Annotated in this window: 55 protein-coding genes, 1 tRNA gene and 3 pseudogenes (1 of these 59 only partly in view); 47 read left to right on the top strand and 12 right to left on the bottom strand. The window is 43.6% G+C overall.

What is annotated here, in order from left to right:
- The 3 genes and pseudogenes from R8389_RS02420 to R8389_RS02430 form a co-directional block, all read left to right on the top strand.
- On the top strand, positions 1 to 36 hold the end of the coding sequence (locus tag R8389_RS02420; protein WP_317637894.1) for a Dam family site-specific DNA-(adenine-N6)-methyltransferase. It extends 861 nt beyond the left edge of the window; the window shows 36 of its 897 coding nt (coding positions 862-897); its start codon lies beyond the left edge, outside the window; its stop codon occupies positions 34 to 36.
- Positions 20 to 2182: an AlwI family type II restriction endonuclease gene (locus R8389_RS02425; protein WP_317637895.1), complete on the top strand. Its 2163-nt coding sequence runs from the start codon at positions 20 to 22 to the stop codon at positions 2180 to 2182. Before R8389_RS02420 ends, R8389_RS02425 begins: the two co-directional genes overlap by 17 nt.
- Positions 2183 to 2422: 240 nt before the next feature.
- Positions 2423 to 2916: pseudogene (locus R8389_RS02430) on the top strand (family 1 glycosylhydrolase).
- 138 nt (positions 2917 to 3054) lie between these two features.
- Here R8389_RS02430 and R8389_RS02435 read toward each other — a convergent pair.
- On the bottom strand, positions 3055 to 3876 hold the full coding sequence (locus R8389_RS02435) for a MurR/RpiR family transcriptional regulator (RefSeq protein WP_317637897.1): 822 nt from the start codon (positions 3874 to 3876) through the stop codon (positions 3055 to 3057).
- A 135-nt stretch (positions 3877 to 4011) separates the two neighbouring features.
- Here R8389_RS02435 and R8389_RS02440 point away from each other — a divergent pair, with 135 nt between their 5' ends.
- From R8389_RS02440 to wecB, 10 genes are all read left to right on the top strand, one after another.
- Positions 4012 to 4707, top strand: a complete 696-nt coding sequence (locus tag R8389_RS02440) for an N-acetylmannosamine-6-phosphate 2-epimerase (RefSeq protein ID WP_317637898.1) — start codon at positions 4012 to 4014, stop codon at positions 4705 to 4707.
- A gap of 9 nt (positions 4708 to 4716) precedes the next feature.
- A complete protein-coding gene (locus R8389_RS02445) occupies positions 4717 to 6777 on the top strand; it encodes a PTS sugar transporter subunit IIABC (RefSeq protein ID WP_425604649.1) in 2061 nt (686 codons plus the stop codon).
- 354 nt (positions 6778 to 7131) lie between these two features.
- Positions 7132 to 8316: a metal-dependent hydrolase family protein gene (locus R8389_RS02450; RefSeq protein ID WP_317637899.1), complete on the top strand. Its 1185-nt coding sequence runs from the start codon at positions 7132 to 7134 to the stop codon at positions 8314 to 8316.
- Positions 8317 to 8451: 135 nt separating this feature from the next.
- Complete coding sequence (locus R8389_RS02455) at positions 8452 to 8799, top strand: pyridoxamine 5'-phosphate oxidase family protein (RefSeq protein WP_317637900.1); 348 nt, start codon at positions 8452 to 8454, stop codon at positions 8797 to 8799.
- A 127-nt stretch (positions 8800 to 8926) separates the two neighbouring features.
- Complete coding sequence (locus R8389_RS02460) at positions 8927 to 9928, top strand: NAD(P)-dependent oxidoreductase (RefSeq protein WP_317637901.1); 1002 nt, start codon at positions 8927 to 8929, stop codon at positions 9926 to 9928.
- A gap of 129 nt (positions 9929 to 10057) precedes the next feature.
- Positions 10058 to 10765, top strand: coding sequence for a GH25 family lysozyme (locus tag R8389_RS02465; RefSeq protein ID WP_317637902.1), 708 nt, complete (start codon positions 10058 to 10060; stop codon positions 10763 to 10765).
- Positions 10762 to 11991: a DEAD/DEAH box helicase gene (locus R8389_RS02470; protein WP_317638230.1), complete on the top strand. Its 1230-nt coding sequence runs from the start codon at positions 10762 to 10764 to the stop codon at positions 11989 to 11991. Before R8389_RS02465 ends, R8389_RS02470 begins: the two co-directional genes overlap by 4 nt.
- Positions 11988 to 13316 carry a PTS sugar transporter subunit IIC gene (locus R8389_RS02475; protein WP_317637903.1) on the top strand — a complete coding sequence of 443 codons (1329 nt, stop codon included), beginning with the start codon at positions 11988 to 11990 and terminating at the stop codon, positions 13314 to 13316. The genes R8389_RS02470 and R8389_RS02475 overlap by 4 nt, the downstream gene beginning before the upstream one ends.
- 53 nt (positions 13317 to 13369) lie before the next feature.
- Positions 13370 to 13442, top strand: a tRNA-Arg gene (locus tag R8389_RS02480).
- A 406-nt stretch (positions 13443 to 13848) separates the two neighbouring features.
- Positions 13849 to 14991: a non-hydrolyzing UDP-N-acetylglucosamine 2-epimerase gene (wecB, locus tag R8389_RS02485; protein ID WP_317637904.1), complete on the top strand. Its 1143-nt coding sequence runs from the start codon at positions 13849 to 13851 to the stop codon at positions 14989 to 14991.
- 21 nt (positions 14992 to 15012) lie between these two features.
- Here wecB and R8389_RS02490 read toward each other — a convergent pair whose 3' ends face one another.
- Together R8389_RS02490 and R8389_RS02495 are read right to left on the bottom strand one after the other, a co-directional pair.
- Positions 15013 to 15552, bottom strand: coding sequence for a GtrA family protein (locus tag R8389_RS02490; protein ID WP_317637905.1), 540 nt, complete (start codon positions 15550 to 15552; stop codon positions 15013 to 15015).
- Positions 15545 to 15991 (bottom strand): flavodoxin, encoded by a 447-nt coding sequence (locus R8389_RS02495; RefSeq protein ID WP_317637906.1) that lies wholly within the window; start codon positions 15989 to 15991, stop codon positions 15545 to 15547. The genes R8389_RS02490 and R8389_RS02495 overlap by 8 nt, the downstream gene beginning before the upstream one ends.
- A gap of 136 nt (positions 15992 to 16127) precedes the next feature.
- On the opposite strand from R8389_RS02495, the gene map reads away from it, so the two are divergent.
- From map to R8389_RS02525, 6 genes are all read left to right on the top strand, one after another.
- Positions 16128 to 16955, top strand: a complete 828-nt coding sequence (gene map / locus R8389_RS02500; protein ID WP_317637907.1) for a type I methionyl aminopeptidase — start codon at positions 16128 to 16130, stop codon at positions 16953 to 16955.
- Between the two features lie 5 nt (positions 16956 to 16960).
- Positions 16961 to 17878 (top strand): YihY/virulence factor BrkB family protein, encoded by a 918-nt coding sequence (locus R8389_RS02505; protein ID WP_425604650.1) that lies wholly within the window; start codon positions 16961 to 16963, stop codon positions 17876 to 17878.
- A gap of 68 nt (positions 17879 to 17946) precedes the next feature.
- Positions 17947 to 18849, top strand: a complete 903-nt coding sequence (galU, locus tag R8389_RS02510; RefSeq protein ID WP_317637908.1) for a UTP--glucose-1-phosphate uridylyltransferase GalU — start codon at positions 17947 to 17949, stop codon at positions 18847 to 18849.
- Between the two features lie 142 nt (positions 18850 to 18991).
- On the top strand, positions 18992 to 20143 hold the full coding sequence (locus R8389_RS02515) for a thiolase family protein (RefSeq protein ID WP_317637909.1): 1152 nt from the start codon (positions 18992 to 18994) through the stop codon (positions 20141 to 20143).
- A complete protein-coding gene (locus R8389_RS02520; protein ID WP_317637910.1) occupies positions 20144 to 21355 on the top strand; it encodes a hydroxymethylglutaryl-CoA reductase in 1212 nt (403 codons plus the stop codon).
- Positions 21355 to 22518 carry a hydroxymethylglutaryl-CoA synthase gene (locus tag R8389_RS02525; RefSeq protein WP_317637911.1) on the top strand — a complete coding sequence of 388 codons (1164 nt, stop codon included), beginning with the start codon at positions 21355 to 21357 and terminating at the stop codon, positions 22516 to 22518. Before R8389_RS02520 ends, R8389_RS02525 begins: the two co-directional genes overlap by 1 nt.
- Positions 22519 to 22622: 104 nt before the next feature.
- Here R8389_RS02525 and R8389_RS02530 read toward each other — a convergent pair whose 3' ends face one another.
- The gene (locus tag R8389_RS02530) at positions 22623 to 23387 is read right to left on the bottom strand and encodes a MerR family transcriptional regulator (RefSeq protein ID WP_317637912.1); all 765 of its coding nucleotides are present in this window, start codon (positions 23385 to 23387) and stop codon (positions 22623 to 22625) included.
- A gap of 90 nt (positions 23388 to 23477) precedes the next feature.
- Positions 23478 to 23762 carry a hypothetical protein gene (locus R8389_RS02535; protein ID WP_317637913.1) on the bottom strand — a complete coding sequence of 95 codons (285 nt, stop codon included), beginning with the start codon at positions 23760 to 23762 and terminating at the stop codon, positions 23478 to 23480.
- A 69-nt stretch (positions 23763 to 23831) separates the two neighbouring features.
- Between R8389_RS02535 and R8389_RS02540 the strand changes: the two genes are divergently transcribed.
- A complete protein-coding gene (locus R8389_RS02540) occupies positions 23832 to 24779 on the top strand; it encodes an alpha/beta hydrolase (RefSeq protein ID WP_317637914.1) in 948 nt (315 codons plus the stop codon).
- 42 nt (positions 24780 to 24821) lie between these two features.
- On the opposite strand, the gene rlmD is transcribed toward R8389_RS02540, so the two are convergent.
- Positions 24822 to 26198, bottom strand: a complete 1377-nt coding sequence (gene rlmD, locus R8389_RS02545; RefSeq protein ID WP_317637915.1) for a 23S rRNA (uracil(1939)-C(5))-methyltransferase RlmD — start codon at positions 26196 to 26198, stop codon at positions 24822 to 24824.
- 125 nt (positions 26199 to 26323) lie between these two features.
- On the opposite strand from rlmD, the gene recX reads away from it, so the two are divergent.
- The gene (gene recX, locus R8389_RS02550) at positions 26324 to 27139 is read left to right on the top strand and encodes a recombination regulator RecX (protein ID WP_317637916.1); all 816 of its coding nucleotides are present in this window, start codon (positions 26324 to 26326) and stop codon (positions 27137 to 27139) included.
- Positions 27140 to 27148: 9 nt separating this feature from the next.
- Positions 27149 to 27634 carry a hypothetical protein gene (locus tag R8389_RS02555; protein ID WP_317637917.1) on the top strand — a complete coding sequence of 162 codons (486 nt, stop codon included), beginning with the start codon at positions 27149 to 27151 and terminating at the stop codon, positions 27632 to 27634.
- Here the strand turns inward: R8389_RS02555 and R8389_RS02560 are convergent.
- A complete protein-coding gene (locus R8389_RS02560; RefSeq protein ID WP_317637918.1) occupies positions 27631 to 28092 on the bottom strand; it encodes a hypothetical protein in 462 nt (153 codons plus the stop codon). The two genes, R8389_RS02555 and R8389_RS02560, sit on opposite strands and share 4 nt — an antisense overlap.
- A 101-nt stretch (positions 28093 to 28193) precedes the next feature.
- On the opposite strand from R8389_RS02560, the gene R8389_RS02565 reads away from it, so the two are divergent.
- Positions 28194 to 29063, top strand: a complete 870-nt coding sequence (locus R8389_RS02565) for a hemolysin family protein (protein WP_317637919.1) — start codon at positions 28194 to 28196, stop codon at positions 29061 to 29063.
- The gene (locus tag R8389_RS02570; protein WP_317637920.1) at positions 29063 to 30634 is read left to right on the top strand and encodes a peptide chain release factor 3; all 1572 of its coding nucleotides are present in this window, start codon (positions 29063 to 29065) and stop codon (positions 30632 to 30634) included. The genes R8389_RS02565 and R8389_RS02570 overlap by 1 nt, the downstream gene beginning before the upstream one ends.
- A gap of 37 nt (positions 30635 to 30671) precedes the next feature.
- Here R8389_RS02570 and R8389_RS02575 read toward each other — a convergent pair whose 3' ends face one another.
- Together R8389_RS02575 and R8389_RS02580 are read right to left on the bottom strand one after the other, a co-directional pair.
- On the bottom strand, positions 30672 to 30953 hold the full coding sequence (locus R8389_RS02575) for a DUF1827 family protein (protein WP_317637921.1): 282 nt from the start codon (positions 30951 to 30953) through the stop codon (positions 30672 to 30674).
- Positions 30954 to 31054: 101 nt separating this feature from the next.
- Positions 31055 to 33256, bottom strand: coding sequence for an ATP-dependent Clp protease ATP-binding subunit (locus tag R8389_RS02580; RefSeq protein WP_317637922.1), 2202 nt, complete (start codon positions 33254 to 33256; stop codon positions 31055 to 31057).
- A 194-nt stretch (positions 33257 to 33450) separates the two neighbouring features.
- On the opposite strand from R8389_RS02580, the gene R8389_RS02585 reads away from it, so the two are divergent.
- From R8389_RS02585 to R8389_RS02610, 6 genes are all read left to right on the top strand, one after another.
- Positions 33451 to 33642: a hypothetical protein gene (locus R8389_RS02585; RefSeq protein WP_425604666.1), complete on the top strand. Its 192-nt coding sequence runs from the start codon at positions 33451 to 33453 to the stop codon at positions 33640 to 33642.
- Between the two features lie 110 nt (positions 33643 to 33752).
- Positions 33753 to 34019 carry a phosphocarrier protein HPr gene (locus R8389_RS02590; RefSeq protein WP_317637924.1) on the top strand — a complete coding sequence of 89 codons (267 nt, stop codon included), beginning with the start codon at positions 33753 to 33755 and terminating at the stop codon, positions 34017 to 34019.
- Positions 34019 to 35752, top strand: coding sequence for a phosphoenolpyruvate--protein phosphotransferase (gene ptsP, locus R8389_RS02595; RefSeq protein WP_317637925.1), 1734 nt, complete (start codon positions 34019 to 34021; stop codon positions 35750 to 35752). Before R8389_RS02590 ends, ptsP begins: the two co-directional genes overlap by 1 nt.
- Positions 35753 to 35895: 143 nt before the next feature.
- Positions 35896 to 36294: a transcriptional regulator SpxA gene (gene spxA / locus R8389_RS02600; RefSeq protein WP_317637926.1), complete on the top strand. Its 399-nt coding sequence runs from the start codon at positions 35896 to 35898 to the stop codon at positions 36292 to 36294.
- Positions 36295 to 36396: 102 nt separating this feature from the next.
- Complete coding sequence (locus tag R8389_RS02605) at positions 36397 to 37128, top strand: adaptor protein MecA (RefSeq protein ID WP_317637927.1); 732 nt, start codon at positions 36397 to 36399, stop codon at positions 37126 to 37128.
- The gene (locus R8389_RS02610; protein WP_317637928.1) at positions 37109 to 38041 is read left to right on the top strand and encodes a competence protein CoiA; all 933 of its coding nucleotides are present in this window, start codon (positions 37109 to 37111) and stop codon (positions 38039 to 38041) included. The genes R8389_RS02605 and R8389_RS02610 overlap by 20 nt, the downstream gene beginning before the upstream one ends.
- On the opposite strand, the gene R8389_RS02615 is transcribed toward R8389_RS02610, so the two are convergent.
- Both R8389_RS02615 and R8389_RS02620 read right to left on the bottom strand, forming a co-directional pair.
- Complete coding sequence (locus tag R8389_RS02615; protein ID WP_317637929.1) at positions 38019 to 38651, bottom strand: DsbA family protein; 633 nt, start codon at positions 38649 to 38651, stop codon at positions 38019 to 38021. The genes R8389_RS02610 and R8389_RS02615 overlap by 23 nt on opposite strands.
- Positions 38652 to 38732: 81 nt before the next feature.
- Positions 38733 to 39353 carry a CYTH domain-containing protein gene (locus R8389_RS02620; protein WP_317637930.1) on the bottom strand — a complete coding sequence of 207 codons (621 nt, stop codon included), beginning with the start codon at positions 39351 to 39353 and terminating at the stop codon, positions 38733 to 38735.
- A gap of 390 nt (positions 39354 to 39743) precedes the next feature.
- Here R8389_RS02620 and yjbM point away from each other — a divergent pair, with 390 nt between their 5' ends.
- The 3 genes from yjbM to R8389_RS02635 are packed head-to-tail and all read left to right on the top strand — an operon-like array spanning position 39744 to position 42068.
- Entirely contained in the window at positions 39744 to 40373 is a 630-nt protein-coding gene (yjbM, locus tag R8389_RS02625) for a GTP diphosphokinase (RefSeq protein WP_317637931.1), read from the top strand.
- Positions 40373 to 41179 (top strand): NAD kinase, encoded by an 807-nt coding sequence (locus R8389_RS02630; RefSeq protein ID WP_317637932.1) that lies wholly within the window; start codon positions 40373 to 40375, stop codon positions 41177 to 41179. The genes yjbM and R8389_RS02630 overlap by 1 nt, the downstream gene beginning before the upstream one ends.
- Positions 41166 to 42068, top strand: coding sequence for an RluA family pseudouridine synthase (locus R8389_RS02635; RefSeq protein ID WP_317637933.1), 903 nt, complete (start codon positions 41166 to 41168; stop codon positions 42066 to 42068). The genes R8389_RS02630 and R8389_RS02635 overlap by 14 nt, the downstream gene beginning before the upstream one ends.
- A gap of 19 nt (positions 42069 to 42087) precedes the next feature.
- Here the strand turns inward: R8389_RS02635 and R8389_RS02640 are convergent, their stop codons facing one another.
- Positions 42088 to 43122, bottom strand: a complete 1035-nt coding sequence (locus R8389_RS02640) for a lactonase family protein (protein ID WP_317637934.1) — start codon at positions 43120 to 43122, stop codon at positions 42088 to 42090.
- 141 nt (positions 43123 to 43263) lie between these two features.
- Here R8389_RS02640 and R8389_RS02645 point away from each other — a divergent pair, with 141 nt between their 5' ends.
- From R8389_RS02645 to rny, 14 genes and pseudogenes are all read left to right on the top strand, one after another.
- The gene (locus R8389_RS02645; protein ID WP_317637935.1) at positions 43264 to 43644 is read left to right on the top strand and encodes a PTS glucitol/sorbitol transporter subunit IIA; all 381 of its coding nucleotides are present in this window, start codon (positions 43264 to 43266) and stop codon (positions 43642 to 43644) included.
- Between the two features lie 14 nt (positions 43645 to 43658).
- Positions 43659 to 44861: an AI-2E family transporter gene (locus R8389_RS02650; RefSeq protein WP_317637936.1), complete on the top strand. Its 1203-nt coding sequence runs from the start codon at positions 43659 to 43661 to the stop codon at positions 44859 to 44861.
- A gap of 48 nt (positions 44862 to 44909) precedes the next feature.
- A complete protein-coding gene (locus R8389_RS02655; RefSeq protein WP_317637937.1) occupies positions 44910 to 45467 on the top strand; it encodes a tRNA (cytidine(34)-2'-O)-methyltransferase in 558 nt (185 codons plus the stop codon).
- 1 nt (position 45468) lies between these two features.
- Complete coding sequence (locus tag R8389_RS02660; RefSeq protein ID WP_317637938.1) at positions 45469 to 45861, top strand: DUF1149 family protein; 393 nt, start codon at positions 45469 to 45471, stop codon at positions 45859 to 45861.
- A 19-nt stretch (positions 45862 to 45880) separates the two neighbouring features.
- Positions 45881 to 48310: an FtsK/SpoIIIE family DNA translocase gene (locus R8389_RS02665; protein WP_317637939.1), complete on the top strand. Its 2430-nt coding sequence runs from the start codon at positions 45881 to 45883 to the stop codon at positions 48308 to 48310.
- Between the two features lie 180 nt (positions 48311 to 48490).
- On the top strand, positions 48491 to 49219 hold the full coding sequence (locus tag R8389_RS02670) for an SDR family NAD(P)-dependent oxidoreductase (RefSeq protein ID WP_317637940.1): 729 nt from the start codon (positions 48491 to 48493) through the stop codon (positions 49217 to 49219).
- 65 nt (positions 49220 to 49284) lie between these two features.
- Positions 49285 to 50388, top strand: a complete 1104-nt coding sequence (locus R8389_RS02675; protein ID WP_317637941.1) for a helix-turn-helix domain-containing protein — start codon at positions 49285 to 49287, stop codon at positions 50386 to 50388.
- Positions 50389 to 50407: 19 nt separating this feature from the next.
- Positions 50408 to 50968 (top strand): CDP-diacylglycerol--glycerol-3-phosphate 3-phosphatidyltransferase, encoded by a 561-nt coding sequence (pgsA, locus tag R8389_RS02680; protein WP_317637942.1) that lies wholly within the window; start codon positions 50408 to 50410, stop codon positions 50966 to 50968.
- 235 nt (positions 50969 to 51203) lie between these two features.
- Positions 51204 to 52302 (top strand): annotated as a pseudogene (locus tag R8389_RS02685) (ABC transporter ATP-binding protein).
- Between the two features lies 1 nt (position 52303).
- Entirely contained in the window at positions 52304 to 52927 is a 624-nt protein-coding gene (locus R8389_RS02690) for an ABC transporter permease (RefSeq protein ID WP_317637943.1), read from the top strand.
- Between the two features lie 12 nt (positions 52928 to 52939).
- Positions 52940 to 53874: pseudogene (locus R8389_RS02695) on the top strand (glycine betaine ABC transporter substrate-binding protein).
- Complete coding sequence (locus tag R8389_RS02700; RefSeq protein ID WP_317637944.1) at positions 53874 to 54533, top strand: ABC transporter permease; 660 nt, start codon at positions 53874 to 53876, stop codon at positions 54531 to 54533. Before R8389_RS02695 ends, R8389_RS02700 begins: the two are co-directional and overlap by 1 nt.
- 146 nt (positions 54534 to 54679) lie before the next feature.
- Entirely contained in the window at positions 54680 to 55792 is a 1113-nt protein-coding gene (gene recA / locus R8389_RS02705) for a recombinase RecA (RefSeq protein ID WP_317637945.1), read from the top strand.
- Positions 55793 to 55937: 145 nt separating this feature from the next.
- Positions 55938 to 57569, top strand: a complete 1632-nt coding sequence (gene rny, locus R8389_RS02710) for a ribonuclease Y (protein ID WP_317637946.1) — start codon at positions 55938 to 55940, stop codon at positions 57567 to 57569.
- Positions 57570 to 57671 lie beyond the last annotated feature (102 nt).

Genomic DNA, 57671 nt, shown 5'->3' on the forward strand with positions numbered 1-57671 from the left:
GAAGTATTAATCACAAATTATGAAACTTCAATCTGACGAAAAAATATTTAATTTGTATGACACAAATGGGAGAAGAAAGGATATTTTAAATGCCTATAAGATTTATCTAACAATATTAAATGATATAAACATAAACCAGGTTAATCCGTGGGCGCCATATCCGAAATCTCTAAACCAATATAAATTTTATAAACGAGCAGTTAATGATTCTATTGGTACGTTTAATGAACATCCTCAATATGACGCCTTTGAGGATTACTTAAAAAGCAATCCACTCTTTAATAAAAAGTTTTATAAGCTAGATTCGTCACTAGACTTTAATAAAGTGATTTACACAAATAAAAAAGGAAAAGATTATACAATTAAAGCAATTTTGGATACAGCCATTGAATCTCGTGCTCGCCACTATACCTCGTCTTTGAACAATATTGGTTTTGTGTCAAACAATAGAGAATTAACCCCATCAGGGAAAGCGTTAATTAGCCCTTCAGTAATTAATACTGATATTTTGGAAAAAAATTTAAATTTATCTTCGGATAATTTATTAACGTTACGCCAAATTCTTAAAGTAAGAATTTTTGATTCAAAAGGGGAACGATATTATTCTCCAGGAAAGTTTGCATTATATTTGGTTTTAAAACAGTTTAGTGACAGGAATATTTATAGTGTTTCAAATTTTATGAAAATTGTGCAATTAGTATCGCCTACGGGTAAATACACTATGAATGATATTGATAATCAATTACAAAAAAACGGATTTGAAGGACTTTTGTCATTGCTCATTAACAATGGTAATAATAAAGAAACGGAATTTATTCAGAATTTAGGTGACAAACAAATTCCGAAGAATGAATTTTATAAATTATTTACTAACAGGAAATCGTCAATTACTAGTGATATTTATTTTGATTTCTATAATTCCTTATGTAAATTTATACTAGATCGTAACGAAAGCAATTTTATTGAAATTAAAGAATTAATGAAAAAGAGTCGAAATAAAGAGATTTTAAAGAAAGCATTTGGCTATGGGAAGAAAATTTTTAAGATTTCCCCCAAGACATCATTTAGAAAATTTATGTTTGATAATGGTAATCATGAATTCCTTAAATGTTCCTCGATAAGAGAGTTTAATCATACTTTTTATAGCTTTTTTACCGGTTCTAAGTCTGCAGATCGTCTAAAAGAAAACAAAAGTGAAACTAAATATATTCTTGAGGCTACAGGATTATTTAAAACAGAATCTGGAATTATGACTATTAGAAACGAGGATCTATTTAAAAATCAGAAGATTATTATGAGTCTTCGAAATGATATTTTAAATTCTGGCTCTTTTGATGATTATGAATCTACACCTACAAGTTCGTTTGGCCAAATGAAGCCTTTGATAGAAATACTGGGCACTACCGAAAAAGACGTTGAGCTACAGATTGACTTAGTAACAAAGAAATATGGATTAGATAAGTCTACATCTCTTGAACAGTATCTGGATAATAATCGGTCGCAGGAATTTGAAGACTTTGTCAAGAATGAATTTCCAAAAGAAAAAGTGTTTGATATTCTTTGCTTGTTTAAGAATAGGGATAATGATGCAAAAATTCAAAAAGAAGTAACAAATAAAGCGGATGTTCCAACAATTTTCGAATATGTTTCAGGGCTTGCTTGGTATTATTTATCGGATGAGCATTATTGCTTATTGAAAACTTTTAGACTAACGTTTGATGCAAACTTTTTGCCATTAACTCATGCAAGTGGTGGAGATGGTGACCTTATTGTTAACTATAATGATAGGGTGCTGATGATTGAGGTTACCTTAATGAATAAAAATGCACAAAAAAGAGGAGAATGGGAACCTGTTCTACGTCATTCAGTAAACTTATCTATTAACTCTGATAAACCCTCAACAACATTATTTCTTGCTGATAAACTTGACAATAATACTATTAATATTTGGAGAGCAGTTGCCTCAGTACCTTTAGAATCATCTAATAAAGTAGGTAGCTTTACAGATACAGCAGTTAAAATTATGCCATTGCAAATTGATGATTTTATTGCATTTAGCAAAGATTCGGGCTTTAGTTCAAAACATTTAATGAATGCAATTGATAAATCGTATGAGCCGTTAGCAAAAAAATCATTTGATAATAAATGGAGAAATGAAATTATCGAATCTGCGATAAAATAGATAATAAGTTTAGTGAAAAATTTCCTAAGGTAAATACTTTAGATTTGCTGCGGAGTGATCGTTACAAAGATCCTGATTATTATTCTGTGTAAAAAATGATTATGTAGGATTATTTTGATAAGTTTTACCCTAAATCACCTAGAACACTAGCTTTAATATTAATTTCTAAAATTCAACAAAATTTGGTAGTTTAGGGGCGAGTATCCTAACTATATTTGGAAGTACTTCGAAGAAAACAATATTGACGTCAAGATGGAAGAAGGTGATGAAGACTTAATTAAGCGCTGTGTGGTTGATTTTATTACATTCAGCTATTATCGATCACGAGTTATCTCGGCGGATTACGAAGAGCCAGCAGAAAAAACAACGGATTCATTAGAAGGCCTGGTTAATCCGTATCTTCCCAAAACTGACTGGGGCTGGTCGATTGACCCGACTGGTTTGAGATTAGCTTTAAATGATCTATGGGATCGGTACCAAAAGCCATTGTTTGTAGTAGAAAATGGTTTAGGAGCGAAAGACCAAGTTACTCCTGACGGAAAGATCCATGATACATACAGAATTGACTACATGAGGGAACATATTCGGGCAATGAAAAAGCAATTGAGGCTGGCGTTGACTTGCGCGGCTATACAATGTGGGGACCGATTGATATTGTAAGTAATGGTACCGGTCAAATGTCTAAGCGTTACGGCATTATTTATGTAGATCGTGATGATAAAGGGAACCCTTAAAAGAATAAAAAAGACAGTTTTGCTTGGTATCGCAAAGTTATTCGTTCAAATGGTGAGCATTTAATGTAAAGTCATTTTTATATCAAGTGATTAAAAAGTCACGAACATGTCTCGTTCGTGACTTTTCACTTATCCCAGCTATATTTCCTTTTTCAGAATGTCCGCCAGCACTCGTTCCTTTAATTCGCGGCTGTCAACGTTGGTGTGGATCTCATAGCCGCGCGCCAGGACTTCGCACAAGTAGAGTTGGGATACCTGGCCCGCTACGGAACCGATGTTGGAGAACTCGCTAACGGCGGTTTGTAGTTGAACGTCACCCAGTTTAGAAATGGGGGCGCCCAGATCGTTAGAAATGGTGATAATTTTGGCCCCATTTTTCTTGGCCAGTTTCAATGAATCATAGGTGTCCTTGGTGTGCCCAGAAAGCGACAATCCGACTACGACATCCTCCTTATTTAGCATGGAACTGATCTGTACTTGGATATGAGGGTCAATTTCGGCGTGGGCAATCAGTCCAATGCGCAGCCAGGTCTTGGCGAAGTCCAAGGCAGACTCGCCTGAGTGACCAATCCCAAACAGGTAAACTTCACTAGCTTGGGCCAACAATTTGACTGCGGCGAGCAGGTTTTCGGAAACAAGGAGGTTTTCGGTTTTCTTAATTGAATTAATTAATAAATTGGCACTGTCGACATAGAATTTCTTGTGGTCGATGCGTTGATTAGCCTGACCTTGCGTAATTGATTCTTGTGCCAAGAAGATTTTTAAGTTAGAAAAACCCGAAAATCCGAGCTTTTTGCAGAGGCGGATGATGGTGGCGTCACTGGTATTGGTAGCTGCACTTAGGGATTTAGTTGTATCATAAATTACCCGTTCGGGATGGGTAGCAATAAAGTTGGCTAATTTTATTTCAGATTTGGTTAAATCATCTTTATATTTGTTAAATAATTGAATAAAATTCATAATTGTTAAAGTTCCTTGTTTTTTATTAAAGTATACCAGTTTTTTCAAAAAATGATTGCTTTTCTTTAGCTATAATAATATTATATTTTGAGTAATAAAACTTCAAAACTACTTTTTTTGGGAGAAAAAATACAGATGAAGCAAGAAGACTTTGCCAGGCAGGTTCATGGGGGCTTAATTGTTTCATGTCAAGCACTGACCGGCGAGCCGCTCTATTCTGAAACGGGCGGCGTCATGCCACTCATGGCCAAGGCTGCAGCAGAAGCTGGAGCAGTTGGTATCAGGGCCAACACGGTGCGCGATATCCAAGAAATTAAGGCCGTCGTTGACTTGCCGCTCATCGGCATTATTAAGCGGGACTACCCGCCGGAGCAACCCTATATTACGCCGACCATGAAGGAAGTTGATGAGCTGATTAAGACCGGTGTTGAAGTTATCGCCTTTGATTGTACTTTAAGACCAAGGCATGATGGTAAGACGACCACTGAATTTATTAAAGAAGTCAAGCAAAAGTATCCTGACCAGCTCTTCATGGCTGATATTGCCAATTTTAATGAGGCCCAGCAGGCTTATGAAGCGGGCATGGACTTTGTCGGGACCACGCTTGCGGGCTATACTGCTGAGAGTGCACATAAACCTGGTCCCAATTATGCTTTAATCAAAAAAATAGTTGCTGCTGGCATACCCTTGATTGCCGAAGGTAAGATTCATACGCCAGCTGAGCTCAAACGGGTAATTGACCTGAATCCTGTGGGCGTCGTTGTTGGTGGTGCGATTACCCGGCCCCTGCAGATTGCCCGCACTTTTACCCGGGTATTTGCCAGCAAGTAGGAGAGTAAAATGACTAAAAATAACCGATTCGCGGCAATTGGCCAGTGGTTCACTCAACTAGGCCAAGCTTTTATGCTGCCAATTGCCATTTTACCGGTAGCCGGGCTGTTGTTAGGGCTAGGCGGTGCATTGACCAATGCCGCTGCTATCTCAGCCTTTCCGTTACTGAATCAACCCTGGTTACAGAACAGCTTAAAAATTATGAATATGGCCGGCAATGCGGTGTTCAGTAACTTAGCCCTAATCTTTTCAATCGGTCTGGCCGTGGGATTGGCGAAGGGGGACAAGGGGACTGCTGGTCTAGCCGGAGGTGTGGCCTATGTGGTATATGCGTCCACCATTTCGGGTCTACTCCAACTGTTTAATCCAAAAAATACCATTGATACCGGAGTTTTGGGGGCAATTGTGATTGGCTCGGTGGTCGCGGCCTTGCACAACCGCTACCGCAAAATTGAGTTGCCGCAATTTTTGGGCTTTTTTGGGGGATCGCGCTTTGTCCCGATCATTTCCGCAATTGCGGCTATCGGTTTTGGGGCAATCTTCTATCTCATTTGGCCACCTCTTCAAGGCTGGCTGGTTGCTGCCGGCCAAGCCATTGCAGCCATGGGTAGTTTGGGGAGCTTTCTTTATGGCTTTTTATTGCGGTTGACAGGAGCCGTCGGCTTGCACCATACGATCTACCCCATGTTCTGGTACACTGCGCTAGGAGGAACGGCAGAAGTTGCCGGTCGGACAGTTGTTGGTGCGCAAAATATCTTCTTTGCCCAACTGGCTGATCCCAACTTCCATGGTCTCTTTACCTACGGTACCCGCTTTTTTGCGGGGCGGTTTGCCACCATGATGTTTGGTTTGCCAGGTGCCGCTTTGGCTATGTACTACTGCTTACCCCAGGCTAACCGCCAAAAAGCTGGTGGTCTGTACTTGTCCAGTGGCTTAACGTCCTTTCTGACCGGGATAACGGAACCGCTGGAGTATTCATTCTTGTTCGTTGCGCCCTGGCTTTACGTGCTTCATGCCTTCCTTGATGGTTGTTCCTTTTACCTGGCCGATATCATGAATATTCGCATTGGTAACTCTTTTTCTGGTGGTTTGATTGATTATCTCTTGTTTGGGGTTTTGCAGGGTAAGGACAAGACTAACTGGCCCAAGGTCTTGCTGCTAGGCTTTGTTTGGTTCTTTCTTTACTTTTTTCTCTTCACTTTTTGTATCAAAAAGTTCCATGTTAATATTCCCGGCATGCAGCTTGCTGACAACGGTGGTGGGCAGCCTAGTGCTAAACATGGTCCGCAAACGGGCCAGCAGTTGTATGACGAGTCTAAACAAATAATTGCGGCTCTAGGGGGAGCAGCAAATATTAAAACCATTTCTGCTTGTGCGACTAGATTGCGCATTGCCTTAAAGGATAACCGTGAGATTGACGAAGCCAGCATTAAGCAGTTGGGCTCACCTGGAATCTTAAAAGTTGGCGGTGGTATTCAGGCTATTTTTGGCGGAAAGGCTGATCTTTATAGCCAGGAAATCAATGAGATTCTGGCTCACCCCGAAAAAGTCCCGGTCGGCTTAAGCGATCAGCAACCTGTTAAGGCTGCTGGTGCAGCGGGCGGACAAGTTGAGTTTGCAGCCACTGGTAGCGGCTTGTTCAGGGATTTGACCGAGGTCAATGACGAGGTTTTTGCCCAAAAAATGATGGGTGAAGGTTTTGCGGTTGAACCCAGCAGTGACCATGTCTATAGTCCAGTAGCCGGTGAAGTGATGACGGTCTTTGATACGAAGCACGCCATCGGCATAAAGACGATAGAAGGGCTTGAAGTTCTGGTTCACATGGGAATTGATACCGTGGAGCTAAATGGTAAACCGTTCACGGTAAATGTTAAAGGAGGCGATCAAGTAACTGCAAGTACCATACTTGCCACAATGGACCGGGCTGCCATCACCGCAGCCGGTAAACAGACAGCTGTCATCACAGTTATCACTAATGCGGTCAGTCATGTGGCCCAATCCATGGCCGAGGTGCAAACCGACTCCCAGGTTAAGGCGCATGATGGTGTCTTCAAGGTTTTGACTAAGTAAACTGTTGTGCTATACCCCCAATTTAGCATACCTTTAATGACCAGTTGACAAGCATTAGATGACATGATAAATTGGCACCAAACGAGACGTTCATTAAGCTAGCGTAACTAACTTGACGCCCCCAACTGCACTGCTCAATTAGCTGAGAGTTGGTGTTAGGGGGAGTAGTGTACGTTGCTTGGCTGATGAATGCTGTTATAAGTTGACCAGCAGCGGCGTGGTTGCAGTTTTCGTGCAAACTAGTAGTTGGCAGTTACCAGGACTTATTGCGAGAGTAATAGACCAGGTGATATTTAAAGCACTCGTTCTTGTATTAGGGACGAGTGCTTTTTTGCTAATTTGGGAGGTAGTAAGATGACCAAGACAGTATATAGTAAGGCAAATATCTATCATGGAAAAGTAGAAAAAATCCAAAATGAAGGCTACTTATTAGTTGATGATCAGTCTGGTAAGATACTTGCGACAGGTAGCGGCCAGGCTCCGCAGGCGGATAAAGTAGTTAAGTTAGCCGGAAAGTATGTGATGCCGGGTTTGATTAACTGCCATACCCACATTATCATGGACCCAGCAACTGCTGACGGCGATACTGCCGCCAATAGTACAGTAGCGGCGGTGCGGGCGCTAGGACACCTGCACGACTTGTTGAAGTCCGGGGTGACTTATATTCGTGAATGCGGTAGTACCTTTGACATCGACATTGCCCTAACTAAGATGATTAAGCAGGGTAAACTGACCGGGGTACCAGAAATTATGCCGGCAGGTCACCCGTATTCAATGACGGGCGGTCATGGTGACTTGCCAAACTTTGCCTACTTGGTTGATTCACCAGATGAGGTGCGCAAAGCGGTGCGGCAAGGCCTGAAGAAGGGGGCCAAGGCCATCAAGGTAATGGCGACCGGTGGGGTCATGACCGAAAATGATTTTATGGATGACCCCCAGCTCAGCGAAGCAGAGATGCGGGTGGCCGTTGAAGAGGCACACCACAAGGGATTAATTGTGGCGGCCCATGCCGAAGGCAACCCGGGCATTTTGAATGCAATTAAAGCCGGAGTTGACAGTATTGAGCACGGCTTTTACGTTAATGCGGAAGAAATCGACCTGATGCTGGCCCAAAGCACCTATCTCACGCCAACAATCGTAGGCGCCTGGGCTTTCATCACCTATGCCCCGGGCAAGATTCCGGACTGGGAAATGGCCAAGATTGCTTCTGCCTGGAAAGACTTGCGGGGAAATATTAACCGTGCTAAAGTGGCCGGTGTACCAATCACGCTAGGTACTGATGCAGGTACGCCCTTTAATGACTTCACCATGACCCCGGAAGAATTGCCGCTGCTGGTAGACCAGGGCTTCACCAACTTTGAAGCCTTGCAAACCAGCCTTAATTCGGCTAAATTGATGAAAATAGCTGATGAATATGGAACTTTGGAGCCGGGAAAGTATGCTGACTTTTTGGTTTTGGACGAAAATCCGTTAGAAAAAATCAGCGCAGTTGTCCAAAAAAATAAGGGTGTTTATAAGAAAGGCCAAAAGATCTATTAGATAAACACGAATATTATCATAAGCAAAATCTTTTATAAAACCGAACTAGTGTTTTACAATAACAGAAGTTACTGATTTCAGTAGCTTCTTTTTTGAAGAGTAGGATTTTGCAATGGAGCAAAAATTTTAGATGTAATGAAAGATGAAGGTCCGGTAACGATCGTTACCATTAATGCCAATCCGGCTAGTGTAGTTAATACCTGGATGTCATACGTGGAGATTGCTGAACAGAGTAATTGTCTCTTGATTCCGGCCGCCGGAATGCACAGCATTGAGCGCGACTTTGGTCAAGATGCTACCGTACTGCTGACGGTGGGTTCAAAAAAAGTTGAGGGCACGGCTGGTCCTGGTGCTGGCTTCCACGTAACCGGTTCAGGTGAATTTGTTAGGCAGGGTCCCGAATATGAGGAAATGAAAGCAAAATTCCCTTGGCTCCGGGCTGTTTTAAAAATCACCATAACTAAGATTAGCCAAAAGATATAGGACTGGCTGCTGGCCACCTTTTTTAATTGCTAGTAGTTTAATTATTTATTAAATAAAGCTGTGATTATTTACCGCTATTGGTTAAAATAGGGGTAATTGACTTTTAGTAAAAAGGAGGATTTATTTAATGAAAGTTTTACTATACAATATGACGCCGGAGCAACAGGTATACGTTGACAAGTGGACTAAGGCTCATCCTGAAGACACATTGGTCACGACAACCGCTGACTTAGATGCGACCACGGTGGAACAAGCAGCAGGCTATGATGTAGTCAGTGTTTTACAGGTTGCTGATATCGACGACGAAGCGGTTTACCAAAAGCTGACCGCTTATGGAATCAACCAAATTGCCCTACGGTCGGTGGGTTATAACATTATTAATTGGGAGTTTGCCCACAAGTACAATCTACTGGTTACTAATACGCCGGCTTATTCACCCCGGGCGGTTGCAGAGAATACCCTGACCTCAGCCATGTATCTGCTGCGTAAGTGGGGACAGATCTTCAAAAATGAAAAAGAAGACCTGAACTTTGTTCGTGAAGAGAGCCTGATGAGTGATGAAATCTACCACCAAACTGTTGGCATCATTGGCGTGGGTCGCATTGGGACCGCTACTGCCGAGATCTTCCATGCACTTGGGGCCCGAGTAATTGGCTATGATGTGGTAGAAAACCCGGCTAACGAAGCCTTTCTCGAATATACTGATTTTGAGACGGTAATTAAAGAAGCCGATATCTTGTCTTTGCATACGCCATTTGACCCTTCGATGCAGGATATGATTGCTGCAGAGCAATTCAAGCAAATGAAAAACACCGCGGTTATTATTAACGCCGCCCGCGGGCCCTTAATTAATACTTCAGCCCTAATTGAAGCACTGCAGAACCATGAGATTGCGGGCGCGGCCTTGGACGTGATGACGGGTGAAGAAGCCATCGTGATGAAGAAGTTCAGTCGCTTAAGTGAATTGCCGCAAGATTATCAGGAGCTGGCCAAGATGCCGAACGTGGTCTTCACGCCGCACTCGGCCTATTATACTAAGACTGCGGTCAAGAATATGATTGAACAAAGTATGACAGACGTAAAGCGGGTATTAAATGGTCAGAAGCCGATTTATCCGGTTGAGCAATAGTAAGTAAGAGGGATGACTAGTTTTGCCAATTGGTCATCTTTTTTGGTGCGAAATTAACAAATTTGCGCTGGATCAATTATAATTATAATATTGGTATAATAACTTGGTACTAAAAAGGCGGAAGAACAGATGAAAAGGTTTCATCATAAATATACCCTGCCGGCAATTGTTTTGCTATTGGTCGCGGCAGTGGTGTTATTGCTGATCGGATTAGCTAATTTGCGAAGTCAGACAACACTACCGCCAGATGCTAATTCAAGCGCAATTGGGGTTGAACTTAATCAAAATTATGGCTACGTCGACCTCCATGAATTACAGGAGAATGGTGTTTCCTTTGTGTACTTGAAGAGTACACAGGGCCGGTCATACTTTGACGACGACTACTTGTCATACCGTGACCAAGTTTTGGGGACCAAGCTGGCCTTTGGTACCAGTATCGTCTACAGTAACGAATCAACGCCGCAACAGCATTATCATTATTTTCTGAAAAAGGTGGGCACTAATACGGGCACTTTACCTATTTTGCTAGAGCCAGCTGTTGCTGAACGAAGTGTGCACTACCTTAAGCAAATGGCCCACTTTGCTCAAATGCTGGAAAGTCAGGGCAAACGGGTAATGATTGAGCTGGAAATTCAGTATAAAAAATATTTTCCCGCCGATGTGCTCTTTGCAACTAGTGGCAAAAAAGCGCCCAATAAGCTGCAGTATTCCTTCTGGCGTTATACAAATACTGGCCGTGTAAAAGGAGTTTCGGGATTAGAAGATGGGGTAGCCATGCTGGCGTATAATGGTACCGTGATGCAATATAAACAGAAATATGGGCAGTTAACACAATAATGAAAACAGAAATTCAAGCAGTTTTAACTAAGTTAGGCTTGGTGCAACCAACCCTGATTCAACAAGAAACACAAAAAATAATTAGTCAGGGTGCCAGTTGCATTGCCTTAGCCAAAACGGGCACCGGCAAGACGCTAGCCTATGGCTTACCGGCACTTGAACGGATAACGGTCGGGCAAGCTAATCAAATGGTTATCATTGCCCCCACCACGGAATTGGCAGTCCAGATTCGGCATGCCTTGAATCCTTTTATCCATGCCATGCAGCTGACGGGAATTACGCTAGTCGGAGCAGGTAACCGCAAAAGGCAAGAGGACAATTTGAAAAAGCAGCACCCAGAGGTTGTCATCGCAACACCAGGACGATTTTTCGACTTTTTTTCAAGTAAGCGCATTAGCGTTGACCAGGTCAAGACGCTAATCATTGACGAAGCCGATGATGTCTTGGAATTCAGTAAGCTGGACCTACTGGGATCGTTTGGCCAAAACATGGCGCCCGACGCCCAGATTCTCTTATTTGGGGCTACTGAATCGGAAATTACCCGTCAGGCCAATGAGCTTTTTGGTCGTAATTTTGACCTGGTTGACGTGCGAGCACAACAGCAAACGACCATCAAAGACTACTTTTTGCAAGTAGACAATGCCCACAAGGTTGACTATGTTCAGCGGCTGCTGCGCCTTGACCACTTCAAGGGAATCTTGTTCTTTGATTCAAATCAGACGATGTTGCGCTTTGCCGGTATTTTGGGCCACACTAAGTCCAAGTTTGGTTTGCTAGCCAATGAATTTAGTAAGCAAAAAAGAGCAGACGCCTTGCGTGACTTTAAGGCGGGGAGGACGAGCTTGCTGCTGGCTACCGACCTGGCCGCCCGCGGCCTAGATCTGGCTGGAGTTACCTATGTGATTAATTTTGATCTACCAAGTGAAGTTAACACGTACTTGCACCGGGCAGGCCGAACTGGCCGAATGGGGGCTAAGGGTTATGTAGTAACACTGGGCGATGACCATGACTTGCGCGACTTAAAAAAGCTGCTGGACGGTGAGCTAGAACCGGTCCGGGTCTACTTTAAGGCGGGTTACCTGTCGACTGAGATGCCTAAGCGGAATCCAGCTCCCAGCGCCCCCCAAAAGCCGGAACCTGCTAGCAAGAAAAAGAAGAAGCACAAGCAGCGGAATAAAAACAAGGGCTATCATCCGCATTATCTAAAAAAGAAGGAGCAAAAATGAGTCGATTAGTGGCATGGCTTGAGGATTATGTCTTACCGCTGGCCAACAAAATTGGACAAGCGCGGTGGTTAGTGGCCTTGCGTGATGCTTTTGTTTCCATTATGCCGATTACGATTGCGGGCTCGGTTGCAGTGTTAATTAAGAGTTTGATTGCTGCTGCCAAGCATGATCTGGGCTGGCAGGCGTTCGCTTGGGCGATGCAGCCGCTCGTCTTAGTCAGTAATGTGGTTTGGCGGGGCACGTTTGCCCTGTTTGCCCTCTTTTTGGCGATGTCCCTGGGCTATCACTTAGCTAAAAGCATGGAAATTGATCCAATTGCTGGAGCGCTCGTTGCGGTGTCGTCTCTGGCCATGAGCATTGCTAACCTGACTAAGCTAAAAGTGGCTGGGAAAATGGTTCCAATTCAACATGCTTTTGATATTTCACAGTTTTCAACGACTGGTATTTTTACAGCTATTTTGTTTGGTACCATCGGTGTGTCAATTTTTGCGCTTTGTATCAAGGCAAGGTTTATGTTGCATCTTCCGGCCAATTTGCCCTATGCTGAACAGATGGCCTTTGAATCATTGATTCCAGGAATTACCGCAATTTTTGGCGTCGGCATGATTAACTTTGTCTTTCAGACAGTGACGGGTACCTACTTTGGTAACTGGCTACTCCACTCAATTCAGACGCCACTGGTGAAGTTGGGGCAAGGTTTTGGAATGGTATTACTGGTAACGCTACTAGTTCAAGTTTTTGGCTTCTTTGGGATTAACGGTTTGAGTGTTTGGGCGCCAGTTCTTGATTCGATCTGGTTAACCGCGCAGAATGTCAACATCACAGCAGTGCGTAATGGTCGTCCGGTATCATTTTTGTGGGTACGGGGCTCCTTTGATGCCTTCGTGTGGTTCGGCGGTACGGGCGGTACGTTGATGCTGATTGTGGCTATTCTACTGTTCTCGAAGCGCAGTGACTACCGAACCATTGCCAAGGTGGCACTTGCTCCGGGCATTTTCAATATTAATGAACCGATTGTTTTGGGGCTGCCGGTCGTCCTCAACCCAATTTATGTTATTCCCTTTATTTTAGCGCCGCTAGTTAACGTAGCCTTTTCATACTGGGTGACGATGATGGGCCTAGTTAACCCGGTGCAGGCCGGTGTTCCGACGGTGATGCCGCCAATCATTGGTCCGTTTTTGGCCTGCAACTATGACTGGCGGGCCATTATTTTGTGCATTATTAACATGGTGATTGCACTGACAATTTGGACGCCCTTTGTTTTTGCTGCAGACAAAATTGCTGATGCTAATAACCCGCAACCGTATTTTAACCGGCAGTATTAATTACTAAAAATATTGGCTTTTAAGGCTTAAATTTGGTAAAGTTAATCTTATGCGACCCCGTAGTTCATCTGGATAGAACAATGGTCTCCTAAACCGTAGAGGTGAGTTCGAATCTCACCGGGGTCATTAAAATAAGCTTGTAAAGCTTGATATGTCAACACTTTTCCCTTGATATGTTAGCCAAATGTTAGCCCCATAAACTAAAACGCCTTACCGCTAGTAGGTAAGGCGTTTTTTTGCTCTAAATAATCTTCTTTAGCCTAGGGGGTTGGTCATCAAGATTGTCACCAAGCAAGCGATTATCATAAAAGTGCAGACTGATACTGCTAGTAGTGTCTGACGTACTTTAGGAGAGCGGCTGCGATCAAAGGAAAAGACCAAGCTAAAGCTGGCAATAACAATCAAAAAGCCCGTGGCTAGTAATAATAAAAAATCGTAATGCATTTTTTTACCTACTTTGTTTTACTTGTAATTAAAGCATATTGACTTGTCTTTTTGCCAGGGAATCTTTAATATTAAAGCGGAGGCTTTTATGACGAAAATTAAAGTAATGACCGTTTTTGGAACACGGCCAGAAGCAATCAAGATGGCACCTTTGGTCCTAAAGTTAAAGGCGGATGACCGTTTTGATGAAGTCACGGTGGTCACGGCCCAACACCGGGAGATGTTGGATCAGGTACTTGAGATTTTTAAAATCAAACCCGACTATGATTTCAACATCATGAAGAAAAATCAGTCGCTTGAGGCAATCACATCTAAAGTTATGCTTGATTTGTCCGAAGTGATTAAAAAGGAAGAGCCAGATATGGTATTGGTCCACGGTGATACAACTACCAGTTTTGCGGCTAGCCTGGCCAGTTTTTATGAGCAGCGCCCGATTGGGCACGTTGAGGCCGGATTACGTACCTGGAATAAGTACTCGCCGTTTCCAGAAGAAATGAACCGGCAGATGACCGACGACCTATGTGACTTATACTTTGCGCCAACTAAACTTGGTAAGGAAAATTTGCTGAAAGAAAATCATCCAGCCGCCAATATTTTTGTTACTGGGAATACGGCCATTGACGCGCTACAGCAAACCGTGCAAGCAGACTATCACCATGACGTACTTGACCTGATTAAGCCCGGCCATAAGATGATCTTGGTAACGATGCACCGCCGCGAAAATCAGGGTGAGCCCATGCGGCGGGTATTTAAGGTCATGAAGCAGGTGGTGGACAGCCACCCAGACGTTGAAATGGTCTTTCCGGTCCACCTGTCACCCAAGGTGCAGGAAGTTGCTAGCGAAATTTTAGGCGATGATGAGCGCATCCACCTGATTGCTCCGCTTGATGTAGTTGATTTTCATAATTTAGCTAAGTTGAGCTACTTTATTATGACTGATTCAGGCGGTGTTCAAGAGGAGGCACCGGCACTGAACAAGCCGGTCTTGGTTTTACGCGATACGACTGAACGACCAGACGGTGTCACGGCGGGTACCCTGAGATTAGTGGGAACCCAGACTGAAAATGTGCGGTCCGCCATGGTGGAATTGCTTGAAAATCAAGCAGTCTATAATCAGATGGCTAATGCCAAGAATCCTTATGGAGACGGACACGCCTCCGAGCGCATTATAGCAGATTTAGTCTACTATTTGGCCTCGTCCCGCGGCGAAAGACCACGTGATTTTGCCTAAAAACAAAAAACCAAGAAGTAATTAATGACTTCTTGGTTTTTTGTTAGTAATTTTTTGGGAACTATTTTTAAGTCGTTTTTTGGCTCGTTCAATCATAGTTGCCTCTTGGGCCTGGAAGACTGAACGAGTGGTCAAGTAGTTAAAGATACCGACTAACACTTGGTCAATAATCTTTACTAGCAATGCATTGAGCCCAAGCCAGGAGAGTCCAACCAACATAATCAAACTGTCAGGCACGAGACTGATAATCCGATAGGTAAAAAAGAAGATTAGCTTTTGCCAGGTTGAGTGATCGCGGTCAACATTGTTAACAAAGACAGCTTTCTGGTTAAAAATAAACGAAGCTAGGTTGGAAATCACAAAGGCGATAGTATTGGAAATTAAGATGGCACTGTGCCACCACTTGTGCAAGACCATGAAAACAACTGTATTAAGCAGTGCGGCAATAAAACCAAAAATCATGTAAACAACTAAATTGCGGTGGCGTTTGACAACTCTTTGCGCGAGCGAGCGAATAGCCGGATCGCTAGTCGAATTGAATTTTTTATTATCTTTAATCATTTAACTGGTCAGCCATTTCCTTAGCCGCTTGGTCAATTGCAGCGATTGCCTCATCGTCTGGTGCATTTTCAATGGTTAGGGGCGGGGTAAGTTCTTTGGCCCCGACTTGTTTGAATATTTTTTCAAAGTCGAAAACATTCTCACAGAAGTGGTCGGCGTAAACCCGGTCACCGCTGCCCATTACCGCAAAATACTTGCCGCTTAAATCCAATTCTTTTAGTTGTGCGTAAAAGTCGGCAACTTCATCGGTCATCGTTCCCTCACCATAGGTGTAGGTGACAAAGATGCAGAGGTCACTGCTTAAGTAATCACTGGCATCAGTGAATTCGGCCTCACTGCTCTCCACTTCAAAGTCAAGCTCTTGTAGGCCTTCTTCCAAGATTTCTGCCATATCGGCATCGTTACCAGTCATACTAGCGTAGACAATTCTCGCCTTCATAGTCTTCAAACCTTTCGTAATATCACTTTATCACAACATTATACATAATTTTCGTGTGCTATTGAAATGCTTTAGTAAACTTTTAAAAAACGCTATAATGTAAATAAGATATTTATTTCAGAGGAGAAGTTGAAATTTGATTACTATTAAATCCGTTCGGGAACTTAAGGGCATGCAGTCTTCTGGTCGCCTCTTGGCGTCAATGTTTGAAGGACTGCGCGCTGTGATTAAGCCAGGAATTACCACCTGGGCAATTGAAGAATTTTGTCAGGACTTTGTTAGCAGCCGGGGGGGCCGCTTGTCAGAACAGGGCTTCGAAGGCTATCAGTATGGCACCTGTATCTCGGTCAATGACCAGATTGCACATGCCACGCCGCGCCGCGATACTGTTTTAAAAGAAGGTGACTTGGTCAAGGTTGATGTTACCTGCAACCTTAACGGCTTTGAAACAGATTCATGCACGACCTATCCAGTCGGTCAGATTTCTGCAGCCGACCGTGATTTAATGGAAGTAACGCAAGCGGCAATGTATCTCGGGATTGACCAGGCGGTTGTGGGTAACCGCATTGGTGACATTGGGGCTGCGATTCAGCACTTTGTCGAAGATGAGCATCACTACGGCGACGTGAAGGAATTAGTCGGTCATGGAATTCAACCGACTATCCATGAAGATCCAGAAGTACCGCACTGGGGGAAGGCTGGCCATGGTCTGCGCTTGCGTGAAGGGATGACCATTACTTGTGAACCAATGGTGGAAGCTGGCGGAGACTGGCGCATCGAGCAAAAGTCAGTTGACGATCCCAATGATGACTGGGTATTTTATGCTACCCCGGACGGCTCCAAGTCAGCTCAATTTGAGCATACCTTTGCGATTACCAAGGCCGGCCCCAAGATTTTAACCCTGCAAAAACCGTATGACGGCTATGAAAAGTATTTACCGCATTTTGACGAAATGGATGATTAAGGTGAATGAGTAAAAAAATGGCGGCGGCCAGACGATATGTTGCTTTGTTTAACATGAAGCTCTCACTCAAGTTTACCCAGGGCGAAGTCTTAACCAGTGCGATTGCAATTGCTTATTATGTATTGTTTTCCATTTTTCCGCTGATTATTATTACCGGTAACGTTTTGCCTTTATTTCATATTGACACGGCCCCAATTGCCAGTTATCTCAAGTTGATTTTTCCTGATCGGATTGCCCAGTTCATCATGCCGATTATCAACTCACTACTGAAGCGTAAGTCGACTGGTTATATTTCCTTTGGTATTGTTTTAGCAATTTGGTCTGTTTCTTCTTTGGTTAATGCAATTCGGATTGGGATGAACCGCATCTATGGTGTGCGTCCCATTGAACTACGCCAAAAGTGGCAAGTGACCGTTTGGACCCGGTCGATTACTATCATGTTGACCAACCTGATGATTATTTTCTTTACCTTGCTCAGTTTGACCTTTATTTTTGGGCAGCAGGTGTTAGAATTTTTGCGGCCGATCTTTGCTTTTTCAGTTGGTGAAATCGAAAATATCTTTAGCTATCGTTATCCGATTGTGATGATTACACTGATTTGTGCGCTGTATTACCTGAATTACTTTTTGCCCAACATTAAACTTAGAAAGCGGGTTATTTGGCCAGGAGTTTTAACTACATTGTGTGGTTGGCTACTTTTGTCCTGGCTGTTTAGTTTTTATCTGCATCACTTCCACATTAGCTGGGAGAACTATGGCATTATCGGAACCTTCATTATCTTCATGTTGTGGCTTAATATTGCCTCTGTGCTTTTTTTAATGGGGACTTGCGTCAATGCTGCAATTGTGTCGCTGAAATATGGCGAAGTACAGTATTCTGCTGGTCATCTGGCTGAATACATTCAAAGTAAGCGGCATCAATAAAAATTGGCACAGTGATAATTAATTTGGTATATTAGGAATTAAATTGTGATAAGAAAGAGTGTAGAGGTATGAAAGTCAGAAAAGCCATTATTCCAGCAGCTGGTCTTGGTACGCGGTTTATGCCCGTTACCAAGGCAATGCCCAAGGAAATGTTGCCGATAGTGGATAAGCCGACAATTCAATTTATTGTTGAAGAGGCTAAAAAGTCAGGAATTGAAGATATTTTAATTGTTACTGGCAAAAATAAGCGACCGATTGAGGATCATTTTGATTCCAATCCGGAACTTGAACAAAACTTACAGGAAAAGGGTAAGACTAACCTGTTGAAAATGTCACAAGATATTACCCATTTAGGGATTAATATTTACTACACGAGACAGCCCTATCCAGCTGGCTTGGGTGATGCAATTGCCCGCGGGCGCAGTTTTGTGGGTGATGAACCCTTTGTCGTAATGCTGGGTGACGACTTGATGATGGACAAGGTGCCGTTAACTAAGCAGTTGATTAATCGGTATGATGAAACTCATGCATCGACGATTGCCGTGATGCCGGTACCCCACAAAGAGGTTTCCAAGTATGGGGTAATCGAACCTGAAAGTGAAATTATGCCGGGCCTCATTAATGTTAAGTCCTTTGTTGAAAAGCCGGCAGTGGACAAGGCACCGAGTGACTACGCAATCATTGGTCGTTACCTGTTGACCCCAGAAATCTTTGCGATTCTGGATGATCAACGGCCAGATCAGGGGGGCGAGATTCAATTGACGGATGCAATTGATACGATGAACAAGACTCAGCGCGTCTTTGCCCATGTTTTTGAGGGTACACGTCACGATGTTGGGAACAAGGAGAGCTACCTTGAAACTTCGATTGAGTATGGGTTGAAGCACCCGGAGACCAAGGATGCCCTCCGGCAATATATTATGGCCCTGAGCAAACGACTGGCGGATAAACCAGAGAAAAATAACAAATAGTTAGCATTTTAGAAGCTGCAGTGATGTAGCTTCTTTTTTAGGGTAAAATTTTTCTTAATGTCGGCATAATTACTACCTTGACGTAATAAAATTAGGTAGTATGTATCTGGTAATGTGACTCTTTGTGCGAGGAGAAAATTTAATGAAAGATATTTTTATTGTTGCGGCTAAACGCACTCCGTTTGCCCGTTTTCGTGGCCTGTGGGCCAAGCAAGATGCCACTAGTTTAGGTGAGTTGGCCTTGACAGAAACATTAAAAAGCATTGGACTAGATGCTAGTGAACTTGACGCCCTTTTTATGGGTAATGTGCTGAGTGCGAAGCTGGGGCAAAATATGGCCAGACAAGTTGCCTTAGGTGCAGGAATGAAGGCAACCACCAGCAGCGTTACCGTTAATGAGGTCTGCGGTTCTAGCCTGAAGGCCCTCCGTCTGGCTCAGGGCCAGATGGAGCTGGGTGACTTTGACCTGGTTGCGGTTGGCGGGGCTGAGAGCATGACTAATGCAGCTTATTATGCAGCCGCTAAAAACGCGCCGGCCACCCACAGTGAGATGATTGATAACGGCTTAAGAGATGCCTTTTCAGGACAACACATGGGTTTGACTGCGGAGCATGTCGCCGCTAAATACCAGATAACGCGGGCTGAAATGGATGAATATAGCCTGCTGTCACATCAAAAGGCAGTAGCAGCTGTTCAACAACAGGCTTTTGCCCAAGAACTTATTCCGGTTAAGCACGAGGGAAAAATAGTGCAGCAGGATGAAAATATTCGTGCGGATACCAGTTTAGCAGCACTGGGCAAGTTGAAGCCGGTGTTTAAGGAAGACGGACTAGTGACAGCTGGTAATGCATCACCCTTAAGTGATGGTGCCAGCATGGTAATTCTGGCGAGTGCAGCAAAGGTTAAGGAGTTAGGCCTAAAGCCCTTGGCACGCCTTGGCGCTTTTGCCGAGTCCGGGATAGACCCAGCCTACATGGGTTTTGGACCATATTTTGCGGTTAAAAAATTGCTCAAGCAAACCGGTAAACAGATTACCGATTATGATGTAATTGAAGTTAACGAGGCCTTTGCTGCCCCGAGCGTGGCTTTGGTCAAGGAATTAGCAATACCAAGGGAACGCCTGAACATATTTGGCGGAGCGATTGCACTGGGGCATCCGCTGGCAGCCACGGGTACGCGCTTGGTCGGGACAGCAGTTAACGCAATGGCCCAACGAGATGGACACCAGGCGTTAGTCACCTTGTGTATCGGCGGCGGCCAAGCAATTGCCTGCGAGTTGTTGGACGCTAGGTAGATGAAATTCTATGAATTAAGCCCCGCGCAAAGACGGGCTTGGCTAGCGGAACGAGGCATCAAGCTCGACGAAATAGACCCGGCCATTTTGCACGAGCTCGACCACTTGAGTGAAAATGTGGTAGGGCAGTTACGGTTACCGGTTGGAATAGTGCCCCAAATAGTGGTTAACGGTCGTAATTACATAGTCCCGATGGCAACTGAAGAAACTTCCGTTGTGGCTGCGGCCAACCACGGTGCCAGTCTCTTTGCTCGTGGGGGCGGCGTTGAGGCAGTGGCTTATCGAGATGGAATTTACGGACAAGTAATTTTACAGGTGGATGAGAATTTTAAAGTCGCTGACTTAGAGCAGGCCTTTCCAGACCTAATTGCTCAGACCAATGACTACTTTGCGAGTTTAGTTAGGCATGGGGGCGGCGTGCGAACCATCACTGTCCACCAACAGGGCGACTTGGTCTACCTTAAAGTGCTGATCGATCCAGCTGAAGCGATGGGTGCTAATCGCGCTAACGCAATCTTGGAGTATCTTGCTCTGAAATTGGCAGATTACGCCGGAGTCGTGAGCAAGTTATTTGCTATCTTGTCCAATTACCCCAGCCAGTTTACCAAGGCAGAAGTCAGCCTGAATGTGAAAACGGTGGGCGGAATTGCCACAGCCAAGCGCATTGCCCTCCTGAGTCAACTAGGTCAGGATGATCCTTACCGGGCAGTTACCAATAATAAGGGCATTATGAACGGGATTGATGCGGTGTTACTATCAACTGGCAATGATACCCGGGCCGTCGAGGCTGCTTGCGGAGTCTGGGCCAGTCACCACGGTAAGTACGGTAGCTTAAGTAAATGGTGGCTAGAAGGTGATCTGTTAGTCGGTCAATTAGTAGTCCCACTGGCAATTGGAACGGTTGGCGGCTCAATCAATGCCAGAAAAGATGTCCAGGAAAATTACCAGATCTTAGGCCAGGGTATCACTAGCAGTGAATTGGCAGGTGTCGTGGCGGCTATTGGCTTAGCCAACAACTTGGCTGCCTTGCACGCAATTGCAACTGCTGGTATTCAAGCAGGACATATGAAATTGCAGGCTCGAAATATTGCAGCCAGTCTGACAGACAATCAGGCGGAAAGAGCGCAATTGGTGAAAGAACTGGTTGATATGCGCATTTATACGCAGTCTGCTGCTGAAGCAGTGTTGAAACAGATAAGAGAGGAAAAATAATGCAGGTCGGAATTGATCGAATCGGTTTTTATACACCAAATAAGTATGTTGATATGACAGAACTCGCACAAGCTCGAGGGGACGATCCCAACAAGTACCTGATTGGGATTGGGCAAAGTCAGATGAGTCTTGCCGATCAAACTCAGGACGCTGTGTCAATGGGGATTAATGCAACGCTCAGATATGCAAATCAGGTTGATATGAAGACGGTTGATTTGCTTATTATGGGAACTGAAAGCGGGGTTGATCAGTCTAAATCCGCCTCGTTATTTGTCAAGAGTGCCCTAAAATTGTCGCCTGAAGTGCGTACCTTTGAAATTAAGGAGGCCTGCTTTGGCATGACGGCTGGCATGATGATTGCCTGTGATTATGTGCGTTTGCACCCGCAGCGGAGCGCAATTGTGATTGGGAGCGACTTGGCGCGCTATGGCCTTGGTACAAGTGGTGAAGTTACCCAGGGAGCGGGCAGTGTTAGTGTTTTGATCAAGGCCAATCCTGGTATCTTAACTATTGGTGCCGATCATAGTGCATACAGCAGCGACATCAATGATTTTTGGCGTCCTAACGACTCACCGGTAGCCTTGGTTGACGGCAAGTATTCGACTGAAGTTTACTTAGACTTCTTCAAGCGAACCTTTGCCGATTATCAAGGACAGACCCAGAAGCAGACAAGTGACTTTGCGGCGCTGATTTATCATCTACCCTTTACCAAGATGGGCTATAAGGCCAATCGGTTGGCAGTTGACCAGCAAGATACGGCAATAGTGCAGCGCCTGGAGCAAAGTTTTACCGCTTCTGCAGTCTATAGTCGTGAAGTTGGTAATATTTACACCGCCTCGCTATATTTGAGTTTGCTTAGTCTGTTGGAAAATGGCCAGTTAAAAGCGGACAATCTGGTTGGCCTATTTTCCTATGGATCGGGCGCAATGGGAGAATTTTATGCCGGTCAGGTGGTTGCTGGCTATACTGACCACTTGAATCCTGAAAAAGACCTGGCGCTGCTGCAGCGGCGTCAAAAGGTGAGCGTGGCTGAATATGAGCACTTGTTTAATGAGGCCCTACGCCAACCAGAAGATAACGTGGAACTGGTTAGTGATGAGGAAGAGGGCTACTGGTACTTTGCTGGCTGCAAGGATCATGTTCGCCAATATAAGCAGAAATAATAAAATCCATTGACCACTAGCACCATAAAATAAAAGCCACAATGATTATTGTGGCTTTTATTTTACGTTAAGCTCGTCGGGCTTGCTGGCTTAGTAAGTGGCAACTAGGCATAGTAGTCGATGATTTCTTTTAATGTCTGAGCAGCGTGCTGTTTACCGGTACCTGCTTCATAATATTGTTTAAACCGGGCGTCACAAGTATACATGGCGGCTAGATTTTTGTTGGCTGCAGGTGAATAATTACCTGCTGGCCATGACATTTGTAAAAATTTTTGGTGCAAGTCAAAAAGATGTTTTGCGGCTGGTTGAGCCAGGTCACTAGTACCAACCAGCGGCTCAAGTTCGGTTAATATTTGCTGTGTAATTGCCTCTAAGTGGGTCATTTTGTTCTCCGTTAATGATTTAAATTTGCGGTAAGTGTCTGCAATTGTTTGCTCGCTGTATTTGGCGCGTAATTCCTGGCCGTATTGTAGTTCGTTCTGTTCAACTGCCTTAGTTTTGAAGGCAGCAAATTTTTCTGTATCAGTCATTTTTGAGACTCCTTTCATTCTTGCAAGTGTTTTATCCAAATTAACTAGCAAATTCGCTAACCGCTGTTGCTCAGTAATGATCTTTTGGCGTTGACGCTTCAGCATCTGGTACTGGACATCTTCAGAATCTTGCAAAACCTGTTTTATTTGGGTTAGTGATAAGTCAAATAACCGTAAAAATAAAATTTTTTGCAGTTGATTTACCTCGGCTTCTTGGTAGTAACGATAATTATTTTGGGGATCGCGGCGCGCTGGTAAGAGCCCCTTTTTATCGTAGAATCGTAAGGTTCTGGTTGATACTCCAGCTAGTTTGGCTAATTCTGCGATTGAATATTGCATGGTTAATCTCCTCACTTGCAGGGCAAAGTATAAGCTTTGTCGTAAGGTCAAGGTCAAGTAAAAAATAAAAAAGCGTCTGGCAACGCTTTTTTATGTTAATCTAATAGAGTTGCTTTCTGGCCTAATTTGAATACCGTATACCGGTACTTGTTCACCTTCGCCTTGAATAGCTAGGGGGAGGTTGCGGTCGTGCAAATTTATGACTAGTCGCGTCAATTTGGTTAGCGTCATTGGGCTGGTCCCTGGATACAAAACACAGGCCCTACTGGAAATTTTTAAGCTGGTTAGTGGTCGGACCCGGTCAGCAAGTGTCAGATAGAGGGTAGTCTGCTTGTTTAAGTCATTGGTTAACTGTAAAAAATCTGTCAGTCGCATAATTATATCCTATATGAAATTAAAATGTGATACTATTAATACTAAATTATAAAAAGGTGGTTTTACCAATTGAAACATAAAAAGCTGTGGCTTGCACTAATTACAGTTGTGCTGGTTCTTGGCGTAGCACTAGTTGGAGCAGGCTATTATTTTTTTCAGGTTGCTTGTGTGCCAGGTGAAAAGAGCTTCTTGAGTTCTGAAAGCAAGACCATCAAGAAGTCTGATCCGCTCTACCGCGAGAAAAGTTGGTTTAAACGGACAGCCAAGCAAAAGTATCGGATTAAGTCAGCTAACCATAAGTACGAGCTCGTGGCCAACTATATTCCAAGTGCTGGGTCACGCAAGACCGCCGTAATTTTACCCGGTTACATGGACCGAAAAGAAGACATGGGTACATACGATGCACTCTTTCACGAGTTAGGGTACAATACTCTAACACCCGATCCCCAGGCCCAAGGTGAAAGTGGAGGAAAGTATATTGGCTACGGCTGGGTTGAAAAGGATGATATTAAAAAGTGGATCGACTTTTTACTGCAGAAGACGGGCCGCCAGCAGCAAATTGTGGTTTTCGGCTTGAGTATGGGCGGGGCCACGACCATGATGGTGGGTGGGCTTAACCTACCCCAGCAGGTCAAAGCCTTGATCGAAGACTGCGGCTACACCAGTGTCAAGGACGAAATTGAGCATGAAGCTAAAGAACTGTACAGCCTACCTCTGATTCCTCGTTTTCCGTTAGTTGAAATACTCAGTGGCATCAACCGGCTCAAGGTGGGCTACTTGATGGGGGATGCTTCTAGTATTAAGCAACTGCAAAAAAATCACCGGCCGATGCTGTTTATTCATGGTAGTCGTGACAACTTCGTTCCAACGACAATGGTTTACCAAAATTATCGAGCCAGCAAGGGTCCTAAGGAAATTTGGGTGGCGCCAGGTTCCAAACATGCCAAGTCTTTTGCTGACCATCCTAAGGAATATCGGAAGCGAATAGCTACTTTCTTGTCCAAGTATCTTAAATAATAAATAGTAAAAAAGTTGTTGCAATTGGCAACAACTTTTTTGTTATCTTAAGGTAAGCTTGACCACACATTCGCAGCGCGGCGTTTGCGGTAACATGTCAACGTTTTCGATTAAACGGACATTGTAAATTTCACTGAGTAAAACAAGGTCTTGAGCCAGTGTTGAAGGGTTACAGGAGATATAAACAAAGGTGCGTGGTTTAACCTTGAACAAGGTCTTAATCAGGCTTTTAGCTAGGCCAGTCCGAGGCGGATCAACAATCAAGGCATCGATTGGTACACCATTATTGACTAATTCAGGTAAAACTTTTTCAACACTTCCCTGAATATAGTTAGCATTTTTGATGCGGTTTAGTTCAACATTATGTTGAGCATCAGCCACCGCATCTGGAATAGTTTCAATGCCGATGACCTGCTTTACTTGGTCTGCGGCAAGTATCCCGAGGGTACCAACTCCGCTATAGGCATCGATTAAGGTGTCTTCTGGACTAAGGTCTAAAAATTTAAGTGCCTCGGTATAAAGGGTAGCAGTTTGCACCGGATTCAATTGAAAAAAGGCCCGTGGCGATAGTGCAAATTTTTTACCCAAAATTTCATCAATGATTTGATTTTTACCAAGCAACTTTGCAGTCTTATTGCCCCAAACCTGCGGATTACGCCAGTCTGTTTCGTTTTGGTAAACGCTGACCACATTGGCTAGCTTCATTATTTTCTGAGCTAGATTTGGTAAATTGGTGATTTGGTGACCAACTGTGATGAGCGTGACCTGTATTTCTTTCGTGGCCTGGGCCTGGCGCACGACAATTGTCTTGAGACCATCAAGGTGACGGAAGGGGTCGGCGATTGGGACGCGGAGTTGCGCTGCTAGGTCTTTGATCGCGAGTTCTGTTGCTTGAGTGGCTTTGCTCTGGGTAGGCATCACCGGCAGGTCATATAGCTTGTGCGAATTAGGTGCAAATAAGCCTAGTATAGTTACGCCATGATCCTGTTCAATCTGATATTGCGCCTTGTTGCGGTAGTGCCACTGATCCGGAGCAGGGATGGTTTTTTTAACCTTATACTTGTTAAAACCGCGGGGATGGTACTTGCTAAGTGCAGCTAACACGTTATCGCGTTTGAATTCTAATTGTTGCGGATAGGATAAATGTGCCAGTTCTAGCCCTCCCACTGCGGGATCGACGCCCTGCGGAAAAGCTACCCGGTGCGGACTTTTCGCTTTGATGCGAATTAATTCACCCTGCAGGTAGTGGGGGAATTCGGCGGTGATTTTGGCGACAACAACTTCCTCCGGCAATGCGCCGGGAATAAAGATGATTTTTTTGCGGTAGTAACCAATGCCTTCGCCATTGATGCCAATCCGTTTAATCGTAATAATAACGTCTTTCTCTTGGAGATTTTGCGAGTTGAATTTTTCTTTCATAATTTTTCTTTCTACAAATAAATGGTTAACTGATAACAGTTTATTGTACTACCTAGGAAAAGTTTTTAGCAAGAATGAAGTAAATTTGCTAGCATATAAGTAAGTAGATAGAAAGGTGGAACAAGATGCCAATTATTACGAAAGTTAGCAGTCAAAAGCGGCCAGGTCGCTATAACATCTTTTTGGACGACCAGTATGCTTTTTCGGCCAGTGAGCAAACCGTAGCAGAGTTCGTGCTCTTAAAGGGACAATCAGTCAGTACCGCCAAGGTTGCCGAGATCAAGCAATTTGATGCGGATGCCCGGGCAACTAATCTAGCTTCAAAATTTCTTAGTTATGAGCCGCGAACCATTTTTGAAGTTTTGCAATATTTGGGCAAGCATGAGATTGATGATCAAGCGGCCCAAAATGCAGTTGTCCAGCTCAGTGAAATGGGCTTCTTGGATGACCGTAAGTATGTTGAGCTAGCACTTAAGCAGGATCTGCGGATCGGCACGGATGGACCACTAGGAGTCAGTCGCAAGTTGACTTTGAAGGGCGTTGATCCAGAGCTTGTTCAGGCAGAATTAGCTGCAATCGGGGATGAAGAGTGGCTAGAGCCCGGTCTGCGGGTGCTCAAGTCGATGAAGAGTAAGGTGGGAAGGATTGCTCAGCGTGAGCTTGAACGAAAAATGCGCACCAAGTTGATGAGTCATGGCTTTTCTGGACCGTTGGCTAGCATGGTGATTGCCGAAGTGGACTTGCAGGCAGGCGATGCTGACCAGCTCGAAGCCTTAAAAAAGCAAGGGGTAAAAGCTTATAAACGTTTTCGTCGTTTGCCCGAAGGTGAGCGCAAGAGCAAGATGCGCAATTACCTTTATACACATGGCTTTAGCAGTGGAGAAATTGATTCATTCTTGGCTGGTGAAGTTATTCCACTAGCTGAATTAGCAGATTATTAGGAGAATTTTATGAAGAAGTTACTAGAAAAGGCCAACTTTATCGGCCGGCCCTTTGCCGATCAGTTAATGGACGAGCAAAAGACCTTTACCAGGTGTAATTTAGAGCTAGAACAAGATCCAGTCTTCCAGCAATTCTTAGCTGACCACCACCTAGAAACAAAGCGAAGTAGTATGGTGGTTTTTGGCTTGGAGAACTTTATGTATTGGTATGGCGTCTTGGTGTCTGATGAGGTCAAATGTCCGCAGGGCTTGATGCGGTTTGCGTTGCCACCAGCTGAGGTTGCGCTGGTTGAAAGCGATGCAGCAGGGCTTGCTAGTCTGAATCAGCCGCTCAACCAAGTTTTGCCAGCATTTTTAGCAAAAATTAGCAGTAATGGTATTCAAGTATATGAGAATCCCGGTGATAGCCAAACGCCTTATATTGTCCAGGACCTAAATTTGGCTACAAAAAAACTGGCCCAGATGTTATATCTTGATGCCAGCGAGGTAAATTAGTGTTGTTTAGGGTCAATTGATAGGTTGTCATATTCAACATAGGCACCCAGACAGGTCGACAAGAGCATAATCAAAAAGACCACGCCAACAGATTGACCAACAATCTGGTCCAAAGTGAGGAAGGCCCGAACTACGAAGGTGGCTGCAAAGCAGAGCATAAAGTCCAACAAGAAGTTAGCAACTTGAATCATGAGCCGTCGTCTAATGCTGAAAAAGCGCAGCAATTGTTTGAGCACGCCATCATCGACTTCTACTGCAAGCAAGTCAACCGGCCGCTGAATAGTTGCCTTGATGGCGAACATGATTAACGCTCCAACTGCTGCCCCAACTGTTGTGCGGAAGAGATCAGCAGAGTGTAAAACCAGGGCATCGTAGCCAATACCAATGATTGTCAGGCTACAGATATAGGGAATTAGCAATAAAAATGTAAAAACCAGCAGGACGTGACTTTTTTTCATGACTGAACCTCTTTTCTTACCTGCTATTCTAACATAACGGTTAAGTACATGATATAATGTTAGATACTTAAGTTGTTTTTTAAGGAAAGAGAGCAAAAATTATGCCTAGCGACCCTGCTAAGGGGAGTTTATTAGAACGTTTCAAAAATAAACTTTCCCCTGCAAGCGATGAAGAAACCAAAGAGCAGTTAACTGAAGAAATTAAGGACTTGCATGATCACCAACAGATTAACGACAGCGAATACTCGATGTTAAATGCAGTTTTGGATTTCCAGGGACGGATGGTTCGAGAGGTGATGGTGCCCCGAATTGATGCCTTCATGGTTGATTGTGGTGATAGCTTACAAAGCAATCTGGAAGAGATTTTGCGCGAACCATACTCACGGATCCCGGTTTACCAACATGATAAAGATAAGATTGTTGGTGTCATCCATATTCGAACTGTACTGCGCAAGGCCTGGGAGAAAGGCTTTAAGCATTTGGACTACGATGATGTGATGAATCCGCCCTTGTTTGCTCCTGAAACCACAGAACTTAGCGAGCTTTTGGTGGAAATGCAGCAGACGCAGCAGCAACTAGCCGTTTTAACGGATGAGTATGGTGGTGTCGTTGGGCTGGCTACAATTGAGGATTTAATCGAAGAAATTGTGGGCAATATTGATGATGAAGTTGACCGTGCTGAAGTACTGGTTAAAAAGCTCGCACCAGATAAGTTTGTAATTTATGGTAAAATGACGCTTGATGACTTTAACGAGCAGTTTGGGACCAATCTCGAAATGGAGAATGTTGATACAATTGCAGGATATGTGATTACTAAATTAGGCATTATTCCGGCCAAGGGTGAAAAATTATCGGTTAAATTGGCCAATGGGATGGTTTTGACTACGCGAAGAATGATTAGATCAAGACTGCTGACGGTTTTATTGACAATCCCTCAATCAGCAGATAAGGAAGAAGAGCAAGGTAGTTAATGAGTGACGGACTTTTAGACAAGGTTAACAAACGCAGAACATTTGCAATCATTTCCCACCCCGATGCAGGGAAAACAACGATTACAGAGCAAATGCTGCTTTTTGGTGGTGTAATTCGCAGTGCTGGTACGGTTAAAGCCCGTAAAACCGGCCACTACGCCACTAGTGATTGGATGGAAATTGAAAAGCAACGTGGCATTTCTGTTACCAGTTCGGTAATGCAGTTTGAATATCAGGGCAAGAGAATCAATATTCTCGATACGCCGGGGCACGAAGATTTTTCGGAAGATACCTATCGAACACTGATGGCAGTTGATGCGGCAGTGATGGTAATTGATGCGGCCAAGGGTATTGAGCCGCAGACTAAGAAACTTTTTAAGGTGGTCAAGCAACGCGGTATTCCAATTTTTACTTTTATGAATAAACTCGATCGCGACGGGCGGCCTCCGCTCGATTTGATTGCTGAATTAGAAGACTTGTTGGGCATTGAGGGGGTAGCGATGAACTGGCCGATTGGATCGGGTCAGACGCTCAAAGGCCTCTATGACCTCGCTAATAACCAGGTCGAGTTATACCACCAGGAGGGGGAAGACCGGTTTTTACCACTGGATCAAGCGGGCTTGTTACCAGCCACTGAACCTTTTAGTCAAAATCCTGAATTCCAGGACACCTTGAGTGAAATAGAGCTGATCAAGGAAGCTGGTAATAGCTTTGATCAAGGCAAAATCGCCAAGGGAGACCAAACTCCGGTCTTCTTTGGATCGGCCCTGACTAATTTTGGGGTTGAAACTTTTTTGAAGAGTTTCGTCCAATTAGCACCTGCTCCAGCTAGCCATACGATTAATGAAGGTGAAGAGCTTAGTGCAGAAGATGCAGAGTTTTCCGGTTTTGTCTTTAAAATCCAAGCAAACATGAATCCCCACCACCGCGACCGGATTGCCTTTATTAGGGTTGGTAGTGGCGAGTTTAAACGGGGGCTTGACGTTACTTTGGCAAGAACCGCTAAGCCGATTCGCTTGAACAATGCGACTGAGTTTATGTCCAGCGAGCGTGTTCAGGTAACTGATGCCGTTGCCGGAGACATTGTCGGACTATATGACACGGGTAACTTTCAAATCGGCGATAGTATTTACGCGGGTAAGCGCAAGATTGTTTATCCGCCGCTGCCAGAATTCACGCCAGAATTGTTTGTGCGGGTAACGGCTAAGAATGTGATGAAGCAAAAGTCTTTCCACAAGGGGATGAACCAGTTGGTTCAAGAGGGTGCAATCCAGCTCTACCGTAACTACCAGACCGATGAGTATATTCTGGGCGCTGTTGGCCAATTACAGTTTGAAGTATTCAAGTTCAGGATGAAGAACGAATACAATTCAGATGTTGAGATGACCAGCATCGGCCATCGGGTAGCTCGGTGGATTGATCCCGACCAGCTTGATCCGGCGATGTCAAACAGCCGCAACCTGCTAGTTAAGGACCGCTATGACCAACCGCTCTTTCTCTTTGAAAACCAATTTGCAGAGCGCTTCTTCCAGGACAAGTATCCGGAAGTGAAATTGACTGAAAAATTATAAGTAAACAAAAAGACTGGCTTCATGCCAGTCTTTTTGTTTACTTATCAATGTGAATTTCAATGACGTGTTGGCTTTTATCAGCAATTAACTCATATGCTGGATTCTTTTCTTTAATCAACCGTTCAATAACAAAGTTAGTCTCCTCCTTGCGAATGCGGCGATCATGATTCTTCAGTACAATGCCAATCGCTTCGTCACTTTCAGTATAAATGACGGAGGTATTACCCAAGGAGTACACCTTGACGTAGTTGACATTGGTTGTATTTAACTGGCTGTGAACTAATTCCCTATAACTATTGGTTACATCGATCAAATGCATGGATTTCACCCGTTTCTTTTAGTAGTTCTTTCATAGTTTAGTATACCGCTAATGGGGACATTTTTCTTTAATAAATCATTCTTAACGTAAATTTGTTCTACTTAGCGTGGTTCTTCACTTTCAACGGGCGAGGCAACCGCTGCGGGTTCACTGATAACGATTTGGTCATCTTTGACGCTGGCTAAAAGATTCTTAGCGGCTAGGTGGTCAAGCTTGAAATCGGCTACCTTGTCTTCGATTTCTTCTTGAATAGTACGCCGCAGTGGGCGTGCACCCATTGCTGGGTTGTAGCCCTCTTCGACCAGCTTCTGCTTAGCATCGCTTGTTACGGTGATTTGCAGGCCCTGGGTTTTGACCATGTTGTTAACCTCTTCAAGCATTAGGTCAACGATTTGAACCAGGTCATCCTTAGTTAGTTCGTTGAATTCAATTACTTCATCCAGGCGGTTTAAAAACTCTGGCTTAAAGAATTGACTCATTGAACTTCTAGCCGAATCTGCTTTCTTATTGCTGCTTTCGGACGCAAAGCCGACGCTGGCCTGTTTGATATCTTGCCCGGCATTAGAAGTCATAATAATGATTGTATCCTTGAAGGAAACCGTCCGTCCTTGGGAGTCGGTTAGTCGACCATCATCCAAAATCTGTAAGAAGAGGTTCATGACAGATGGGTCGGCTTTTTCAATTTCATCTAGCAAAATTAGGCTGTAAGGGTTGCGGCGAACGCGTTCGGTTAATTGTCCAGCTTCCTCGTAGCCCACGTATCCTGGTGCAGAGCCAATTAACTTGGAGACTGAGTAAGATTCCATGTACTCAGACATGTCGAAGCGAATTAAGGCATTCTCTGAGCCAAACATTTGCTGGGCTAGTTGTTTGGCTAGTTCAGTCTTACCGACTCCGGTTGGTCCAACAAAGAGGAAGGAACCAATCGGTCTACCTGACTTGTTGAAGCCGATCCGGTTACGCCGGATGGCCCGTGCGACCTTGTCCACTGCCTTACTCTGACCAATCACATGGGCTTTCAGATTAGGTGCAAGGTTTTGCAATTGGTTTTCTTCTTGCTTTTGCAAGTCACCAACCGGAATACCCGTTTTTTCTTCAACAATCTTGTTCATAATTTTGTCAGTGATGATCGGCGATTTATCAGGATCAACCTTTTGGTCCTTCATCTCACTATACTTTTCAATTTGGTCCCGGTAATAGGCCGCTTTTTCGTAATCCTCATTTTTGAGTGATTCTTGCTTTAACTGTTGCGCTGCCTCAATTCGCTCTTTCATCTTTTCTTTGTCGACGTAAGGAATGGTTAGGTTCATCCGCGAGCCTGCTTCGTCGAGCAGGTCAATTGCCTTATCCGGTAAAAACCGGTCCTGGATGTAGCGCTCAGATAATTCAGCTGCCGCCTTAATGGCGTCATCGGTGTAGTGAACATGATGGTAGCCTTCGTAGCGCTTTTGGATACCCTTTAAAATTTTCATGGTTTCTGCAATTGAGGGCTCTTTCACATCAACTGGCTGGAACCGTCGTGCTAGAGCTGAATCTTTTTCGATTTCACGATATTCCTTCAGGGTGGTCGCACCAACTAGTTGCAAATCACCGCGAGCTAGCGCTGGTTTAATGATATTACCGGCGTCCATTCCGCCTTCAGCGTTGCCCGCGCCTACAATCTCATGGATTTCATCAATAAATAAAATGATATCATCATGACTTTGCAATTCTTTGATTAACTGCTGCATCCGTTGTTCAAATTGCCCGCGAATTCCGGTACCTTGGACTAACGAGACTACATTAAGTGAAATAATCCGCTTGTCTTGTAATTTGGCTGGCACTGAGCCATCAACAATTTGTTGGGCGAGTCCTTCAACGACTGCTGTTTTACCAACACCGGCTTCACCAATTAGGACCGGATTGTTCTTGGTTCGACGATTTAAAATTTCGATTACACGAGCGATTTCCTTGTCTCGGCCAATAACTGGGTCAATCTTGCCTTTTTTGGCCATAGCAGTTAGGTCTGTTCCAAACTGATCAAGCAGTGAGCGCCCGCCCCCAGCGTTATTACCATTATTACCACTGCCGTTGCTCATTTGTGGTCCATTGGGATTGTTGCTAGTATTTCCGTTATTAAAACTATTAAAGAGGTCGTTAAAGTCACCAAAGAACCCGTTGTTGTCGTTGTTCATATTGATATTTCCTTGTTGTTTCAATTCTTGATAACATTGTCCACATAAGCTGATTTCACGGCTCTGGCCATTCACCTTAGCAAAAAGATGGATGGATGCAGGCCGCTTTTGACAATTTTGACAAAGCAATTAAATTACCGCCTTTCACTTCAAGTTATGTTTATTAAATTATATAATTAGCACTCTCAATAATCAAGTGCTAAAGCTTGGAACTTATTTTTTGTAAGCATCATCTAGTAGCACTGGTGTGATAGAATACAGCTGAGCAAAGTAACCAAAATTTGCTAAAGCCGGTAGAAGTTAGTTTTAGTAAGAAAGAAATGGTGGTATATTTGGATTACCGAATAATTCTGGAGCAGCTTGCGACTGGTGAACTTGATCATTATGAAGTCAAACCAGAAGAGGCCTTTGCCTTCCAGGCTGCTTTAAGAACATTTGGCAAACGGCAGAATATAACCGGTAGGGCCTTACGGGGTGGAAAAATACTGTATTCGCAGTCAAAGACTGAACTTTGATGATGTAAACTGTTACATTTTTGTTGTTTAATTCACAAAAAAATGATAATCTAATACTCGAATAGGTAGATACTACCGGTTTGATTTTTTCAATTTAAAGGAGATATATAATGGAAAAACGCGATTTTCATGTCATTGCAGAAACAGGTATTCATGCTCGTCCAGCAACCCTTTTGGTCCAGGCTGCTTCTAAGTTCGGTTCAGACATCAACTTGGAATACAATGGCAAGTCAGTCAACCTGAAATCAATCATGGGTGTGATGTCACTTGGCGTTGGTAAGAATGCTGATGTTACAATCAGTGCCGACGGTGATGATGAGAAGGATGCAATTGAGACAATTTCCGAAACCATGAAAAAAGAGGGATTGGCTGAATAATGACCAAGACATTAAAAGGAATTGCTGCCAGTGATGGTATTGCTGTAGCTCCAGCATATCTCTTGGTAGAACCCGATCTTTCGTTTTCAAAAACTAATGTCAGTGATGTTGAAAGTGAAGTAGCCCGCTACAAGGATGCAATTTCAGTGTCAACGGCCGAAGTTGAAAAAATCCGCGATGATGCCAAGCAGAGTCTAGGCGAGGAAGAAGCTCAAGTTTTTGAAGCGCACCTGATGATTTTGAATGACCCTGAATTTACGGGTGCCATTGAAAATGAAATTAAGGAACAAAAGATTAACAGTGAAGCTGCGCTTGACGAAACTGCTCAAAAGTTCATTAGCATTTTTGAAGGTATGACCGATAATGCTTACATGCAACAACGTGCAGCGGACGTTCGTGATGTTTCGAAGCGGATTATGGCGCACTTGCTCGGCAAAGAATTGCCTAATCCAGCGGCCATCGACCATGAAGTAGTAGTTGTGGCCCATGACTTGACTCCAAGTGACACCGCCCAATTGAACAAGCAATTTGTTAAAGGCTTCGTGACTGATATTGGTGGCCGGACAGCGCACTCTGCCATTATGGCTCGCTCACTTGAATTGCCAGCCGTTGTAGGGACTGACTCAATTACTAAGGATGTTCAAAATGGTGACACTTTGGTGGTTGATGGTTTAAGTGGGGATGCAGTTATTGATCCAAGTAAGGAGCAGATTTCTGATTACCAGCAGAAGAGCGACATATTCTTAAAGCAGAAGGCTGAATGGCAGAAGCTAAAGTATGAACCGTCAGTGACTGCAGATGGCAAGAAGTTTACGATTGCTGCCAATATCGGTACGCCTAACGATATGGCAGGCGTGAACGAGAACGGTGCAGAAGCAGTCGGCTTGTACCGGACAGAGTTCTTGTACATGGATTCTAAGGACTTTCCCACTGAAGATGCGCAATATGATGCTTATAAAAAAGTTATCGAAGGCATGCATGGCAAGCAAGTCATCATCAGAACCATGGACATCGGTGGCGACAAGCACTTGGATTACTGGGATTTGCCAGATGAAATGAACCCATTTTTAGGCGTTCGGGCCATCAGGTTATCTTTACAGAACGAAGAGATTTTTCGGACACAGCTGCGCGCACTGCTGAGAGCGTCTGCTTATGGTAGTCTAGGAATTATGTTCCCAATGATTGGTACACTGAATGAATTGCGCAAAGCTAAGTCAATCTTAAATGAAGAAAAAGACCAGCTGACTAGTCAAGGCGTAAGTGTTGGCAGTGACCTGCAAGTAGGAATGATGATTGAAGTTCCAGCTGCTGCAGTCTTGGCTGATCAATTTGCCAAGGAAGTTGACTTTTTCTCCATTGGTACTAATGACCTGATCCAATACTCAATGGCTGCTGATCGTGGTAATGACAACGTTTCTTACCTGTACCAACCGGCTAATCCAGCTGTCTTGCGGTTAATCAAGAACACAATTGACGCAGCTCATGACAATGGTATTTGGTGTGGCATGTGCGGCGAAGCTGCCGGTGATAGCACGATGTTCCCAATTCTATTAGCAATGGGATTAGATGAGTACTCAATGAGTGCAACTTCAATCTTACGGATTAGAAGTTTAATGAAAAAACTTGATACTAATGAAATTAAGGAATTGGCTAACCAGGCTTGTTTTGAATCTAAAACAGCTGAAGAGAACGAAAAGTTAGTTAGTGACTTAATGGCTAAAGTAGATAAATGATAAAAAGCACGTTAACGAAAGTTGATGTGCTTTTTTAAATAAGTGCAAAGAAATGAATTATTTGCAAAAATCACTTACAAAAAAGAAGCATTGTGTTACAATGTTCACAGTAAGAAAAAAATGTTCAAAGGAGCGTGAAATATATGGTAAATTTATATATATCTCCAAGTTGTACCTCATGTCGGAAAGCCAAGGCGTGGTTAAAGAAGCATGATATTGCTTTTAAAGAAAGAAATATTTTTTCAGAACCACTGACAAAGGATGAACTAATTCAAATACTGCGGATGACTGAAAACGGCACTGAGGAAATTATTTCTACGCGTTCCAGAGCATTTCAACAGTTAAAAGTTAACCTTGATAATTTATCAATCGATCAACTGCTTAATTTGGTCGAAAAGAACCCTAGTTTGTTGAGACGACCAATTATCATGGATGACCGACGCCTACAAGTTGGCTATAATGAAGATGAAATTAGACGTTTTCTGCCAAGAAAGGTTCGGCGGCTTGAGCTTGAAGAAATGCAAAAGATTGCTGACTTATAATTAATAAAGATTTACAAAAAAGTGTTAGTTTAGACTAACGCTTTTATTTTACAGGTGAAATGGGCTACAATAGATAAGAGAAACTGATGGAGGTGAGATTTCATGCAGGTAGATCATATTAACGAAAACACTATTCGCGTTCGTATAGATAAGAATGAGCTAGCTAGACGTGGCTTAAAAGTGTTAGATTTGCTGGGCGATAAAAACAAAATACAGCATTTCTTCTATTCGATTTTGGATGAAATTGATACGGATCATACTTTTAGCCAAGAAGCGCCGGTTACTTTTCAGGTGATGCCAAATAGTGGTGGCCTTGATTTGCTGATTACTAAGGTATCTGCTAAAGATCGTGATAGCTTGGCACAATTACTTGATGGGGAAGATAGCAGTGCAGGCGGTCAGGATTCACGGAGGACGTCATTTATGGATCTAGCAGATGAGGATGAAGCAGACGAGCAGGCTGAGGATGCTCCGTCTGAGGACAAAGCTGACGATCAACCGCACAAGAAGCAGGGCACCAGTAAAAAAGCACCAAGGAAGCAGGCATACTGCTTCGCTGACCTGGGTACAGTTACGGAACTAGCAGAAAGCTTGCAAGCTCGCGATCTTTCCTCCAGTCTTTACTTTGAAAATGGGCAATTTTTCCTTGATTTGGTTTTTAATGATGAGAATTATACAGAACTCAAGCCAGTTGATGCTTGGGCAATTGCTAATGAATATGGATTGAAAATCAGACAAAGTGAACTGGCTCGGATTAAGCTGACGGGTAAGTGCCTGATTGAACACAGTGCGCTGGATCAGTTGCGGCATTATTTTGGTAAAATTAAGCATTAAGGAAAAAGGCAAGGTAAAACTTGCCTTTTTTGCGTACTTAATCGAGGGTGATTTTTTGTATGCAGCATTGCTAAATAATGAACTAGTAACAGCGGTCACAATGGCTAGCAAAAGTCGGGATGAAAGCAGGTTGGCCGCAGCGCAGCACTATTTTTGTCCGCACTGTCAAAAAGAAGTACGGTTAGTGGTCGGGTCTAAGACGGCCTATTTCAAGCATTTAGCTCGTCTTACTAACCAGCAGAATGAACGGGAAGAGCATGCCTTAAGCAAGAAATTACTCCAATTAGCGTTAACGGAGGCACATTTTGCGGCTGCGATTGAAGTTACACTGGCAGCTGGACAACTGCGCTCAGATATTCGGGCTAGTTCAAATCTGGCCTTTGAGATCCAGTGTGCTCCGTTAAGCCAGGCGGAATTCCAGCACCGGCATAACTTGTATAAAAAAAGTGGTGTGTTAGATATTTGGTTGGTGGGCCAGCAGCATTACCTTCGCCATCAACTCAAAAAAACACAGCTGATTTATTTTCGAACAAATCAGCTGTGGCAAGATTATTATTTAGAAATTGCCCCATTTCAAAGGTGTATCCGCTTAAAGTACAATGTCATGCTTGAGCCTTTGACTAACCGCCTGCACTACCAGCTGGCCACCTTTAGCTTAAGCGGTCAGGGGTTGACTAAGTTGTGGCAGTTTAAGCCGAAATTAAAAGGCTATTCGGTAAACCCACTTGCCCAAAAACAGTATTTAACTAGACAAATAACCCAGAAAAGCCTTAAAGGACTGGAAATTGCCTCCAAGTTGTATCAAATGCAGCTGACCGTCGATGATTTACCGCAGTGGGTCTTTAGGAGATTGCGCCGCGTGACCGCCACTGATAATGCCGCTAGTTATTTCAGATTAAGCGCAGATGACTGATCGTTGAATAGCTATCTTCTTGGTCTTCTGCTGTCGGTTCAATACAGCCGGTGTTTTTAAGCAAGGTAATTAACTTGTCGTGGGCGACGGCACCTTCAAGCAAGATACCGTTATAGTTACCGCTTTCGTTAAAAATAATCGTGGTTGGGATATTGCGGACATTGAACTTACGAGCCAAGTTTTTGTCTTGCTGAATTGAATCATCAACGTAACCTTTGATTTTGGAATCAATAATCTTGTCGTAATCCAAATCAAGGTTAAGCGCGACTTGGCGGGCGAGGTTTCTAGTGTAATGATTAAAGTCGCGACTAACTGCTTGTTGAAAGCTAAGCAGGTATGACCTGGCTTTTTTGTTGCCATAGATAAACTTAATCGCATGATAGTCGCGCAGAGCTTGAAATGACGCCATTGTATACTGCGACAGATCTTTCATCCGCTGGCGCTCTTTTTTTCGTCTAATAATATCTTCCTTGATTACGCTAACATTGGTAATCGGGACAAAATGCAAGGTTGAATTGATATCTAGGTCGTCAATCGCTGTTTTAATTGAGACTTCTGTATCATAGCAGTAAATACCGATTGGATTAACAAAGATAAAAATCTCAAACATGACTAGATTCCTCCATAGTTGACGGGACAAGTTGTTTTATCAAACGACTGTTTAACAAAATAAAAATGTATACTCGTACAATCATATTTTAGCACGATGCCTGAAAGCGCGTGCAATTTTTGCTTGGTTAATCTTGGTGTCAGCGGCAGAAAAGTCATAAGTTTTTTGCAGTTGCTGGAAAACAAGTTTAATTAGGTCCGGATCAGTATTTTCAATTTCTAATTCAAAGTCGGTATAACCATCGGGGTATTGTGTTTCATCCAGGGTAAGTTCACAATTTTGGGGACCATTAACCAAAGTACGGTGTGTTTTGCTAAAGGTCTGCAAGGGTAGATTAGTTTGATCAAAATGCTGGCGTAAGTAATCTCCAACCGTTCTAGAGAACGAAAGTGAACCGGTATGTTGAGCTCTTTCAACCAGGCTAGTAGCCTCTTGAACGGATAACTCGTCCGTGACTTCAACCGCTTCATGAAAATCCTCCTGGGTGGGGTTAGTGCTTGGAACTTTTAAAGTCTGTTCACCCCGGTCGCTGAACAGGCGAATCCGGCAGCTGATCCGCTTGGTCTTAAGCAGGCCATTAGCGGTGTCAAAGTAATAATTTGCTTGGTTAAACATACTTTTACGAGCAAAAGCAGTGCAGAGTTTATGATATGTCTTTTCAGGCAAAAGCACCTTGGCCTCAATTTCGTTGCTTTGGGTCATAATTCACTCCAATTTCTGTCAGACTTAATTACTATATGGTTGAGACAACATTACTATTTTGTGCTACTTGGGTCATAATAGTCAAAAATTAAGTTTGTGCAAAGAATTCACTTAAAGCCCATTTGAAATTCAAAACCTAGCTAGCAGCGGTTGTTAAGCAGCTTAAAGGGGCTGGTGCGCACTTGACAAAATTAATCAGTTTATCATAATCTAGGGTAGTCAATTGAGGTCGCGGCCAAGAATAAAGTGGCGTTAATTATTCTCAGATTGAGGCTGCGTGCGCTTAGGGATACTGGCATAGATATATGAATCAAGTCTGGGGCTAAATGAAATTGCTATCATAGGTTTTATGTTAGAATGGGAATGCTGTTTGAGAAAGGAATTATTTCTATGAAAATTGATTGGGATAATCTTTTATGGCCCTATGCTGAAGCTGTTCGTGAATTGAAAATCAAGTTTCGTTCATTGCGGCAGAGCTTCTTAACTAAGGGTGAACATTCACCGATAGAATTCGTGGTTGGCCGGGTAAAATCGGTTGATTCGATTAAAGAAAAAATGCAGCGGCGGGTTATTAACCAGGACGTGATTGAAACCGACATGCAGGATATTGCGGGCATCAGAATTGTTTGCCAATTCGTCGATGATATTTATAAAGTGGTTGATTTGATCCATGATCGTGAGGACATGGAGGTAGTGGAAGAGCGCGATTACGTGCAAAACGCTAAGCCTTCAGGGTACCGGTCATATCACATGGTAATTTCTTATACGGTTTACCTACCCGAAGGTCCCAAAAAGTTGCTAGCTGAAATTCAGATTCGGACCCTGGCGATGAATTTTTGGGCGACCGTTGAACATACCTTGAACTACAAGTATCAGGGTTCCTATCCTGACGATATTTCAAAGCGGTTAAAGTCGACGGCGGAAACAGCATATAAGCTGGATGAAGAAATGTCTTTAATTAAGGATGAGGTTCAGGAAGCCCAAAAGGTTTTCACTAAGAATAAGGGTAAGGAAAAATAATGAGAATCGCAATTGCCCACAACAATAATGGAGAAACGCTAAAAGTGGTCTCTCACCTCAAAAGCCGCTTGCAAGCAAAAGACGCGGTCGTCTTTGATGACAAGTACCCAGACATTGTGATTACGGTTGGTGGTGACGGTACCCTGATCAATGCCTTTCATCGCTATGAGCGGCAAGTTAATTCAGTTCGCTTTATTGGTATCCACACCGGTCACTTGGGCTTTTACACCGATTGGCAGGGTAATGAAGTGGACAAGATGGTTGATGCCCTGTTTTTACGCCAGCCAGAGACGGCGGCCTATCCACTTCTTGAGGTAGAATTGATTACTGAAGCTGGTGGTAAGCGGCACTTCTTGGCCTTGAATGAATCGGCAGTCAAGCGAGTGACGCATACCTTAGAAGCTAACGTTTATATTGATGATCAATTATTTGAAAACTTCCGCGGTGATGGTTTGTGTGTCTCTACGCCAACGGGGTCAACGGCCTACAATAAGTCAATTGGGGGAGCAGTGATTCATCCCCGCTTAAAGGCCTTGCAGATGGCTGAAATCGCCTCAATCAATAACCGCGTGTTTAGAACCCTGTCCGCGCCGATTGTGATTGCTCCAGACCAACAGATTACGCTGGTACCTAATGCGGACCACTTTGTGATGACGGTAGACGGTAACCGCATTGACGTGCGTAATGCACGGAAAATCAATTATCGTATTTCAGACCAGGCAATTTTATTTGACCGGTTTGGTCATACGCGCTTCTGGTCGAGAGTGCAAAATGCCTTTATTGGAGGCAAAGATGACGCTTTATAAGTTAGTCGTTCAGGATAAAAAGCCCAGAAAATTAGGGGCTTTTTTGGTAAAAAATGGTTTTTCCAAACAGGCAATTAATGATGCTAAGAACCACCAGGGCCTGCTTCTAGTCAACCATAAACGCCGCTACACTAGTTTTCAACTACAGCGGGGGGATGAGGTTATCTTTGTACCAGGAAAAGAGAAGACTAACCCCTGGTTGCGTCCGATCTCGGCCCAAGTGGAAATCATTGCGGAAAATACCAACTACCTAGTGGTTAACAAGCCGGCGGGTCTACTGTCAATCCCTTCCCGTTATGATGACGATGCCTTGGTCAATCGCGTACTTAGCTACTTTGCTCAAAATAAGGTGCCCGATGCCAAACCCCATGTAGTGACGCGCTTAGATCGGAATACTTCGGGACTCGTCTTAATTGGTAAAAATGCGATTGCCCATGCGCGATTTAGCAAGCTGAGTAAAGCAGATTTCGTGAAAAAATACTACGCGATCGTGCATGGTAACTTTGCAGCCGGGAAAACTAACGGGATAGTCGATGCACCGATTGGACGAGTTGGAACGGCAGTGTTGCGCGGGGTTCAAAGCGACGGTAAACAGGCAGTTACAGCTTACCGCGTGCTAGACCAGTTGCCCGGGGTTAGTTTGGTTGAATTGCGGCTTTATACCGGCCGAACGCACCAGATTCGGGTACACCTGCAGTACTTGAACCATCCGCTGTTTGGTGATCCATTGTATGGCATCACGGATGAGTTTAACCGGCAAGCATTGCACTGTTTTTACCTAGCCTTTCCTGATCCATTCACGGGCCAGCCGGTGGAACTGGAGATTCCAGCTGCCAGTGATATGCAGCAGTTATGGCAAAATTTACAAAGAAAAAAGGGCTGTCAATAAGACAGCCCTTGCTCTTAGTCTATTCTGCAAAAAGCACTCGGGTTCCTTCTGGAACAGAGACGTCTTTTTGTAATGGCGTTAGGCAACCATCTTCACTATTACGTAGATAGAGCGTGGCATTATTTGAATTTTGATTGGCGACCACGACATATTTTTCGTCCTGGTCCCAGTTAAAATCACGTGGGAATTGGCCAAAGCTTGCAATCCGTTGCCGCAATTCCAAGGTGTGATCCTGCTTAACTCCAAAAACAGTCAGTGAGTCATGGCCGCGATTTGAGACGTAAATGAAGTCACCCGCGTGGCTGATTTTGATGGCAGCGGCACCATTGTGCCCGGTAAAGTCAGCTGGAATGGTGGAATAAGTTGCAATATTAGTAAAACTCCAGTCTTGCTCGTTAAATTTGACTACGTTAATCTTACTTGCCAGTTCGCCGACAACATAGAAATAGGCCCCATCAGGACTGAAAACAAGGTGCCGACTACCAAATCCAGGTTCATTTTGGTAGCTAGCTCGGTGCTCTAGATGGTTGTTTTGTAGTTGATAAAAATCGACGCGATCATTACCCAAGTCGCAGCTAACGAGGTTGCCAGCAGGTGTTTGGTCAAAGTAATGGGGGTGGGGACCGTCACTTTGTTCAGGACGAGGCCCCAGGGTGTCGGCAGTATGGGTAACCGTGTCAAGCAAGGTCAAGGATCCGCTGCTGGTATAGGCAAAGACCGCTAAAACTGCCGTGTGGTAGTTAGCTGTATAAAGCAGCTTTTGAGTGCGGTTAAGACTAATATATGCTGGTGATGAACCAGCTGTTAGGTAGGAATCTTTTGCTTGGTATTTGCCCTGGCTTAACTCGTATGAGGCAATGCCGCCCTGGTCACCTGCATTCTTAATAGTAAAGAGCAAGTTGCCATCCTGGACAAAATAGGTTGGCCCGCCCAGCTTGATGACCGCTTTAGCTGGTCCCAGTTGCAAGCCTGGTTTATCTTGGGTCGGGATCACGGGCAATTCATAAATGCCTGTACTCGTGTTTTTGGTGTAGCCGCCAATCAATAATTTCATTATTAGCCTCCATGTTTATGTAAAGTTCTATTCTAACAGTATAGCATGATGCAAAACTGACTAAGTTAAAAAAAGAAAAACTACGCTTAAATTAGTTAAGCAGCTGGGGATATGCTAAAATTAGTCCTTAAGGAGCAGCAGATGAAGTGGATAGCAACGATTATTAAAGTTGGACAAAAAGCCTGGGTGAGTGATCAGGAAATGGTTTTGTTATTTGGTAAAGCCGTTCCGCAAGACTTAGTCAACGTTTCAGTGATTCAAGAGTTTACCAATGACTCGCTTTTGAGTTCCTTTGTTTTGCAAAAGGGTGATACAGTTACAGTTGCTGGTCAAACCTACAAGGCCACGTTCGTGGGTGAAATGGTTAGGCGCAATATGAAATATCTGGGCCACCTGACTTTGATTTTTACTGTAAAAATGCCCTCTAAACCGTTAGCGGATGCTGTTTACCTGGATTGTGTGGGCGGTCAACCACGGCCTGCATTTAACCTTGGCGATGTTATTAGCTATGAACATATTTAATTTAGGATGATTTAATGGATTACGAAAAAAAAACCAAAAAGCCGTCTGTTTTCCAAAAATGGTTTTTGAATAACCGCTTTAGTATTGCGTTATTGAATATCTTTTTGTTCTTGCTCGTAATTTGGTTATTCAATCAAGTTTCTTTTGTCTTGAATCCCGCTTGGCTCTTTGTCAGTGCCATTTTACCGCCCCTGCTGCTCGCGCTTATTCAATTTTATATTATGAATCCCTTGGTTGATTGGCTTGAGCGCAAGTTCAAGGTGCCACGGGTAGTAACTATTGTTGGGCTGTTTTTGCTGGTAGCGGTCTTACTGGTGTGGATTATTAATACCTTGCTGCCAATTGTCCAGGGCCAGATTAACGCCCTGATTGAACACTGGCCATATATCTGGAAGGACGCCACGGTTGCTATCCAAAAAACATTGAGTGACCCGCACTTGCATAGTGTCAAGAATAATATCAACGATGCAATTAGCCGGGCCCAGAGTATGCTGTTCAAGTCGGGGCAGGACACAATCAATGCCACGCTGAATAATATTTCCTCAGCGATCAGTATTGTGACCATTATCTTTATGACGCTATTGACCGCTCCGTTTATCCTGTTTTTCATGCTGAAAGATGCGCACCAGCTGCGCCCGTATTTGACTCAATTTGCTCCTCAGCGGTGGCAAAATGGTTTCAGCGAATTGCTATATGATATTAATACTGCCTTAGCTTCATATATTCGCGGGCAGATTACCGTGGCCTTCTGGGTGGGGGTGATGTTTTCAATCGGTTATAGTGTCGTTGGGTTACAGTATGGTATCGCCTTGGCGGTTGTAAGTGGCTTTTTGAACTTAATTCCGTATTTTGGGACCTTCATTGCCTTTATTCCCGCAATTGCGATTGCAATTATGACCTCGGTACCGATGGTTATTAAGGTAATAGTTGTGTTTGCCCTCGAACAGACGATTGAATCGCGCCTTATTAGCCCGCTAGTAATGGGTAACAAGATGGAAATGCACCCCGTTACCACTATTTTAGTGTTGATTGGTGCCAGTGCAGTTGGAGGCCTCTGGGGTGTCATTTTTGGGATTCCGACCTATGCGATCCTTAAAATCATTACGCTGCGGGTATACAATTATTATCGTAAAGTTTCACAGGTGTTTGATGAGGATGAAAGTACTGCTTTGCCTTCAAAGAACACGGGTAAAAGTCAAGAAGTGACGAAGAATTAATGAAAGTGTGGTCACTGGACCGCACTTTTTAAATTAAGGAGTAAAAAATTGACAAATCACGTTGTCTTATATGAACCACTAATGCCGGCCAACACTGGTAATATTGCCCGGACGTGCGCGGGTACGAATACGGTACTCGACTTAATAGAGCCGCTGGGCTTTCAAATTGATAATAAGAAAATGAAACGAGCAGGATTAGATTATTGGGACCGAGTTGAGGTCCGTCGGCATGATGACCTGGCCGATTTTTTAGGAAAGCTAGGACCACAGGATGAGCTTTATTTAATTTCGAAATTTTCATCCCGAAATTATGCCGAAGTCGATTATTCTGCTACTGAAAAGAATTACTACTTCGTTTTTGGTAAGGAAACAACTGGTTTACCTGAAACGTTTATGCGAGAATATGAAGAGCGCAATTTACGAATTCCGATGTCGGACAATATTCGTTGTTACAACTTAGCTAATTCGGTTGCCATTGTCTTACTGGAAGCCCTGCGGCAACAGCATTTTGCTGGGTTGGAGACCACGCACCACTATGAAAATGACAAATTAAAAGATAACTATCAGCGGTCAAGCCGGTATGAGCGCAATTTAGGAGGAGAATAAGATGGACTTTAATAAAGAGACCCCTGTCCTAGTTAAGAACTTTCACTATGATATTAACGAGGAGCCTGAAACTAAGGATCAAGTTAACTTTGGACTGAAACAAGTGGAGCGACAAAACCAGGACGGGACGACTGATGCTGGTGATAATGGTAACTATTTTGAAGTGGCGGTAGTTTTTGATGTTGCGCCGGAACCGGGACATTTTTCTGTTAGCGGAATGATTAGCCAAATTGTCCAAATTAAAGAATACTTTGGTGACGGCAGTGATTTGGCTAAGACCGACTATAAACTGCTTAGCCGACCGCTGATTGAATATATTGAAACCCTCACCTATGAAGTTACTCAAATTACTTTGGATGAGCCGGTTAATTTAAACTTTCAAGCAAACTTTTAATTTTTAATTAGGGGAAGATATGCCTAAGAAAAAAATAAAAACGACTAAAGCAAGGAAAAAACGGCAGAACTCGGGCCTGACATGGTCCATTATCGGACTTGTACAACTGGTGGTTGCCAGTTTGTCCTTGGTTAAATCCGGTAGCCTAGGTAAGCAGATTGCTAATGTCTTTCGCCTCTTTTTTGGCGATGCTTATTTGCTAGGGGCGGGTTTGTGCGCTCTTTTTGGCCTGGTTTTATTAATTTATAATAAGCCACTACATTTTAAGTTTAAGCGTGGAAGTGGCTTGTTCTTAGCTATTTTAGGCGTATTACTAATCCAAAGCAGCCTATACTTTGAGCATGAATTGGTCAATAACAACTTTATGAATGCCTTTTGGCATGAAATGACAGCTGAATTTGGTCGTGCCGCCATTACTGAATCCGTGGGCGGCGGCCTGATCGGTGCAATCGGCTACCAGCTCTGTTACTCGTTATTTGGCCATATTGGATTGCGGGTAATCGCAGTGTTGTTGATTCCAATTGGTGGCTTGATGTTTTTTGACGTAAAATTCGCAAATCTTATGCATCAAGTCCAAGCTTTTGGTCAACTTTTTGTCAAAAAGAACCAAGAGGCGGGGACTAAGCTTAAGGACAAGTACAGTACAGTTCGTGAACAAAAGACCCAGCAGCGGGAGGCAAATGTGCGTGACGTGGCGGATTCACCTGCCACTGAAACGCCGGTCTTTCCTAACGTTGACGATTTTGCCACAAAAGAACAGCAGACCCAGCCAGCTGAAGAAAACGATTTTGACCAAGCTTGGAGTGCAGAAAATGAGCCTGCAGCTTTCAGCGATGAACCACAAATTCAGTTTGCCAGTCAGCCCGCTCCAACTGACGAAGACCGTTCACCCCAGGCAAATGACTTTCTGCCTAAGTCCCACTCATTTGCCGATGAGGATAAGGCACTTCAGCAGGAATTGGCTGGAATCGATCATGGCGAGTTAAAGCAAACTACAGCAGTAAATCCGCAGTATCAGAAGCCACCATTATCCTTGCTTGACCCTGCACAAAATACTGACCAGAGCATGGACAAAGCTTTGGTTAGAAAAAACACCCAAACGCTGCAGACCACTTTTAAGAGCTTTGGGGTTAATGTCATCATTAAAAAAGCAATTCTCGGTCCGACTATTACCCGCTACGAAATTCAACCGGCAGTTGGGGTCAAGGTTAGTCGGATTGTGAACCTAGCCGATGACCTAGCTCTAGCTCTAGCAGCTAAGGATATTAGGATTGAGGCCCCGATTCCAGGCAAACCTTTCATTGGAATAGAAGTTCCTAATCAGACGACCTCCGTAGTGGCCTTTAAAGATGTGATGCAGAATCAGGATCTTGAGGCCCAGGAGGATCCAATGGAAGTACCTTTGGGCAAAGATGTTAGCGGCCAAATCGTTTCAGTTAACCTGGCTAAAATGCCCCACCTGCTGATAGCGGGTTCAACTGGGTCCGGTAAGTCTGTGGCCATTAACACGATTTTAACCAGTATTCTAATGAAATCAACTCCTGACCAGATAAAGATGATTTTGATTGACCCTAAGATGGTTGAGCTGTCAGTTTATAAGGGCGTCCCCCACTTACTGATTCCAGTTGTAACAGATGCCAAATTGGCGGCTAACGCTTTGAGCAAGGCCGTCAAGGAAATGGAACGACGTTACAAATTGTTTGCCGCAAGCGGTGCCCGCAATATGGCAGAATTCAATGAAAAAGTTCGGTTTAATAACCAGGACAAGTCTAAACCGGCGATGTCTGTGCTACCCTACATAGTGGTTGTAGTCGATGAACTGAGTGATCTAATGATGGTTGGGGGTCGCGATGTTGAAGGCGCAATTGTCCGCTTAGGACAAATGGCCCGGGCCGCTGGTATTCATATGATTTTGGCGACCCAGCGCCCAAGTGTTGATGTGATTACGGGGTTAATCAAGGCTAACGTGCCGTCAAGAATATCTTTTGCTGTTTCCAGCGGGGTTGATTCACGGACGATTTTAGATCAAACGGGAGCCGAAAAACTGATCGGCCGGGGCGACATGCTGTATATGCCAGTTGGAGCCGCCAAGCCTGAACGAATTCAGGGGGCTTATATTGCTTCCCATGAAGTAGAAAAAGTTATTACCTGGGTTAAAGACCAGCAAAAGCCTGAATATGACCAAGAAATGATTCCGCAAAAGGGTGAGGCAGCAGCTGAAAGTGCAACTGAAGAACCTCAGGATGAGTTTTATGATCAGGCAGTTGATTTGGTCAGAAGACAGCAGGGCGCCAGCGTTTCGATGTTGCAGCGCCGGTTTCGAATTGGTTATAATCGAGCGGCACGAATTGTTGATGAAATGGAAGAAAGAGGAGTAGTGGGCCCACCAGAAGGGTCAAAGCCCCGACAAGTATTCCTTCCTCCTGTAAAAGACGAAAAAAATAACTAAATTTTTTTAAAAAAGTTTATCATGTGATAGTTTTGCGCTATTTTACGAGAAATTAATGGTAAAATTATAACGAATCAAAATATTGGGATTTGGTGTAGAAATAAGGCCACAATTGTTATATAATTATTTTGCTGTTTATAAGCGATTAATTAATAAATAGCCTAAAAGGATAAAATAAAAATGCAGCGAGCAATCATATTTGGTGCTAGCGGTGGGATAGGTCGTGCAATCAGTGAAGTTTTAGCAGGGGCTGGTTGGTCTCTTTATATTCATTGTAGTACTAACTGGTCTGCGGCCAGTGACCTGAGTGCAGGGCTAAGCCATCGATTTCCGCAACAGGATTTTATTCCGGTTAAGTTTAGTTTTTTGGCTGAAGATAGTGCTGTAGTGGCATTTGTTAATCATCTTTTGCCAGTTAACGCGCTTGTTTTTGCCCAAGGAATAACCGATTATCAGCTGGTCAATGGCCAGGAACTGACCAAGGTTGACCAGCTGATGCAAGTTAATCTAATAACGCCGATTAAGCTGACTAACTTGCTTGAGCCGGTACTAACCAAAAATGAATTTAGTCGGATTGTTTACTTAGGGTCGGTTTATGGTGGTGATGGTAGTGCCATGGAGGCGGTGTATAGCTCCTCTAAAGCGGGGCTTGAACGGTTCGCACAGAGTTATGCGCGTGAAGTGGCTTCAGCCAATCTCACCGTAAATGTGCTCGCGCCTGGTGCAGTTGACACCGCGATGAATGCCCAGTTTGATTCTGAAGCCATAGCAGCACTAAAGGCTGAGTTACCGATTGGCCGTTTAGCCACAACCAGCGACATCGCTTTTTGGGTTAAGACACTGCTTGACCGTCAATCTGGTTATTTAACTGGCCAGACAATCTATGTGAGCGGTGGTTGGCTTAAATGATAGTAAAAAATTATGGCAATATGTGATATGCTCAAAGTATAAATAAAGAATAAAAGAGGGTAATTATGGCAGATATCGGAGAAAAATTACAGCACGCCAGAGAAGCAAAAGGATTTTCAATTGAGGATGTTGAAAAAGCGACTAAGATTCAAAGTAGATATCTGATAGCGATTGAGCAGAATGATTTTGCTAAACTTCCTGGCGACTTTTATGTCCGGGCTTTTATTAGGCAATATGCGCAAATTGTTGGCCTTGATGGTAAGCAATTATTGAGTGAATATCATAAAGAGATTCCTAAGGCTGAACCAGAAGAATATGTTGAGGAATCACTCGATAATAAGAGTGAAGAAGTCCGAAAGACGACCAGTAAGAAGAAAAAGCTGTGGCAGGACTATTTGCCCCGAATTATTATTGGCCTCGGTGTAGTTGTGGTTCTGCTGGTTTGCTACGTTGTTTACGCGCACTTCTCAGCTAACAACAACCAAGACAATTCGGCTAACGATGTGGCTGTTTCTTCGGAAAGTTCACAAAAACGCAAAAAGTCTCGGCCTAAAGTGGTTAATCCGGTCAAAATACGACAGTTGGCTGATAATCAGTACCAGGTTACTGGTCTAAAGAAAAACGGCAACCGTGACTTAGTCGTTCGTGCTGGTGATCAAGCTACGACTGTGACTATTACCATGAATGGGGTTAGCCAAGGGGCTCAGCCGCTAGCTGCAGGGCAAAAGCACACCTTGAAGCTGCCGGCCAATGTCCAGTCGGTAGTGGTGACGTTAAGCAATGCATCTGGTACCGCCATTTCAATTGGTAAGAAGAAGGTTCCCTACAATGGGCAAAACACCGGCCTTTCTTTAACTTTCTTGATTGGTAAACGTAACTCTAACCAGAATCAAGCTAACTCAACTAATTCGAACCAGCATCAGCAATCTGACTCAACTGTTAATAACTCAAATTCAAACCAAACTAATACTAACCAAGGCCAGCAGAGCCAACAAAACCAGGGACAACATCAGTCAACTGGCAATAATACTACAAATAATAACCAACATAGTGGCCAGTCTACCCAGAATAACCAGCAGACTGGACATGGGAACAATCAGACCAATGGTAGCGATCAGAACAAGCAAAGTGGGAGTGATTCAGCTAACAATGATGGTGATAAGAAATAGTGAAATAAGGAGATAGAGCATGAATTTACCTAATAAATTAACGGTATTTAGAATTTTGTTAATACCAGTCTTTATGGTGATTGTCATCTTTGGTGGTAATGCCAGCATCAAGGTTGGTAATACTACAGTATATTGGAATTTACTAGTGGCCGCGGTTGTATTCGCGGTTGCTGCAGCTACGGATTGGTTCGATGGACACATTGCCCGGGCGCAAAATTTAGTGACTAATTTTGGTAAATTTGCTGATCCGCTGGCAGACAAAATGCTAACGATGACAGCCTTTATCATGCTTATTTCTTTGAACTTGGCGCCAGCTTGGGTGGTGGCAATTATTGTCTGTCGAGAATTGGCGGTTACCGGACTGCGGCTTATTCTCGCTGAGAACAAGGGACAAGTGATGGCGGCGGAAATGCCTGGTAAAATCAAAACTACCTGTCAGATGCTTTCAATCATCTTTTTATTAATTGGTAACTTTTTCAATCTTGGTACCATTTTACTCTATCTAGCCTTGATCTTTACCATCTATTCGGGCTGGGATTACTTCCATAGTTCATGGTCTGTCTTTAAAGATTCAATGTAATTTACCTACATAATAACCAAAAACACTAATTTTATTAGTGTTTTTTGTTTGCACTTAATTAGGCAGTAAAGGTTGTCTGAACCCGCCTTAATTGATTAACAATTATAAACTTGCTAGAATTAACTTAAATAGTTCTTGAAAAAAGGAGGATTTTATGGTAAAGACGACGCCGATGGTTGAGTTTAAAAAGGTGACTTAGTTATATCCGAAGGTCAAAAAACCAGCTGTAGCAAATATTAGTTTTGCAATAAATAAAGGTGAATTTTGCTGTTTGATTGGGACTTCAGGTTCAGGCAAAACAACTTTAATGCGCATGATTAACCGCATGAATAGTGTAACTAAAGGGCAAGTATTAGTAGCTGGCAAGGACGTGCGGACCTTGAACCCGGTTAATTTACGGCGCCACATTGGCTATGTGATCCAAAACAATGGGTTGATGCCGCATATGACGATTAGGGAAAATATTGTTCTAGTTCCAAAATTACTCAGGTGGCCTAAAGACAAACTGGCGAGTGCGGCGCAAAGACTAATCAAACTGGCTGAGCTCCCCGCATCATACCTTGATCGTTATCCAATGGAGTTGTCTGGGGGGGCAGCAGCAACGAATTGGTGTTGTTCGTGCGCTAGCTGCCAACCAAAACCTAATTTTGATGGATGAACCCTTTGGTGCCCTGGACCCAATTACGCGTGAAAGTTTACAAAAACTGGTTCAAAACCTGCAAATGCAACTGGGTAAGACAATTGTGTTTGTCACACATGACATGGATGAAGCCTTAAAACTAGCAACTAAGATTGTGGTTTTGCATGATGGAAAGTTAATTCAAGTGGGTACACCTGATGAGATTTTACATCACCCGGCAAATGATTTTGTTAAAAGTCTAATCGGAGAAGAGCGGCTTGCGGAAGCAAAATATGAAACGGTTAAGGTCAAAAATGTGATGTCAACCGGGCCAGTTAAGATCAATCTGGGAGCCACACTGATCGACGCCTTGACCATGATGAAAAAACGTCACGTTGACACTTTATTAGTCGTTGACGATGGTAATCACCTTAAGGGCTATATTTCTATTGATGACTTACCGCGTAGAGATTTGAAAGTAAGTAGTGTGAGTGATATTTTACTAACCGATATTGCTAGTGTAGGTCCAGAAGAATATTTGCGTGATAACTTACGGCGGTTATTGAGTCGTAATGGGCAGTATATTCCGGTAGTCGACGCGGATCGGAAGCTAGTTGGAATAGTTACTAGGTCAAGTTTGGTCAACGTCGTTTATGAAAAAATATGGGGTGATAAAAGTCCCCTAGACGAGCAGTTATCAAAAGAGGCGAAATAAAATGACAACGTTTTTGGCTCAACATGGTTCAGAGCTAATTGTTAAAACGTGGCAGCAAATATCCATTTCATTTATTGCATTGGCCTTGGGTATCATTGTGGCAGTGCCACTTAGCCTTATTCTAATGAAGTTTCACCGCACCGCCAAAGTAGTAATTGCGCTTGCTAGTATGTTGCAGACGATACCTGCCTTGGCTCTTCTAGCAATGATGATTCCTTTTTTTGGTGTGGGTCGGGTGCCGGCAATTATTGCGCTTTTCTTATACAGTCTGATGCCGATTTTGCGTAATACCTATGTTGGCTTGACTAGTGTAAATCCGGATACAATTGATTCAGCGCGCGGACTTGGAGTGACAGAGGTGCAGCTGATGCTTAAAGTTGATATTCCCCTGGCAATGCCGGTAATCATGGCAGGTATTCGATTATCAGCAATCTATATCATTGCTTGGGCCACCCTCGCTTCTTATATCGGTGCGGGTGGATTGGGCGATTTCATCTTCAATGGGCTTAGTCTGTATCAACCTGATTTAATTTTTGCTGGCACAATTCCGGTAATTATCTTAGCTTTGCTGACAGACTATTTGCTAGGGAAGCTGGAACACAAAATCACGCCCCAGGGAATATAAAGGAGGATCATCATGAAAAACAGCTTTAAAAAAATCCTGCTGCTGGTGCTGACTTTTTTGCTAGTAATTGGGACGAGTGCTTGCGGATTACCAGGTCTGGCTGATACCCAAGGAAGTAAAGCAAATATTCGCATTACGGCTTTAACCACTACTGAATCGCAAATTGTGGCTAATATCGTGGCCCAACTCATTGAGCACGAAACGCCCTATCAAACGACGATCATTAACAATTTGGGTTCCGCCCCGATGCAACATCAGGCCTTAATTCGGCATGATGCAGATATTCAGGCTGCTGCCTATGATGGCGGAGAATTAACGGCCAACTTGCTCTTGCCGCCAATTAAGAATGCGAAGCAGGCCAATCTGACAGTTCGCCGACAAGTAAAAAAAAGGTGGGATCAAACTTATCTGCCTAGTTACGGTTTTGCAAACAATTATGCTTTTATGGTTAGGAAAAGTGACCAAGATAAGTACCATTTGCAGCAAATTTCCGACCTTAAAAGGGTAGCGAATAAGTTTTCTTTTGGCGTGGCTTCTGAATGGGTTAATGCTCCCGGAGTAGGTTATCCAGCCTTTCAGACAGCTTATGGGATGACCTTTGCCAAGGCCCATCCGATGAATATTGGCCTGGTCTATGCGGCTTTAAAAAGTGGGAAAATGGATGTGATCTTGGGTTATTCAACTGATGCCGCATTGATAGCTACAAACTTCACTTGCTTAAAGACGACCAACACTTTTTTCCGGCCTACAACTGCGGGATGCTAATCAACAACTACGTATTACGTGAACACCCTGAGCTTAAGCCGATTCTTGAACGATTAGTGGGTAATATTAGCGTTCACGATATCCGGCGGATGAATTTCCAGGTTGACGACAAGCTGCTTGAGCCCGCTAATGTTGCTCAGCAATTTTTGGTCAAGCATAACTACTTTAGGGGGAAAAACTAATGGCAACTTTATCACTATGGCAGCAGTTTGTTTATTATTACCAGCACAATGGTGCTTATGTGTTGGCGCAAATTAACCGGACCTTTTTGATTTCAGTTTATGGTGTGCTATTTGCAGCAGTAATTGGTATTCCAGTTGGGATTTTCATTTCACGTAATGCCCGTTTGGGGGACTTGGTAGTAGAAATTGCTAATTTTATTCAGACCATTCCGTCGCTGGCCCTATTGTCAATTGTAATGGTTGGAATGGGCTTGGGCGTGATGACGGTTATCTTTACCGTGACCCTCTACTCCTTACTGCCAATTATTAAGAACACCTATACAGGTATGAAAAATGTCGACCACAACGTCATCGATTCGGGTAAGGGCATGGGTATGACCAGACTACAGTTATTGTATCTGGTGCGTTTGCCACTGTCGTTATCGGTAATCATTGCCGGCTTGAAAAATGCGTTGGTCATCGCAATCGGAATTACGTCAATCGGTTCATTTGTGGGCGCTGGGGGCCTCGGTGACATTATTATTCGCGGAACTAATGCAACCAATGGCAGTGCCATTATTTTAGCTGGGGCTCTGCCAACTGCCTTAATGGCAATCCTGGCCGATACGGTCTTGAATTTTGCTCAAAAGTTGCTACAACCCAAAGGTCTTAGCAAGTGAATTTTTAAAGAAATTATGTTTTTTTGGCGTAATTACTAGTGCAGGTTAAAAGTTTAAACATTTGTTCGGTTTTCCTTGCAAATTGCTCGTTAATCAAAGTATAATTAGTAAGTATTGAAATGATCATTATTTAGGAGGAAAAATTCTTGGCCAAAGATGAAAAGAAGGCTGCGCTAGACGCGGCACTAAAGAAAATTGAGAAGAATTTTGGCAAGGGTGCCGTTATGCGGATGGGCGATAAGGCAAACACCAAAATTTCAACCATTCCTTCTGGTTCACTTGCACTTGATGCTGCACTTGGCGTAGGCGGTTACCCCCGGGGAAGAATTGTTGAAATCTATGGGCCAGAATCTTCTGGTAAAACTACGGTTGCTTTGCATGCAGTGGCTGAGGTGCAGAAACGTGGTGGAACTGCAGCTTATATTGATGCAGAAAACGCGATGGATCCTGCTTATGCCGAAGCATTAGGAGTAGATGTCGACTCACTTATCTTGTCGCAACCGAATACCGGGGAAGAGGGTTTACAAATTGCTGACACCCTGATTACTAGTGGCGCAATTGATATTTTAATCGTCGATTCCGTTGCTGCCTTGGTACCGCAAGCCGAAATTGACGGTGAGATGGGCGATAGCCATGTTGGATTGCAGGCCCGACTGATGAGTCAGGCCCTGCGTAAACTTTCTGGCAATATTAACAAGACCAAAACCATTGCAATTTTTATTAACCAGATTCGGGAAAAAGTTGGCATTATGTTTGGCAACCCAGAAACCACTCCCGGTGGTCGGGCACTTAAGTTCTATGCAACTGTTCGGTTAGAAATTAGAAGAGCCGAAAAGATTAAACAGACCGGTGGTGAAATTACTGGTAACCGGGTTAAGATTAAAGTTGTGAAGAACAAGGTTGCGCCACCCTTTAAAGTTGCTGAAGTTGACATGATGTACGGGCAAGGGATTTCCCAAAGCGGTGAGCTACTCGATATGGCTGCAGATAAGGATATCATTGATAAGGCTGGTTCATGGTATTCTTACCATGATGAGCGCATCGGGCAGGGCCGTGAGAATGCGAAAAAATATCTGGAGGACCATTCTGATATCTATGATGATGTACAACAGCAGGTTCGTCATGCCTACGGCATCGATGAAGATGCTATTGCAGAACGGGAAGACCCAGAAAAGGTCAAGGCCAAAAAGGCTCAAACTGCTAGCGCTACCGACAAGGAGGCTTCTGCAAGTGAAGAAGCCAGTAACAAAAGTAAGTAATTTTGAAGAAATAAACCTTGACCTGTAAACGGGGTCAGGGTTTTTTGGTCAATTCACATGCAGTTGTTTGACATCAGCGGCCCGGTTCTTTATCATTAAGACTGTGTGAATAATCTAAAAGAAATAAAAAAAGGCGATAGTAATCATGACAAAAATATTTTTGATTCCCGTCGCGATTGCTTTTATTTCAATTTTATTGGGTGCCGGTATTGGGTTCTATTTCCGAAAGCAGATTTGGGAAAAGAAAGCGCAGCATGCGCAAAACGATGCTGACCATATTTTAATCGAAGCAAAAGCACAAGTAGCTGCCGCTAAAGCAGAAGTCAATGCCCAGAAGCAGGAAGCTGATGCTTTAAAGCAGAGTGCACAAAACACTAAGAAAGAAAAAATTCTTGAAGCTCAGGAAAAGATTCAAGACTATCGACAAAAAGTTGAAGATGAGTTGCATGTCAAACGCGATGAGATTGCGCGTGACAATAACCGCCTGAAGCAAAGAGAAGATACACTTGATCATAAGAGTTCTTTACTAGTAGAGAGGGAAAATAACCTTTCTGCCAAAGAGGAGCAACTAAAGCAGGAACAGTCCGAACTAAGTAAAAAAATTCAAACTGCCAATGCTTTAGTTGAGCAAAGGAAAGAGAGACTCTATGAGGTTGCCCAGTTAGATGAGGAGCAAGCGAAAAAGCTGGTTCTGAGTCAACTAGCTGAGGAATTAAGCAAAGAGCGCGCAGAAATGATTCGTGATAGCAACGAAGAAGTTCAAGCTAAGGCTGATCATTATGCTCGTAAGGTGATTATTGATGCGATTCAAAGCAGTTCTGCAGATACAGTAGCCGAAACTACAGTTTCGGTGGTTGATTTGCCTAACGAGGAAATGAAGGGTCGGATTATTGGCCGAGAAGGTCGCAATATCCGTTCTTTTGAAGCCCTCACTGGAATTGATTTAATCATTGATGATACACCAAAAGTTGTCACTCTTAGTGGCTTTGATGCAATTAGGCGTGAAATCGCTAAAAGGGCAATGGAGCGTCTGATTAAAGATGGTCGAATTCACCCAGCTCGAATTGAAGAGACGGTGGACAAGGCTCGTAAAGAAGTAAATGATGACATTTATGAGGCCGGTGAAAGCGCATTGATGGAGTTAGGGATTCATAAAATGAATCCAGAACTTGTGAAAGTGCTGGGTAGACTTAAGTACCGCACGTCTTATGGACAGAATGTCTTGGGACATTCGATTGAGGTTGCTAAGTTAGCCGGAACAATGGCGGCAGAACTCGGTTTAAATGAAAAATTAGCGGTTCGCGCGGGATTATTACACGATATTGGAAAAGCCATCGATCATGATATTGAAGGTTCACACGTTGAAATTGGTGTGGAATTAACTAGAAAATATCATGAACCCGATGTAGTAGTTAATGCAATTGCGGCCCACCACGGTGATGTGCCGAAGTTATCGTTTATTGCCGAACTAGTAGTTGCGGCAGACACGATTTCTTCTGCTCGACCCGGTGCTAGAAGTGAGAGTTTGGAAAACTATATTAGACGGTTGACCGAACTTGAACAAATTGCGAAAAAATATGACGGAGTCAATCAAGCATATGCCATTCAGGCGGGACGAGAGATCCGGGTAATGGTAGAACCTGAAAAGATTTCAGATGATCGGATAACCGTTTTGGCACGAGATATTCGTAACCAGGTTGAAAAAGAACTTGATTACCCCGGTAATATTAAGATTACCGTGATTCGTGAGAAACGGGTTGTAACAGTTGCAAAATAAGAAAAAGATTGAATTGAAAAATTCAATCTTTTTTTATTTACCAATTTTGGTAAAGAGCTTAAAAATGTGGCGCGTTTAGACCTAAAATTAAGGGGAAAATAG

The sequence above is a fragment of the Lactobacillus xylocopicola genome (assembly GCF_033096005.1).
Classification (GTDB): domain Bacteria; phylum Bacillota; class Bacilli; order Lactobacillales; family Lactobacillaceae; genus Lactobacillus; species Lactobacillus xylocopicola.

Bases quoted from the DNA above. Each gene is read 5' to 3' on its own strand.
- R8389_RS02425 (WP_317637895.1), top strand. From the start codon at position 20: ATGAAACTTCAATCTGACGAAAAAATATTTAATTTGTATGACACAAAT.
- R8389_RS02435 (WP_317637897.1), bottom strand. From the start codon at position 3,876: ATGAATTTTATTCAATTATTTAACAAATATAAAGATGATTTAACCAAA.
- R8389_RS02440 (WP_317637898.1), top strand. From the start codon at position 4,012: ATGAAGCAAGAAGACTTTGCCAGGCAGGTTCATGGGGGCTTAATTGTT.
- R8389_RS02445 (WP_425604649.1), top strand. From the start codon at position 4,717: ATGACTAAAAATAACCGATTCGCGGCAATTGGCCAGTGGTTCACTCAA.
- R8389_RS02450 (WP_317637899.1), top strand. From the start codon at position 7,132: ATGACCAAGACAGTATATAGTAAGGCAAATATCTATCATGGAAAAGTA.
- R8389_RS02455 (WP_317637900.1), top strand. From the start codon at position 8,452: ATGAAAGATGAAGGTCCGGTAACGATCGTTACCATTAATGCCAATCCG.
- R8389_RS02460 (WP_317637901.1), top strand. From the start codon at position 8,927: ATGAAAGTTTTACTATACAATATGACGCCGGAGCAACAGGTATACGTT.
- R8389_RS02465 (WP_317637902.1), top strand. From the start codon at position 10,058: ATGAAAAGGTTTCATCATAAATATACCCTGCCGGCAATTGTTTTGCTA.
- R8389_RS02475 (WP_317637903.1), top strand. From the start codon at position 11,988: ATGAGTCGATTAGTGGCATGGCTTGAGGATTATGTCTTACCGCTGGCC.
- wecB (WP_317637904.1), top strand. From the start codon at position 13,849: ATGACGAAAATTAAAGTAATGACCGTTTTTGGAACACGGCCAGAAGCA.
- R8389_RS02490 (WP_317637905.1), bottom strand. From the start codon at position 15,552: ATGATTAAAGATAATAAAAAATTCAATTCGACTAGCGATCCGGCTATT.
- R8389_RS02495 (WP_317637906.1), bottom strand. From the start codon at position 15,991: ATGAAGGCGAGAATTGTCTACGCTAGTATGACTGGTAACGATGCCGAT.
- R8389_RS02505 (WP_425604650.1), top strand. From the start codon at position 16,961: ATGAGTAAAAAAATGGCGGCGGCCAGACGATATGTTGCTTTGTTTAAC.
- galU (WP_317637908.1), top strand. From the start codon at position 17,947: ATGAAAGTCAGAAAAGCCATTATTCCAGCAGCTGGTCTTGGTACGCGG.
- R8389_RS02515 (WP_317637909.1), top strand. From the start codon at position 18,992: ATGAAAGATATTTTTATTGTTGCGGCTAAACGCACTCCGTTTGCCCGT.
- R8389_RS02520 (WP_317637910.1), top strand. From the start codon at position 20,144: ATGAAATTCTATGAATTAAGCCCCGCGCAAAGACGGGCTTGGCTAGCG.
- R8389_RS02525 (WP_317637911.1), top strand. From the start codon at position 21,355: ATGCAGGTCGGAATTGATCGAATCGGTTTTTATACACCAAATAAGTAT.
- R8389_RS02530 (WP_317637912.1), bottom strand. From the start codon at position 23,387: ATGCAATATTCAATCGCAGAATTAGCCAAACTAGCTGGAGTATCAACC.
- R8389_RS02535 (WP_317637913.1), bottom strand. From the start codon at position 23,762: ATGCGACTGACAGATTTTTTACAGTTAACCAATGACTTAAACAAGCAG.
- rlmD (WP_317637915.1), bottom strand. From the start codon at position 26,198: ATGAAAGAAAAATTCAACTCGCAAAATCTCCAAGAGAAAGACGTTATT.
- recX (WP_317637916.1), top strand. From the start codon at position 26,324: ATGCCAATTATTACGAAAGTTAGCAGTCAAAAGCGGCCAGGTCGCTAT.
- R8389_RS02555 (WP_317637917.1), top strand. From the start codon at position 27,149: ATGAAGAAGTTACTAGAAAAGGCCAACTTTATCGGCCGGCCCTTTGCC.
- R8389_RS02560 (WP_317637918.1), bottom strand. From the start codon at position 28,092: ATGAAAAAAAGTCACGTCCTGCTGGTTTTTACATTTTTATTGCTAATT.
- R8389_RS02565 (WP_317637919.1), top strand. From the start codon at position 28,194: ATGCCTAGCGACCCTGCTAAGGGGAGTTTATTAGAACGTTTCAAAAAT.
- R8389_RS02570 (WP_317637920.1), top strand. From the start codon at position 29,063: ATGAGTGACGGACTTTTAGACAAGGTTAACAAACGCAGAACATTTGCA.
- R8389_RS02575 (WP_317637921.1), bottom strand. From the start codon at position 30,953: ATGCATTTGATCGATGTAACCAATAGTTATAGGGAATTAGTTCACAGC.
- R8389_RS02590 (WP_317637924.1), top strand. From the start codon at position 33,753: ATGGAAAAACGCGATTTTCATGTCATTGCAGAAACAGGTATTCATGCT.
- ptsP (WP_317637925.1), top strand. From the start codon at position 34,019: ATGACCAAGACATTAAAAGGAATTGCTGCCAGTGATGGTATTGCTGTA.
- spxA (WP_317637926.1), top strand. From the start codon at position 35,896: ATGGTAAATTTATATATATCTCCAAGTTGTACCTCATGTCGGAAAGCC.
- R8389_RS02605 (WP_317637927.1), top strand. From the start codon at position 36,397: ATGCAGGTAGATCATATTAACGAAAACACTATTCGCGTTCGTATAGAT.
- R8389_RS02615 (WP_317637929.1), bottom strand. From the start codon at position 38,651: ATGTTTGAGATTTTTATCTTTGTTAATCCAATCGGTATTTACTGCTAT.
- R8389_RS02620 (WP_317637930.1), bottom strand. From the start codon at position 39,353: ATGACCCAAAGCAACGAAATTGAGGCCAAGGTGCTTTTGCCTGAAAAG.
- yjbM (WP_317637931.1), top strand. From the start codon at position 39,744: ATGAAAATTGATTGGGATAATCTTTTATGGCCCTATGCTGAAGCTGTT.
- R8389_RS02630 (WP_317637932.1), top strand. From the start codon at position 40,373: ATGAGAATCGCAATTGCCCACAACAATAATGGAGAAACGCTAAAAGTG.
- R8389_RS02635 (WP_317637933.1), top strand. From the start codon at position 41,166: ATGACGCTTTATAAGTTAGTCGTTCAGGATAAAAAGCCCAGAAAATTA.
- R8389_RS02640 (WP_317637934.1), bottom strand. From the start codon at position 43,122: ATGAAATTATTGATTGGCGGCTACACCAAAAACACGAGTACAGGCATT.
- R8389_RS02645 (WP_317637935.1), top strand. From the start codon at position 43,264: ATGAAGTGGATAGCAACGATTATTAAAGTTGGACAAAAAGCCTGGGTG.
- R8389_RS02650 (WP_317637936.1), top strand. From the start codon at position 43,659: ATGGATTACGAAAAAAAAACCAAAAAGCCGTCTGTTTTCCAAAAATGG.
- R8389_RS02660 (WP_317637938.1), top strand. From the start codon at position 45,469: ATGGACTTTAATAAAGAGACCCCTGTCCTAGTTAAGAACTTTCACTAT.
- R8389_RS02665 (WP_317637939.1), top strand. From the start codon at position 45,881: ATGCCTAAGAAAAAAATAAAAACGACTAAAGCAAGGAAAAAACGGCAG.
- R8389_RS02670 (WP_317637940.1), top strand. From the start codon at position 48,491: ATGCAGCGAGCAATCATATTTGGTGCTAGCGGTGGGATAGGTCGTGCA.
- R8389_RS02675 (WP_317637941.1), top strand. From the start codon at position 49,285: ATGGCAGATATCGGAGAAAAATTACAGCACGCCAGAGAAGCAAAAGGA.
- pgsA (WP_317637942.1), top strand. From the start codon at position 50,408: ATGAATTTACCTAATAAATTAACGGTATTTAGAATTTTGTTAATACCA.
- R8389_RS02690 (WP_317637943.1), top strand. From the start codon at position 52,304: ATGACAACGTTTTTGGCTCAACATGGTTCAGAGCTAATTGTTAAAACG.
- R8389_RS02700 (WP_317637944.1), top strand. From the start codon at position 53,874: ATGGCAACTTTATCACTATGGCAGCAGTTTGTTTATTATTACCAGCAC.
- rny (WP_317637946.1), top strand. From the start codon at position 55,938: ATGACAAAAATATTTTTGATTCCCGTCGCGATTGCTTTTATTTCAATT.